Here is a 56136-nt window from a genome sequence, read left to right as displayed (position 1 = left end):
AGAAGGGGAACATGACGCGCGTCAGGCCGATATGGATGCCTTCGGCGTCCAGCGACCAGCCGCCGATCAGGTCGCCGCGCTTGCCGAAAACCGCCAGGTAGACCACGGCCGCGCCGGCTATGGCGACGAGCACGCCCAGGGCCTTGGTCGGCAGTTTGCGCACGCCCACCGCATAGAGGATATTGGCGAGGTACTCATAAAACAGCGACCACGCCGGGCCGTTGACGGGATAGGTCTCGTTCCAGCCGCGAATGTCGGCGGATGGCGGCAGGGGCACCATGGTGAAGCCGATCACCGTCACGACGACCAGCAGCCACAGCGGCGTGCCGGCGACCTTGGGGAAGATCGTGTAGTCCTGGAGGAAGAACAGTGCCGCGCCGATCAGGCTGCCCATGATGATCATCGGCTGCAGCCGGACCAGGCGGCGCTTGTAGAAGCCCCACTGCGTCAGTCCGGCCGGCCAGCGGTCGTCATAGGCATAGGCGACGACAAACCCCGACAGCAGGAAGAAGAAGTCGACCGCCAGATAGCCGTGATTGATGATCTGGGCCTGGGGGCTGCCGCCCGCATAGGCTTCGAACAGGTGGAAGACGACGACCATGAGCGACGCAACGCCGCGCAGTCCGTCGAGGATGATGTAGTGGCTTTTGGCGGGTGAGGCAGTGGTGGTCGATGCGGACATGAGGGTCTCGGCGGAGATGATATCGATGACAATAGTACCGGATTCGCGGGTGTGTCCTGGCAAGAATTCACATCGCGCCCGTGGCTGCGTCCAAAGGAGCCCCGCCCACCGTTGGCTCTGCCAACGGTCCCCCCTCCCCATAAATGGGGAGGGCGAAAAGCATCGTAACGCCCTGATGAGCTGCTACTCTGCTATTTGAAAGCGTGATGACAAGTCATTCTTCGCCCTCCCCATTTATGGCAGGGCTATCGCATATGACTTTGACGTGCTGGTTCTATTTCTCCTCTCCCCATGTAAAGGGGAGAGGAAAGGCGCGCAGCGCCAAGGTGAGGGGTAAGCGGCAGAAGATACGCGCGCTGAAACGACAGTATAACCCCTCATCCGGCCCTAACGGGCCACCTTCTCCCCTCAAGCGGGGAGAAGAGAAGTGAATTCAATATGTTGCAAGCTATATGCGATAACCCTGCCATTTATGGGGAGGGGGGACCGCTGAAGGCGGTGGGTGGGGCTAAACTATAGTCTGTCCCGCGCTTCGTAAGCCTTGCCCTCCTCCCTTTCTTACCCGATAGTCCGCACAAGGGAGGGGCGAACATGCAAAGCAAGGACACCGTAACCGGCTGGACAGTGGGGCTGCTGGGCTTGCAGATCATCTGTCAGGGTTTCAGCGTGTTCATCGCCGTCATCGCTTCCGACGACGTCTATTCCGACAGCATCCAGACGCTCGACGGGCTGGTCCTGACGCCGCTCAGCAACCTCGTCATGCTGCTGCTTGTCGGGTTCGGCATCTTCCGGACCGTGCGCCTGTCCCTCATCCTGACGCTCATCGCGCTGCTGCCGTGGATCGATGCTTCTGTCGCGCACGGTCTGAAGATGGACTGGGATCCGGACATCCAGGACGACATCACATCCGTCGATCAGGCCTTGCTCTGTCTCAACATCACCAGATATGCCTGCTATGCGCTCATCGCCACCCTGAGCGCCCTGGCCGTCAGGCGGGCTTTGCAGAAGACGCGGCGTCACGCCGCGGCAGCGTAAACCAGAAGGTCGAGCCGCTGCCCGGCGCTGAGGTGAAGTTGATCTCGCCGCCATAGAGCTTCAGGAACTTGCGGCAGGTCGACAGGCCGATCCCCGTGCCGGGATAATCATCATTGCGGTTCAGCCGACGGAACAGCGTGAATATCTGGTCGTGATAGGCCGGATCGATGCCGATGCCGTTGTCGCGGACTTCGAAGTGCCAGTAGCCGGCATCGGCCCAGGCCGACAACGTGATTTCGGGCGTCTTGGAACCGTCCTGGAACTTCAAGGCATTGCCGATCAGATTTTGCAGGATCAGCGTCAGCAGCGTCGGGCTGGCCATGACGGTCGGCAGTTCGCCCAATTTCACCACCGCGCCTTTTTCGCTGACAACCGGATCGAAACCGCTGAGTACCTGGGCAGCAATACGGTTGGCGTCCACAGGCGCGATCTCGACCGGCTGGCGATCAACGCGCGAAAACGCCAGGATGTCGCGGATCATCTTCTGCATCCGTGCGGCATTGTCGCGGATGAGCGACACGTGGCGGCGGCCGTCTTCGCCCAGGGCGTCGGCCGAGTCTTCCTGGAGGATGCCGGCATAGGTGTTCATCATGCGCACCGGCTCCTGCATGTCGTGCGAGCAGATATAGGCGAAACGTTCCAGTTCATCGCCCCTCTGTTCGGCGATGCGCAGCGCCTGACCTGCGGCGTTGAGCGCATAGTGCAGCAGCCCCCAGATGGTCAGCGCCACGACGCAGCCGGCGATCGCCATCGAGGTATGCAGCGGCACAAGCTCAGGCACAAAGGTTCTGGCGACGAACAGCCATGCGGCCACCGTCGCCGCGGCATTGACGAGCAGGACGCGCAGGGTCAGGCTGGCGGCGGCGGTGACGATCAGGATCATGATGAAGTTGAACAATGCCGCCTGCCGGAACTCGGTCATCTGGTTGGTCAGGAAGGTGACGACCATCAGCAGGCCGAGGCCGGCCGTGACCAACTCAAGCCGTCCCAGGGATTGCGTCCGCCGCGTCACGACGTAGGCAGCGCCTGCAGCCAGGCCCAGGACGATGCGCATGGGCACAAGGACGATGGCGATCTTTGCGCTTTCCATGAAGGGCGTGATGAGGACGCCGATGACCAGGTAGTAGAAGCAAACGACGGCACAGAAGCCGCGCACCAGCGGCCGGTACAGCTCAGCCATCTGTCCGGACGTGAACTGTCCGGGCGCCAAGCCTTTTCGCCACGCCGCCACCCTGTCTCGCAGCATAACCCAGTTCTCCGAATCCCAGCCTGCTTTTACGGATTTGCCGGGAGGGATTCAATCGTTATCAGCGGGGATGGGGTCTCCGCTCAATGACGCATGCGGGCGGGCGCCGGAAAACGGCTAACCGGCGCTGTTCCGCCTTGCGGTGGCATTGGTCATCAGGGTTTCCAGCCAGGCGTCGATCCTGGCGTAGATGTCAGCCGCGGCCCGGTTGCCGGCTTTTTGCTGTGCCTGCATCATGTCGCGGGCGCGGCCGCGCAGCCGGTAGAGCAGGATGATCTTATGGCAGTGTTCAAGCGTCATCCCGCAAACCTACACGACCGGGCTTAACAATTCGCCGCATCCAACCTAAGCGAGCTCGCCAATCACCTCTTCCAACTGGCCGAACTGCTCGTCGAAGCCGCTCGTGGCGCCGGAAATCATCGCTTCATCGAGGGCTTCCTTCGACGGATAGAGGTCGTGCCAGGTGACCAGGGTGTGATCGCCCCGAGGCTCGAACGTCACTGTCGTGACGGCCCCCTCCTCGTCCCCTTCCTCGTTGGTCCAGACGATGCGGGCGTTCGGCACCACATCGAGATACCTGCCGAAGAAGGCCATCGGTTCTTCCATGGCGGGGTGGCTGATTACTAGCTTATAGCCGCCGCCGGTGCGCACGTCCATTTCGCAGGACAGTATGGTCATGCCGAACGACTTTGGCGTCCACCAGCGCCTGAACAGCTCAGGCTCGCTCCACGCCCTGAATACGATGTGGGCGGGTCCGTTGACGGTCCGCGTCACCACGAACTCGCGATCTGAGGTCCGTTCAGCTGTGGTGCTGGTCGTGCTGGTCATTTCGTTCTCTCCGCTTGTTTCAATTCTTCGACAATGCCGTCCAGTTGATCGAACCGCTCGGCCCACATCTTCTGCTGGCGCGCGATCCAGGCGGCTTCTTCCGCCATGGCGCGCCGTCCCAGCCGGCAGGTTCGCACGCGGCCGACCTTCTCGGTTGTGACCAGGCCGGCTTTTTCCAGAACGCCGACGTGCTTCTTCATGCCCGTCAGCGTCATGTGAAACCGGTCCGCCAGGTCGGTTATCGAGGCATCCGAGCGTCCGAGCTGGACCAGCACCTCGCGGCGCGTGGGGTCCGACAGGGCCGCAAAGGAGGCATTGAGCAGAGCTTCATACTGAACCATTTGGTTCAGTATACGCGCACTGGCTATCGGCTGGCAAGAGGGATTAGACACTTTCATCATTGTTAAACGAAGAGGCCCCGCCCACCGCCTTCGGCGGTCCCCCCTCCCCATAAATGGGGAGGGCGAAGAATGGACTACCTCCATGCATTAAGTTGGAGCGTAGAAATATTATTAGGAAATTGAATAACTTGCCTTACGCCCTCCCCATTTATGGGGAGGGGGGGACCGTGAGCAGAGCGAACGGTGGGCGGGGCCCCTTTCTTCCCCCTTTGCTTCACTTTCGGCACCCGCTTGAGCACTTCGCCCGAAGGGGGTATGACTCTTCCATCAATCGCCAGGGGTCTCGTCATGCGTCTTGTGCTTGCCGCGTTTTTCAGCCTCCTCGCCCTGCCCGCTGCCGCGCAGACGATCCGCCAGGAAATCTATGAAGGCACCATCGGCAAGAGCCCGATCGTGCTCGAAATCCTGACCTACAAGGACGGCCGGACCACCCTGCGCTCGGGCGAATACTTCTATACCAAATACCGCTCGGCGATCCCACTCAAGGCCGGCAAGGCGCCCCTCACCTTCACCGAGACCGATCCGTCGTGCTTCGACACAGAATGCCAGGACTCCGCGACCCTGGCGCTGAAAGGCCCGGGCGAGACGCTTGCCGGCACCTGGCAGGCTTCGGGCAAGCCGGCGCGTGTCGCGGTGGCCCTCAAGCGTGTGTCGGCGCGCGACTACACGACCTCGCTGGCCGTCAAGGAGCCATCGGTCCTGCCGTCGGTATTGACGACCGAAGAGGTCCTGGCGGTATCCGGCGGCAATCCTTTCCAGCAGAAGCTCTACGACTTCGACCTGACCAATGGCGCCGAAACCCACAGCGGCAGCGTCGGCTATCGGACGGTGACGCACAAGGGTACCGGCGTCAGCTATATCCGCCTGACGCAATTGCCGGACGCGGCCGTCCTGAAACTGACCAATGTCCATCTCGACCAGCGCCGCTACGACAACCAGATGGGCGCGCTCGACTGCGCCGCCATGCGGGCGGAAAACGACCAGATCGAAGGCTTCGGCGGCTATGAGGACATCGAGGTCAAGGTGGCCTATGTCACGCCGCAGATCCTGTTCATCGAGGAGTCGGGCAGCACCTATTGCGGCGGCGCCCACCCCAACAATTACTGGACGCGGATGGGCTACGACCTGAAGACCGGCGGCGCGCTCGACATGAATCGCCTGCTCAAGCTCTACACCAAGCCGGCCGGGTGGCAGGAAGGCGACGAACTTCCCGACACGGCTGAATTCAAGGCCTTGCAGGCCAAGCTTAAGCCGAAATCGCCGTGGTTTGTCGGCGGCGCAGACATCCCCGAATGCCTGGCCGAAGACCTGGGCTATGGTTACAGCCTGTCGTTCAATGCCAAGGGCCTGGTCTTTTCGCTGACCGACCTGCCGCACGTCATGGGTGCCTGCATGGGCGAGTACTATGTGGTGCCGTACAAGGACCTGAAGTCGCTGTGGCGGCCGGAAGCCAAGGCCTATTTCCCGGGTATTGCCTGACGATCGGTGCCCTGCGAGATTGCCCTTTTCATATGGTCATGTTATAAGACTGGTCACTTAAGGTGACCATAAGGGTAATGCCGTGTTTCACAGCCGAACGATCAGCGCAACAGAGTTCAAGGCCAAATGCCTTGACATCCTCGATCGTCTCGGAACGTCCGAGCTGGACGAGGTGGTCATCACCAAACGCGGCAAGACAGTCGCCGTTCTGACGCCGCCCAAAACAAAGTCCGACGCCGTACAATCCCTGCACGGTTTTATGCGGGGTTCGGTGGTGGTTCCCGACGGCGTGGACCTGACAGCGCCGGTGGTTGACGATGATTTCAGCGCCGATACGGGCCTTCTGCACGGATGAGCGCCTCTGACGCGGTGCTACTGGATACCTGTGCAGTCATATGGCTGGCGAACGGCGATCTCGCACCACAAACAGTCGATATCGTTGTCCGTGCTGCCCTGTCGGACGGCGTTTTTGTCTCGCCGATTTCCGCCTGGGAGGTCGGCCTCTTGAGCCGTCCCCGGCCGAACCGCAGCCCATCTCTTGCCTTCCTGCCTGACCCGAAGACCTGGTTTACCAGGTTCATGACCGGCGCGGGCATCCGGCAAGCGCCTTTCAGCCCCGATATCGCGATCGAGGCTTCATGGCTGCCGGGCGAGATTCATGGCGACCCGGGCGACAGGCTGATCATCGCGACGGCCCGCACCCTGCAAATCCCGATATTGACGCGCGATGCGAAAATACTGGACTACGCCGGCGCAGGGCACGTCAGGGCCATAGCGTGTTAGAGCGATATGCCAAAAAGTGTGCAGCGGTTTTTGGCTAAATATCGCGACAAAACAAAAACCTAGAGCATGATGGCGGTTCGACCTAACCGCATCATGATCTAGAGCCTTTGCCGGCGACGTGGCGGCCGGGTACTTCGCTTGTGTCCCTCTATAAGGCGGTGTACGAAGCGCCATGCTGATACGTGCCGCCAATCCTGCCGACCACGACGCCATCTGGGAGATCATGGAACCCGTCCTGCGCGCGGGCGACACCTATTCCATACCCGACGACTGGAGCCGTGAAGACGCCCTGGCCTACTGGTTTGCCACGCCGCATCAGGTCTTCGTCGCCGAAGACGCCGGCCAGGTTATCGGCCACTATTTCCTGACGCCAAACCGTCTGGGCCGCGGCGGCCATGTCGCCAATTGCGGCTACATGGTCAGGGCCGGTGTCACTGGCAAAGGCGTCGCCACGGCGATGTGCCTGCATTCACAGGACACGGCGCGCGCCCAGGGCTTCCGCGCCATGCAGTTCAACGCCGTGGTCGCGACCAACAGCCGCGCCGTCGCGCTATGGCAACGCCTGGGTTTCGATATCGCGGGCCGGCTGCCGGGCGCCTTCGATCATCCGGCGCACGGCTTCGTCGATCTGCTGATCATGTACCGCACCCTTTAGTTGCCAGGCGCCAAGTAGCGTGCCCGAGGGCTGCGACGCGCGTCGCCTACTTCAGCGGCAAGTACAGCTCGATGACGGGTTCATAGGCCGACATCCCCGCAATGGCCGACAGGTAGCGGCGGCTGTAGATCGGAAAGTCGCGCGCCTCTTCGCCGCTGGCCGGCAGCCAGTCGTGGTAGAGAAACAGCGCGGCGGGTTCGAGATTGTGCGTATTGCCGGGATAGCGCAGGACCGCGCACCGGCCGCCCGGGATCTCGCCCGCCTTCAGATACGGATGATCCGCGTCGATCGGCTGGTCGGTCTCGAAGCACAGGTCGGCGCTGTAATCGGCCGGATTTGCCGGTTCGCGCTCCGAGCGGAAGACCATGAACATCGGGCTTGTCTCCGGTGACAGGCCCTGGGCTTTGCGGGCGTCGATGAAACGCTGGCGGGTGTCTTCAAAGTTGGCGCGATCGCCGCGATGTTCGATGATCGCCACCGGCGTCGGGGGCACGTCCTTGATCGCGACGTCGTCTGCACTAAGGGTAATCTGCATGAGCTTGCTCCTGGCAATGTCGAAAGGCCCGAAGGCCGCAAGCCACGACGCCCAGTTGGGCGAAGCCTGGAACGCGGAAGGCGACTGCCCGACCCGCTGCCGGAAAGCGCGGGCAAAGGCATCGGGCGCGTCGTAACCGGCATCCATCGCCGTGTCCGTGATGCTTTGGGCATCGCCAGACAACTGATGCGACGCGCGTTTCAGCCGGGCAAGCTGGATGTAGCGATGCACCGTCATATCGAACGTCGCCGTAAACTGGCGATGAAAATGGAACCGTGAGAAGGCCGCGACGCGGCTCACAGTCTCCAGGTCAAGATCGTCATCGAGGTGCTGGTCGATATAGTCCAGCACCCGCTGCATCCTAGCGATATAGGTTTCACGCGCCGCCTTCATTGTTCCTCCGTGGCAGCGCCATCTAGCCGTTTGCGTGTCGGCCGCGCTCGACCGATCTTGCGGTTTTGGACGATTGGCTCCGCTGGTGGTCCCTTAGCTTTCGAAAGCTATACCTTCACCGCGCTCACCCCATAAATGGGCAGGGCGAGATGATCACCGAAGTCTTAATTAGACCCATATAGCGTAGTTGCGACTATTCTTCGCCCTCCCCATAAAATGGGGAGGGGGGACCGTCTGCGGAGCAGATGGTGGGCGGGGCCATCTCTGCCTGCAACAAGCCTTGCCCTATCGCGGGTCATCCGACAGGGCAAAGACGCGCAGGCGATGACCATCCGCATCGGCTACCGTGAAGGTATAGCCGAAATCCATGCCGACAGGCGTCTGCAGGACCTCGACGCCCAGGCCTTGCCAGTCGGCAAAGACCGCGTCGACCGCCGCCTTGTCCGGCTGGGCGAAAGCGATTTCAGCGCCGCCGGGCGGCAGGGGCGCTGGCGCGACGCCGTCCTTGCGCCACAGTCCAAGCTTCCAGCCCGTGGGCAGGACGTATAGCGCGAACGTATCGGACAGCTCGACCGGCTCAAGCTGCAAAAGACGGTTATAAAGCGCGGCGCTTTCGCGTGGCGCGGTAACGGATAACAGGATATAGCTGGGTTGCGGCATGTCGGCCTCCTTTGATGGACGGCCTCGACTTACAAAACATACTGCCAAATTTTGTCAGCATGTTTTCGGACTGGTCCATTGAGGCCGTGAAAACCGCACGCTCGTGACTTTCGCTTTTGAAAAAGCCGTGCGATGAATAGCGCGCGCCGCCGCGCCAAAATCAATACATCGAGGAACCCGCCCATGTTGAAACGTCTCTCCCTGATCGCTGGTGTTAGCGCTACCTTGGCTTCGGCCGCGCCGGTCCTGGCCGCCGAAAAGGCCGACGGTTCAGCTTCCGGTTCCGGCGCCTATGCCACTCACACCTACCGCAACCTGTTCTCGGAACGGCTGGGGCGCGATCCGGCCGAAAGCCACGCCAAGGTCGAGGCCGCCTTCCAGAAACTCTTCCACGGCGACGGCCAGGAGGAGCGCATCTATTTCGAGACCGGCGCCAATGCCGACGGACCTTTGGCCTACATCACCGACTGGGCCAATAACGACGCACGCTCGGAAGGCATGAGCTACGGCATGATGATCTGCGTCCAGCTTAACAAGAAGCGCGAATTCGACGCCCTGTGGAACTGGTCCAAGACCTACATGCAGAACACCGACCCCGAAAATCCGTCCCAGGGCTATTTTGCCTGGTCGATGGGCACGGACGGCACGCCACGGTCGGTCAGCGCCGCGCCGGACGGCGAGGAATACTACGTCATGGCGCTCTATTTCGCAGCGAAACGCTGGGGCAATGGCAAGGGCATCTACAACTACCAGGCCGAAGCCGACACCATCCTGCGCGGCATGCGCCACCACGGGACACGCACCGGCACGCCGCCGTTCCGCGTCCACCCGGGCGACAAGCCCCTGATCGAGCCCGCCACGCCATGGCCCAGCCCCAACAACCGGACCGAACAGGCAAAGGCGCTGAAGGAAGGCAAGCCGTGGCCGCCCTATCGCCCCAGCCGCGCGCCGCGTCCCGTGACGGTCGGGCCGATGGTCGACGAAGCCAGCGCCATGGTCCGTTTCGTGCCGGAAACCAATCTGCCGGGCACCGATCCTTCCTACCACCTGCCCGCCTTCTATGAGCTGTGGGCGCGCTGGGGTCCGGTCGAGGAGCGCGCCTTCTGGGCGCGGGCAGCGACGGCCAGCCGCGACCTGTTCATCAAGGCGGCGCATCCGAAAACCGGCCTGTCGCCCGACCGGACGGACTATGACGGCACGCCCTCGCAAGGCTGGGACGGCAAGCCCAGCATCTTCGCCTATGACAGCTGGCGCACGATCAGCAATGTGGCGGTCGACTACAGCTGGTGGGCCAGGGACGGCCGCCAGCGCGATCTGAGCAATCGCGTCCAGGGCTTCCTGAACAGCGAGGGCATCAAGACCTTCCCTGACCGCTATACGCTGGACGGCCAGCCGCAGTCCGACCGGCATTCGCCCGGCATGGTCGCCGCGGCGGCAGTCGGCGGCCTGGCGGCAACACCTGGCCCCGTTGCCGATGCGTTTTTGCAGGAGTTGTGGACCATGCCGGTCCCCGCCGGCGAGCAGCGCTATTTCGACGGCATGCTGTACCTGATGAGCCTGATGCACGTCGGCGGTGAGTTCCGCGTCATCGAGTCGAAAACGCCCTAGGTGCGCTTAAGGGTCAGGCCTTGTCCTCGGCCAGGGTGTGGGCGACGATGGCATTGGCGTGGCCGTGGCCCATGCCGTGTTCGGTCTTGAGCACGGCGACCAGTTCCATGTGCTTGGCCGGATAATGGCTGCGCACGATGCTTTTCCAGTCGGCGATCGGCCGGCCATAGGTCTTTTCTATGGACGGGAAGTAGGACGCCGGGCCCTTGATTTTTTCGTTGCTTATGTTTGGGGTCATAACGCGATTAAGGCGGCCGGGGGCGCATTTGTCAACGCGAAGATCGGGCTGGCGGCGACGGAGTGGAATTCACCGGCCGTCGCTTCCGCTGCTCCCTAGCCTCGCGCCTCGCTTCCGGCCGCCACCGATGTCTGGCGCTTCAGATACCGCTTGTAGAGAATATAGCGCCACCAGGTGATCAGGGCATCAGGCTCGCCCATGCCGCCGCCCTCGTCGTGATATTCCCCATCCCACGCCTCCGGGGTTTTGAGATACTGCCCCGGCCAGACGCCTTGCCGCGAACGCCCGCACATCGGGCACCAGTGACTGTCGGGAAGTTTGCGCCAGATCCGGCGCTGCGTCGCGATATTGTACCGGCAGCGCGGACAGCGCGCCGCCAGCATGACGGACATCAATGCCCACCCCAGCGCCATGATCGGTACGAAGACAAGGCCATGCGGCGCCCCCAGCACCAGGCCCGCGATCAGGCCGGTAAAGACGCAGACACCCATCAGCCGCCACGACTGCAGGACGAAAGCGGCAAAGCAGCCGATGGCGATATAGGCCTGGACGCCAGGCTGCGGATAGGCAAGCACGGAAACAGCCAGGATGAAAAAGCCCGGCAGATAACACAGGACAGGATAGACCATTTTTGCCCCTTTCCTCTTTGAAACAGGTTGCGGCCGCGGCCGCCCCCTCCTGTCCAAAGGCGCATGCAGGACGCCCCGGACAGACCCCGAGGCCCGCCACCCTTGGCCCTTCCGGATCGGATTGGCGAAGCCCCCACGCTTCATCCGAAAGGTCCGAAGCCGCGTCGTTCGCGGCCGCAAAAACACCGTTAGACCCGCGCTTAACCAAATAAAAATCGGAAGTTTCGTTGGCAGCTATAGAGAATATCTATAAGATCCCGCCATGCCCACCGTGCAGCAACTCCGTTACCTCGTCGCCGTCGCCGACACGCTCAACTTCAGCCGCGCGGCCGAGGCGTGCAACGTTACCCAGCCGACGCTCAGCATGCAGCTCAAGGAACTGGAAGGGCGGCTCAATGTGCAACTGGTCGAACGGACGCGGTCGCGCGTCATCCTGACGTCCGCTGGCGAAGAGATCGCCAGGCACGCCCGCACCGTCCTGGCCGAGGTCGAGGACATCCGTGAAATTGCCCGGCGCGACGATCCGGCGCGCGTAATGGGCACGGTGCGCATGGGTGTCGTCCAGACCGTCGGCGCCTATGTGCTGTCACTGGCCATGCCGAAGCTGCGCGAGGATTTCCCGGACCTGCGCATTAATGTGCGCGAAGACAGCCTGGACAATCTGGCGCACAAGCTGTCGGACGGCACGCACGACGTCCTGCTGACGCCCGAAGATGCGGAGCACGACGACTTTACGCGCGTCCGCCTGATGCGCGAGCCCCTGCACCTGGTCCTGCCGTTCGACCACCGGCTGGCCGCCTGCGACGCCATCGACCCGGCCCAGTTGAAGGGCGAAAGCATCCTGTCGATGGATCGCGGTCCGCGCCTGCACGACCAGATCGCCCGGCTGTGCCACGATGCCGGCGCCACCGACGTCCAGGACTATTGCGGCACGACGCTGGATACGCTGCGTCAGATGGTGGCGGCGGGCATGGGGGTATCGCTGCTGCCGGCCTTGTATGTCCGCTCGGACGTCCTGCGCGAAAAGCTGGTGGTGGCGCGGCCCTTGACGGACCGCGCGCCGGTGCGCGAACTGACCATGATGTGGCGGGCGACCTCACCGCGCCGGGCGGTCTTCCAGTCCCTGGCCGAAACCATTAGCGCTTGCATCACACCGTGGGAGCATTGGATGTCCGCCTGAAGGGACATTCGGCTATTTCCAGTTTGGCCGTGTCGGGGCCTCCACTGAATGGACACCGTCGGAAGCCATCATGGAACGCCGTGGGATCGCGCAGCGCCTGGGGTCCAAAGCGGTCCAGATTTCTTAGAAGTCGCATGCCTGGCCCGAAAAACCGGTTCCCACTTTTCGGAGCAATGCTCTGACCGCCGACTTTCCCCTCATATACAAAAAAATTTGAAGATAAAAAAACCAGTCGCTTCAAACCCATACAACTTATAAATGCAAAGTTTACACTCAGGTCCGGGATTGGTCTGATTGTATAGATCTTGGATATGATGTTTCGATCCTAAGAACTGCGTTTTTAGGGGATAGGTAATGACATATCTACGGGGCAAGCGTGTCGGTAATCAAAGCGTACCTATCTCACTCGCGACGGCCACAACGATCGCCCTGTTGACAATATCTACCTCAACGGCGAGCGCCCAAACCGCTCCGCAACCCCCGACCACCCGGGTCGTCGATCGCAACAACGTCGATCTTATCTCACTCGAGTTCGAAGCGGAGGGGACACGGATCAGCACAGCCGGAATCAGCCGTGCCCCCAGCACCGGCAACGGTCTGTATTATGACGATCTCATAGGTGTCACGTTCGACGACGGCACGGTCAGCTATGGGGGAATCGTCAAGGAGAGTGCGACATCTGACGGAAGTGTGGTCACAATCAACGGAAACCTGACCACAATCACAGATACCGACGGCACGATTTCGGTTTACAATTCCTCCATGTCGTCGCCAGGCGTCAACGGCCGGCCAGGCGTATCGGGGATGCTCATCCAGCGGACAAAGCCGGACGGCGAAGTCCTGAAATATTATTATCAGACGGCAACCCACGTTATCAGCACCGCGCTCACGGTTTACGCCTACCGGCTGAACGGCGTTACGAGTTCGCTTGGGTGGACCGTAAAGTACGACCTGACGCACAACGTTGTTGCCAATGGCTGGGACAGCTGGACCACCACCAAGGTCTACATTGTCAACGCGTCGCTTGACTGGTGCGACCCTCAATCGCCGTCAGCCTGCACATCCGCCAATGCTTCGAGCTGGCCCGCCACAGGCGCCATTTCGACGCCGACCGTGAACCAAACGGGCATTACCTATCCTTCTGGTGCGACGAAAACCTTCGGCTCGAACAAGTTCACGGTCGGGTCCAGCGTCTGGAACTATGCGGTCACAACATCCGGGTCGGTTTCCACCACGACGGTGACCAACCCGGACAGCTCGACCCATGTGGTAACCTACTCCAACGGTCAGCTATTGACCGATCAGGACGAACTCGGCCGCAAGATCACCTATATCTATTATGCCACGACTGACGGCGCCGGCGGCTATGCGGGTTCGGTCAAGCAGGTCGTTGCCGCCGACGCGACCTGGAGTGGAACGACGCCGACGGGTGGCTACGTGCAATACAAGTACGATGGCCGTAACAATGTGATCGAAAAGCGTATTGTCGCCAAGGCCGGCTCAGGCTTGGCCGACATCGTGACCAATGCAAGCTTCGCTGGCTCGTGTAACGCTACCAATCAAAAATACTGCAACTCTCCGCTCACTGTCACCGATGCGGCGGGAGCGGTTACAACCTATACCTACGATTCCAATTCCGGACAGGTCGCGACAATGACCTTGCCGACCGTGAACGGCTATGCGCCTCAGACCCGGTATACCTACATCCAGGTTATACCCGGCGCGAAAGACAGCTCGGGCACGCTGGTTGCGCAACCGGGTGTATGGCGTGTCAGTACGGTTTCGAGCTGCATGACCTATTCGGCGCCAGCCTGCGTTGGAACGGCAGACGAGCAGCGCACGACCTACACCTATGGCACCGGCAATGCCCTGCCTGTCACCGAGACGACGCAGGCAGGCAATGCAAACCTGGGCTTGCCGGCGTCCGGTACCAACCTTTATCAGACCACGACCTATACTTATGACATAAACGGAAATGTGGCCGTGGGGGACGGCCCCAAGTCCGGCGTGGTGGACGAAAGCTACTTCTTCTATGACGCCGGCAACCGCATGGTCGGATATGTAGCCCTGGACCCGGACGGCGCCGGTATACAGAAGCGCCGCGCAACGCGCATTACGTACGATAACAACGGAAACGTCAGCAACAGCGAGAGCGGAACGGTTGGCGCAGGAACCAGCGCGACGTATAACGGATCGACGCCGCAGGCCCGGTGGGCGCAAGCCAAGGCAGAATGGCAGTCGATGTCGACTCTTCGCAACGACACAACGACCTATGACGCCACGCTGGTGCTGCCTGCGATAACGCGCCACTATGAACAAGGTGTGCTCAGCTACGTCACGCAGGTCAGCTATGACAGCAACCTGCGGGCAATCTGCCAGGCGCAGCGCGCCAACCCCTCCGCGTTCGGCAGTCTTCCGGCATCCGCCTGTAATCTCGGCACAGCGGGGACGGACGGAAACGACCACATCACGAAGACCAATTATGATCTTTCAGGCGCAGTGACGTCGGTCGTCACGGGCTACAATACCTCGACGCCCATGACCAGCTTCGTCCGGAATTATAACGCGGATGGAACCCTTGGCTGGATGGAAGACGGCAACGGCAATCGCACCGGATTTACCTATGACGGTTTCGGCCGTGCCTACCGCATGTGTTATCCATCGGCTGTAACCCTGCACAGCGCCTCGACGACGGACTGCGCGCAGACCAATTTCGACGCCTATGGGCGTGTCGGATCGATCAACCTTCGGGACGGGGCGTCAACGGTCAGCTTCGGTTATGACGCGCTGGGCCGCCCGACCTCAAAGAGCAATGCGGTCTCTGAAACCCTCACATACGATAACTTCAATCAGGTGCTGACCCACGTCAACAATACGACAGGTGGGGCTTCGGCCACCGAGACCTACAGTTATAACGCCCTCGGATGGATGTTGGCGGATGCGCAGCCGATGGGCACCCTGACCTACGGCTATGACGCCTATGGCCGGCGGACCCAGCTGACCTATCCCGGCAGCGGTCTCTACGTCACATACGCATTTAACGACGGCGACCAACTCACAGGGATTTACGAAAACGGCGCCGCGGCGCTTGCGACCTACACCTACGACGACTCCGATGCAGTGACGGCTTTGACCCGGGGAAGCGGTTATGCGACCAGCCTGACCTATGACGCCAATCACCGCCTTTACACACTGACCAACGCTGCAGCGAATAATACGAACGCGGTGACACTCGGCTATTCCGCGCTCGATCAGATCAAGTCGCGGACGAACAGCAATGCTGTTTTTGAGCCGAGCAGTTCCTTCCCCTCCGGTACGACGAACTATGGTGTCAACGGGCTGAACCGAATCGCCAACATCAACGGCGGGACGGCCTTTGGCTACGACGGACGCGGCAACCTGACATCCGACGGATCCGGAACCACTTACAGCTACAACGTCAATAACCTGCTGACCAGTGTGGCATCGGTTGTGACCAGTACACTGACCTATGACGCGGAGAACCGCCTCCTGAGCGTGACGAAGAACGGCACATCGACAAGATTCCTCTACGACGGCCCTGATCTCATCGCGGAATACGACGGTGGGAATGCTCTGTTGCGTCGCTACGTCCACGGCCAGGGCACGGATAACCCCCTTGTATGGTATGAGGGCGCTACGACCAGCGCCAAGTCGTACCTTTATTCTGATGAACGTGGCTCGATCACGGCCATAACCAACGCTTCCGGGGCAACGACAGCCATCTATGGCTATGACGAGTACGGCATGCCTTCCAACCTGTCAGGCACAGTGAACAGCCGCTTCCGCTACACCGGGCAGACATGGCTGTCCGAGGTCGGCCTCTACTACTACAAGGCCAGAATGTACGCTCCGGGCGTGGGCCGTTTCCTGCAACCTGACCCGACCGGCTACGCCGATGGCATGAACCTCTATGCCTATGTTGGCGGCGATCCAATGAATGGAAGCGATCCGACGGGCCTGGAATGCGCGCCAAATAACGATGCGGCGGTTATCGTTATCTGCGGATCGAGAAACATCGCCAACTTCTTCGGCGGCGGCGGCGGAGGCGGCGCCACAGGGCCGGTCGACCACCCTCCCTCGGTCGATCCCCACTCGACCCAGGCCCAAGGGCTTACTCCGGTCGTGATCGTGAAGGGCAAGAAGAAGAAAAAGCCATGCGGGTGCGCGGACGCGGTTTTAAAGGCGGCCAATGCGATGAATTGGCAAACCAAGTGGAGTTACAAGAACCAGGGAAATAAATATACCTGCAACATCTTTGTCGCGACCGTGATTGAGAAGGCCGGACTGAGAGCGCCCCGTCGGCCAAGCCAAATCAATGGGCCATTTGGAATGCATGTCTCGGTAAGTGTAAATCCGGTCGGAGCGGGAAAGGGTGGATGGTCGGATCCATCTCCGAGCACTGCCGCCTTGATGAATAGCTACGGTTGGGAGCGTGACCTGACGGGTCCGCACGTTGGGGACATTGTTGCTATCGCCGAGCCAGATTCAGGCGGCGGGCACGTTGCCTTCGTAAGCAGCACACCAGGCCCGCGTGGCGGCGGTAATGGAACCACAATTGGTGATAGTGCAGCCTATGGTTCCCGGACAACGACCTGGCCTTTTAGCGGAAACCTGAGCCCGAAAGGCACTCCTATATACTGGAAATGCTCATGCTAAAGCGCGTTCACATCGTTATTATTTCCGTCGCATTATCGATTGCGGGGATAGCACTGACCTTCAATGAACTCATTCGGCCAATCGTCTTGTATAACAGCGAAGGCCGCTATGTTCCCCGGAAATGGTCCCAGCATTTTAGTCGCGTTGAGACCTTGTACGAAATGCGCGCAGCGCTTGGGCGCCCTACAGTTGATGAGTCAGCTAAAGATGTGAACACGTGGACTATTGATTATCCTTGGGGCCAGAAGTCATTTGTCTTGATAGGCGACTACCAACACATGGATAAACCGCCGAGCCTTATAATATACACCGTGAAATTGAAGAAACGTCCATTCTTCGGTCTCGGAAGTGATGAAATATACAATGTGTTTGTCGGTGGAAAGGACGCAAAACAGGGGGAAGAATTCAGGAAATATCCCTTTATTTCAAACCCCTTGGTCGTTTCAAAGTAATGTGTTTTTCATTGAAACAGCATGGAGAATTCCTGTGAACCTTTACAGGTGTCTTGTTGCCGCAGCAGCGGCTATTCTACTGTCATCCGCCCCAGCGGCAAATGCGGGCACGACAGTCTATAAATACGACGTGCACGGGCGGTTGGTCGAGGTCGACTACCCGAATGGAACGGTCGTGATCTACACCTACGACAACGCCGGAAACAGGACGAAGGTTGTCAAAACCCCCTGAGGCCTTTCTTCTCACTGAATCGGTGATTTATGTATCGCGGCCTTTCGTCGTCGAAATTCCATACCGTTTTCCGGACCGCTATTTGCTCCGCGACATCCTGGCTTCCATTGAAAACAATGGACCGGTGGGCGCTTAAGCACAGGCGAAAAATAAGCATAGCGGTTTCATTCGGCCTGCACGGCCTCTTGATCCTGTGTGTTCTGTTCGCAAAGCCTGCCCCGGGCTCCGGAAGTGGCATAGATGGAGCCGGCACCGGGGACGGAATCGGCCAGGGTATGGGCGTTGAACTGGTGTCGATGGCTGAAGCCCTGCCCGAAGCCTTGACAGTAAAAACACCAGATCCAACCGATCTGGCGGATTTGAGCGAGCCCAGCGTGATCGAGGTCGAGCAGGATATCACCATGCGCGATGACACAGCCATCGGCGAAGTTACCGAGATTGCGGTTTCGCAAACGGCTGGCACGGGAAACACGGGCGCCGAAGGGGCGGCTTCAGGTGACAACAGCGCATTGTGGAAGCAGATAGAGCCTTGCTGGTTGCGGGTCGCTGACCATGAGATTTCGGCAACCATGCTTCATGTCAGCTTCTCTGCGCTTGGAAATGTTTCCCGCGTGGCGGAGGCCCTGACCCGGGACTCGGACGTGCAGTCCCTCGCGGTACAGGCCCTGGCAGAATGCGGCCCTTACGTCACGTCCGGTAACAGAGAAAACATAGCGATTACGTTTCCCGCTCACAGGCACCCTTAAGTTCCCGTCACGTCCGCCGATTTCGCGCCAAACGCCTGGTGTCAGTCCAGGCGCTGGATTTCGAGCTTGCGGAATTCGATCTGCTGCCCTTCGGCCTGCAACGCGATATAGCCTTTGGTCAGGGCCACCGCCCCGCCCGCCGCGGTGATGAGCGCTTGTGCGTCCTTGTCCGCAGGGTCCAGTTCCGGCGCCGAATAGCGCAGCACGACCTTGCCGTTGACAGAGTGGGTGATCTGGCCGTCAGGCAGGATTTCGATCTCGCCCTTCGTCCAGGTCCCGACCGGCAGAAGCGGCGACGACGACAGGATGCAGTGGCGCAGATCGCGCTTGCCGTCGATGACGATGGTGGTGCCAGGCGTGCACAGATTGCCCGTCGGCTCCTGGGTCGGGCGCGGAATGCCGAGGATCTGATACTCCAGGCTGACCGGAAACGCCTGGTCGAGACGCTCGGTTTCCGGCGCCTGGGCGTGGACCATCACGCCGGAATTGCTGACTTCCCAGGGCTTGACGTCGGGCAGCGCCGCATCGAAGAGACGATACTCGAAGCGCAGGCGATAGGCCTTCAGCGGTTCTTTCCAGAACAGGTGGCCGTATTCGGCCCCGAACTTATTGTTGTAATTGGCGTAGGAGACGCGGATCGCCCCGTCCTTGACGACGAAGGTATGCCTGGGGTCTTCGCCGGAGGCATGGCCCGTGATCTTGGGCGTCCAGCCGTTCAGCGTCTTGCCGTCGAAAATGGGTTCCCATTTGGCTTCGTGCGCGGCGGCGGGCACGGCGATCAGGACGAGACTCAGGGCAATCAGGGCTTTCATCGGACTCTCCGGGATGGCGATCGTATAGCGTGTTGTAGCGCAGAATGACCACGCACCAATAGCGAAAGTGACAAGGCCGGAATGGCCCCGCCCACCATTGGGTTGGGCGGGGCCTTCTTAGTGGACACAGACGCCGCTTCATGGCGCATTGAACGGATGGACTTCCCCGCAGAGCCGGATTATCCATGCCGCGGGGCAGGAACATAATAATGGACAGACGGACCTTTTGCGCCGGCGCGGCGTCCCTCATTTCCTTCGCACAGGCCAGCGCCGCAACGCGCCCGCCATTCCTGCCCAATGCGCAAACCCTTGAGCGGCTTGGCGCACTCGGCGCCGACGTGCCCCTCTTTGTCATCCACTACCTGACGCATTTCGAAGCTCGCGACGATCTCTGGGGCTATGAGGATGGCTGTGTCTGGTCAGGCGTCCTGGCGCTTTATGAGGCCACGCAGGACAAGGCTTTTCTCGACTATATTCTCAGCGACATGCAGACGCGCGTGCTCAACGACGGCAGTATCCCGACCTTTCAGCCGCACCCGTACAATATCGACATGATCAAGGCCGGCAGCATCCTTGAGCCGCTGTACCGCGCGACCGGCCAGGCGCGCTTCCGCAAGGCGATGGACACCCAGTTCGCCCCGCTCAAAGCCTATCCGCGCACGCAATCCGGTAATTACTGGCACAAGGCGCGCTATCCGCATCAGGTCTGGCTCGACGGCCTCTATATGGGCCAGCCCTTCCAGCTACAGTACGCCCGCGTCACCAACGCCCCTGCCCTGTTCGACGATACGCTTAGGCAAATGCACCATGTTGATGCCGTCATGCGCCAGGCGAACACCGGCCTCTACTACCACGGCTGGGACGAAAGCCGCGCCCAGCGCTGGGCCGACCCCAGGACAGGCTTGTCGCCGCACATCTGGGGCCGCGCCATGGGCTGGTGGCTGTGCGCGCTGGTCGACTGCTACGAAGCCTCCGACGGCTTCGACGCCGGTGGCCGCGCCGAGATCGCCCGGATTTTGCGCACCAGCCTTGAGGCCATGCTGGCTTTCCGCTCGGACGACGGCCTGTGGTACCAGATCGTCGATCAGGGCACACGCGCCGGCAATTACGAAGAAGCATCGGCCTCGCTGATGACGACCTATGCCTTGCTCAAGGCGGCGCGCCTGGGTGTTGTCGGCGCGGACGCCCGCCACGCGGGTCTCCAGAGCCTGAAGGCATGTATCGACCGCTGGGTGACACCGATAGCGCTTAACGGCATCTGCCGCGTCGCCGGGCTTGGCGGCGATCCGTACCGCGACGGCAGCTATGCCTATTACCTGTCGGAAAAGGTCGTGGCCAACGACCCGAAAGGCGTGGGGCCGCTGTTCATGGCCCTGGCCGAGGCAATGCGGGTTTAGCGCCTACCCTTCCTGCGCGCGAAACGTCCGTTGGGCCCGGTCCTTGATCACGCCGCCCGCCGGAAAGACCGTGCCGTTCATGACGATATAGACGCCATAGGGCGCCGTCTGGACCGTCGCGAACGCCATGCCCAGATTGAAGGCCGCGTCGCTGTCGGCATACCGGGCCGGCAGAAATGCGCCGGTCAGCGCGATCGTCTTGTCGAGCCCAAGCGAAGCCAGCCGTTCCGCTGTCACGGCCATGCTATCGGTGCCGTGGGTGATGATGATCCGCTCGGCCCCGGCGGCGCTGACGGCGGCGACGATCTGCGCCCGGTCGTCGTCGGTCAGTTCCAGGCTGTCCTTCGCCATCAGTTCGGTGATTGCGAACGGCAGCGACACAGCCGCATTGCTGATCAGCTCGCCGATCTTGCTCTGGTCGAACTGGTATTTGCTGAGGCCATCGAAATAGCTCTTGTCGATCGTCCCGCCGGTGGTGAAAATCTGGATTTTCGAGGTGTCCATGACCGCCTCCTTTACGCGCGCCGCAGATTAAAAAACTGTAAGGTAAGTGGCCCTTGCCCCGCCTGAGTCTTCCGCATAGTCTCATGCGCAACTGTTTCAAGCCAAGGGAAAAATCATGGCCGATCGTCGTCAGGTTCTTATGGGCGCGTCCGCGCTGCTCGCGTCAACGGCATTCCCCGCCACCGCCGCCGCAACCGGAGAAGCGGCAAAGCTCACCGCCACGCTCGACAAGACCTTCCAGGCCTACCTCAAGCTGTCGCCGACCACGACGACCTATCTGGGCCTCGACAAGGGTGAGCTGGCCGGCCAGAAGGCGAAGCTGGACCACGCCAGCCGCGCCGACCGCGAGGCCTACATCGCCTATCTCAAGAGCGGCATTGCCGGCATCGAAGCCGTCGATCGCACAAAGCTTTCCGGCATGGACCGCGTCAATTACGACACCGTCCTGTGGGACCTGAAGAATTCTCTGCAGGGCCAGACGACCTTCAAGACCATGGGCACGCCCTACGTCGTGACCCAACTCAGCGGCAGCTATCAGTCGACGCCCGACTTCCTCGACACCATGCATTCCATCGCCACCAAGGACGATGCCGACGCCTACCTCTCGCGTCTGTCGGCCTATGCCGAGGTGCTCAATGAAGAGACCGCCAACGTCAAGGCCGATGCCGGCCTGGGGGTCGTGCCGCCGGACTTCGCGTTGCAAAAGGCGATCGCCCAGCTGAAGGGCCAGCGCGACCTGAAGGCCGCCGACTCCGTCCTGGTCGCCTCGCTGGCGCGCCGCACCAAGGAGGCCAATATCGCCGGCGACTGGGAAGTGCAGGCCACCAAGCTTTTTGAAGGACCGGTCCGCGCGGCGCTCGACGCCCAGGTCCAGGCGCTGGAAGCCCTGTTGCCGACCGCCACGCACGAAGCCGGCGTGTGGCGCCTGCCCGACGGCGAGGCCATCTACGCCTACAGCGTCCGCAACGGCACTTCGACCGACATGACCGCCGATGAGATCCACAATATCGGCCTCGAAAAGGTCAAGGAGATCAATGCCGAGCTCGACCGCGTCATGAAGACGATGGGCATGACGCAGGGCACGCCGGGCGAACGCATGAAGGCCATGGCGGTGGACCCCAAATACGTCTATCCGAACACCGACGCCGGCAAGGAAAAGCTGCTGGCCGATCTCAACGCCCAGATCGGCGTCGTGTTCGCGCAACTGCCGGATTATTTTGGCGTCCTGCCAAAATCCAAGGTCGATGTCCGCCGCGTCCCCAAGGCGACCGAACTGGGCGCGCCGGGCGGCTATTACCAGTCGCCGTCGCTGGATATGACGCGCCCGGGCGCCTACTACATCAACCTGCGCGACACAGCCGAGGTCCCGTCGTGGACCCTGCCGACCCTGACCTATCACGAAGCCATCCCTGGCCACCACATGCAGATCTCGATTCAGCAGGAGGCCAAGGGCCTGCCGATGCTGCGTCAGGTGGCAGGCTTCAACGCCTATGTCGAAGGCTGGGCGCTGTACGCCGAAGAGGTCGCGGCCAAGGACATGAAGATGTACGCCAAGGACGCGCCGGGCTATATCGGCTACCTGCACGACGCCCTGTTCCGCGCGTGCCGCCTGGTGGTCGATACCGGCATGCACTCGAAACGCTGGTCACGTGAAAAGGCGCTGACCTTCATGGCGACGCAGATGGGCGACGAAGAATCCTCGACGGCGACCGAGATCGAGCGCTACTGCGTGTGGCCGGGCCAGGCGCTGGGCTACATGGTCGGCAAGCTGAAGTGGCTGGATCTTCGTCACAGGGCGCAGGCGCATATGGGCGCGAAGTTCGACATCAAGGCCTTCCACGATACGGGCCTGACGGCCGGCGCCATGCCCTTGGCGGTGCTGGAGCAGCTGTATCGCGACAAGGGCATGATTTAGAACCTGCGGGTTTGGGGCCAAGGAACGCTTCTTGGGGCCCCAAACCCGTAGATCTAATTCCCCCCTCCCGGCGCGCCTACTTCGGCTGGTATTGGCACGCGGCGATCTTGCCATCCGCGTCCATGGCCAGGGTAAAGACAAGCGTGCCGTTGGCAAAGCGCGCCTCGAAAACGTCCAGACCAACATCGTCGACCTTGACGAAGCTCAGGCCCTCGAGTGTGCCCAACCGCTTCAGATCCTTTTGGTACATGGCGAGTTGCCGCCCAGCCAGCCACCCCATGGCGCCACCAAGGATGTCGCTGGGCGGGTTGCCAGCGGCCATGGCCGGAATGAAGCTTTTCAAGGCAGCCTCGGCGCCCGGCGCGGCCGTGGTGCGCGCGGGCGGCAGCAGGCGTGCCTCAGTCACCACGTCGGGGGTTGCGGCGGCTGGTCCTTTTCCGCCCGTGGCTTTCAGCGCCAGCGCATAGGCCGTGGCGAAGCCGTCATCCGACGCGGTAGCGACATCCGGCTGGACGCCCTTGCCTTCCCAGTTTGTGTGGGTGATCGGATTGTCGCTGCGGCCGGTCGGGACGGCCAGCCACAGGCCCGGACCTACCGGCCGGGGGCCTCCGGGATTGGCTCCGCCTTTTGAGACCTGTCCAACGATGACGGCGCGTTTCAGCGCCTGCATGTCATAGGCGAAGTGTTCGGCGGCGGAAAAACTGTCAGGGCCTATAACGATATAGACCGGCTTGTTCACGTAGCTGTACGGCGTCCGCTCGGTCTTGAAGGTTTCGCGGCGGTATTCGCTCGTGCCAGACTTGCGCCACAGGATGTCGCTGACCGGGACCGGCGCATCACTGCCGAAGAAATAGCTGATAAGATGGACGACGGCGTTAGGATCGCCCCCGTCATTCCTGCGCAGGTCGATGATCAGGGCGTCGGTTGGCGCCATGGCGTCCATGACCGGGGCAGCGGCCAGACGCGACATAGCGTGCCACATGAAGCCGTTGAGTTCGATATAGCCGATATTTCCCTTAAGCCTGTCGGCGCGGGCAAAGCCGAACAGCGACGGCGGCAGCGGCGCCCGGGTCTCACCGGGGAAGGCGCCCTCGGCGAACAGGTTGAGGTGCTTGTCGTGGGCCAAGGCGTGCAGGTCTTGCGTCACCTGGGCGGCAAAAGCGATGGGCGTCGCAGCGGCGTCGTATTTTCCGGCGTCGAGGTTTCGCGTCAGCATCTCCGCCGCCTTCGCGCCAAGCTCAGGGAAGGCATAGTCGTCGATGAGCAGCTTCGCGGCGGCCGTAATGGCCTCGCGTTTGGCCGCCGCGCCAAAGGCCGGAGCCTGGGCGGCGGCGGGTGTTTCTGCCGTGGCGGCGTGTGGCGCCAGCGTGCCGGTCGCTAGCAGGGCGGTCGCGGCGGCGCCCAGCAGGATGGACAGTTTAGAGATACGCATGATTTACCCCTCTTGTTCGGCGGTCCGTGTTTTCGGGTCAACGGGACGGCCAGGTTAAACGCGTGACACTACGGCACTCGCACCTCCAGCCGCTGCGCCGCGGTCCGGCGGCGCTGGCTAAACGACTGGGCCTCAAGCAACGCTATGGCGTCCTCAAGCCTTTGCGACAGTGGAAACCCCAGCTCGGCCTCAAGGTCATCCGCTGCCTGATTGGTAATACGCCAGACGTCCTGGATCGCCGGGATCATGGCGGTTGCCTTAAGCGTCAGGGACACGACCTGTTCCCGCTGGTCCCTGCCCCGCCGCACCTCGACAAGGCCGGCCTTTTTCATCTGGGCGACGGTCTGGCTGGCCGCCGAATGGGTCAGGCACGCCGTCTCCGCCAGGGTCTTGATCGCGACCGGGCCCTTTGACATCAAAGCTTTCAGCACCGGCGTGTAACGGGGCCGGAACTCCAGCCCGGCCTCGACATAGCCCTGCTCAACCGCTCCGTCGAGCAATTCGATCAGGTGGCGCAGCAGCGTGCCAAGTGTGCGGCGGGACGAGGTCATGCGAAAGATATAACAGTGCTGTTATAATGACGCAAGACGGTCTGCATATTGCCCGTAGCGTCAGGTCTCGCGCCTGGGCTATGCCGGCGCCTGAACCCGCAATATCTTCGCCATCGGCCGGCCCTTGGCCACTTCGTCGACCAGCTTGTCCATATAGCGGATTTCGCGCATCAGCGGCTCTTCGATCTCTTCGATGCGCACGCCGCAGATCACGCCCTTGATCAGGTCACGCGCCGGATTGAGCCTCGGTGCAGCGGCAAAGAAGTCCTCGAAGGTCGTCTTCGCCGCGATATGCTGCTCCATCTCCGACTGGCTGAAGCCGGTCAGCCAGCGGATCACCTCGTCGACCTCGTCCCGGGTGCGGCCCTTTCTTTCGACCTTGGCGATATAGAGCAGGTATACGCTGGCGAAACTCATGGCGTAGATGCGGTGTTTGGTCATGACGGCTCCGGATGGGCGTGGCGGCCCCATGGTAAAGGCGGCGCGCCTCGAAAGAAAGCACCCTTCCCTTCAGCCTTCCCTTGCGGCGTGAACTCTGTTAACGTTCGTAATCGATTACAAAGCCGTGGCAGTTCACGATCACGGCACGATCTGGGAGAACATCATGAAGCAAATCCTGTTTGCGGCCGTGGCCGCATGCGCCCTCGTGGCCAGTGGCGCCTATGCCGAAACCGTCGGCATTTTCGAAACACATGTCGACGTCGGCGCCAATGCCATTCCCGGCAAGGCCATCTTTGAAGACGGGAAGTACCGGTTGACGGCCTCTGGCGCCAATATCTGGGGCGCGATCGACGCCTTTCACTTCGCCGCCAATAAGGTCATCGGCGACACCTATATAGCCGCCGATATAACCCTTGAAGGCAAGGGCGTCGAGCCGCACCGCAAGGCCGGGGTCATGCTGCGCCAGACCCTCGACGCCGACAGCCCCTATGTCGACATCATGGTCCATGGCGACGGGATGGTGTCGCTGCAGTACCGCGAAACCAAGGGCGGCCAGACCTATCAGGTCATTGCCAATCAAAAGGGCGCCAGCCGCGTCGCGCTCGAATATCACGATGGCTATGCCTGGATGTCGCTGTCGGACTCGAATGGCCAAGTCCGCCCCGTCGGGGGTGGCGTGCGCATCGCACTTGGCAACACCTACCTGGCCGGTCTGGCCGTGACCGCGCACAACAATACCGTCTCGGAAACCGCCGTCTTCGGCAATGTCGAACTGGAACCCCTGGCCCCCGGCGTCGCGGGCTGGCCGACGCCGCAGACAAAGACCGAGAGCACGCTGGAAATCCTGGCGATCAGCGATAAGAACCGCACCCTCCTCTACCACACCCGGGACCTGATCGAAGCACCGAACTGGTCGCGCGACGGGACGACCCTTTTGTTCAATTCCGGCGGGCAACTCTATACCCTGCCTTCGGTCCAGTCGTTTGGGACCAGCACGCCAGCCCGGCTCGACTCTGGCGCGTTGACGAAGATGAACAACGACCACGGCTATTCGCCGGACGGCAAGTGGATCGCCGTCAGCGACCAGACCAATCCCGACAACCAGTCGCGCATCCATATCCTGCCGGCCGGTGGCGGCGCGCCCCGCCTGATCACGCCTGCGGGACCAAGCTACTGGCACGGCTGGTCTCCGGACGGCAAGACCCTGACCTATATCGCCAATCGCGGCGGAGATTACGACGTCTATACCGTCCCCGTCGAAGGCGGCCCCGAGACAAGGCTGACGACCGCGCCGGGACTGGACGACGGCGCGGAATATTCGCCCGACGGCAAGTGGATCTGGTTCAATTCCGTGCGCAGCGGCAATATGAAGCTGTGGCGGATGCACGCCGACGGCACGGGCGCGGAGCAAATGACGCGCGAGGCCGATACGCGTGACTGGTTCCCGCATCCGTCGCCGGACGGCAAGTGGATCGCCTATATCTCATTCGGCACCGATGTGGCAGTCGGCGACCACCCGGCCAACAAGGATGTGACGCTGAAGCTGATCCCGTCCGATGGCGGTGAACCGGTTGTGCTGACGAAGCTGTTCGGCGGCCAGGGCACGATTAATGTGCCGTCCTGGTCACCCGACAGCAAAAGCATCGCCTTTGTCAGCTACCGGCCCGTGGGGGATTGAAGTCCGGCGGTGGCTTTAGGTCGGAGGGGGTACGTGCCGAACAGCGCGCCCTGCTCCGACGCGAACCACCTTGACCTGCTCCTGCGCATCAGAAGTACGGTGCGCCGACGCTTTCCGCTACGGTCTGTGCCTCTTGGGCGGCCTTGGCGCGCCTCAGCATGATGAAGGCACCGGCGAAGATCTGTCCATCTTCGATGATCCGCCATTCGCCGTGTATCTCATCGCCCTGTTCTGAAAGCTGTCCGTCATAGGTGACGCTGTGCAGCCAGCCGCCCCCGCCATCATACGTCTTGACGAATGACACTGCGAAATCGCGCACCGTGCCCTCTACAAAGGCGGCCTGGCGGGTCAGCATGGCGAGGTCGTCGGCGACCTCTTCGGTGATGGAGCCGAGGAAGTTCGCCCCAGTCTGTACCAGTCGAGCAGTGAAGTAGCAGGGCTCCCAGCCCATCTCATCGGGGTAGCTATAGGTCCCGTTCCATGTCCCCGTAATCGATTCCGGCACGCCGTCTATACCTCACCCGCTCCAGACTATTCCGCGCCGCCCGATCTTATCTCCTTAGCGACGCAGTCCGAGCCTTCGAAGCCGGAGCTCAGCACGCGGTGGTCCTGACTGATGACGAAGCGCGTCTCGCAGTAGGTTTCCCAGTATTTCGGCGGCACCCAGACGGAGTCGTAGGTCGTGACCGTCCGGGTCTTTATATTGCCCTTCTTGTCCTTGTATTTTTCCTGGTAGGAGCCGCTGGGCACCTGGGAGTAGGAATTGCCCGACTGCCGTTCGGTGATCTTGCGGTACGTCCACAGCTCGTTGCCATCGCTCAGGCGCGACACCCGGTCGGGCGGTCCCCAATCGACCTGGAGCTGATCGCTGTGCGCGCCGACCATCAGGTCCATGTGCTGGCGATAGCCTTCGACGGTAGCGCATCCGGTCACGAAAATGACCGCGGCCACAACGGTAATCAGACTCAAACGGCGCATGTTTTCCCCTCTTTTTGCGTGGTTAGGCTAACAGACTTCCGGCCGGACGTACAATCCCTTGTCTCTTTCGATAAAAAATACCGGGTCCGATTGCAATTCCCGGGCGAGTGTGACTACATGCACAAAACATGAACACGATGAGGGGTGGCTATGCGTTTTCCGGTCCTGACGGCCTTGGGTATTGTTACATGCGTGCTTGGCGCCCTGCCCGCCACGGCCGCGCAAACACCACGCGCGGCGTGGGAGGAACGCGTCTCGGTATTGACGCGCATAAGCGCCAATGCCCCGTTGTGTACCGTCATTGGCTACACCATCGATGCCGAGGCCACGGTGGCAGCCTTCATGAAGACAGTTGCCGACGCATCGAAATCCGGCGTGACCGCCGCCGAGGCTGAAACCTTCGCCATGACGCGGATGACCTTGGACCGGGCCGAGGCCGAACCTTATACCGCCAATTTCAGCCATCCCGATGAAGACGTCGCCTTCAAGGCGATCAGCACAGCCTTCTCGTATGGCACGCCGCTCTGCAAACGTCTTGCCGAAGCGTCGCCCTATATCAAGCCTGGCCCGTTCCAGGCTTCAGGGCGGCCCCAGACATTGGAAAGCTATTTTTTCTATAGGGCGGACACCGGCTCGGCGGACGATATAATGAGAGCCCAGGGTTTCTATGAGATGGGTTACTTTCCCGATCCGGATTACTCGAAGCGCATCGCCCTGGCGCGACGGGCCGCGGAAAAGCGCGATCCCAAAGCGGCCATGTTCATGTTGTCCTATTACATATCGGGCCAAGGCGTGGAAAAGTCGTTCGAAACCGCCCTGATGTGGGCGATTATCGGGAGCACGCTGGGCGACGCTGATTCAACGAACGCGATCCCCGCCATCAAGGCCAAGCTGACGTCCGCAGAGGTGGCACGCGCCGAAGCCGACGCCCAGGCCTGGCTCAAGGCGCATTGATTCATACGCCGATGCCCTCGGATCGTGACCGCCTGCGTAAACGGGACGGTACCAAAACGACGTATGATCCTTTTGTCTGGCGGTATGGAGGTAACGCAGTCCGGCGGCACGTATCTGACTGGCTCCGGCCGCTTAGGTTGACAATTCCGCCAACCGGACTATCTTCGTGTCATGGTAATCCGGGCTAAACTCGCGATATCGCAATCGCTCAAGGGACATCCTGTCACAGGATCATAGCCCGAAGTCCGGCCGTCAGCGCCCTCCGGACTTCGGGAGGGCCGCGCATTCCGGCAGATGATACGTCACTGCTCCAATGCCATCCGGCGCACGCAATCCCAATATTTTCCGCCTTCGCTTACGCCAGGGCCTCATTGTGTGCAGATCCATGTCTGAAACCCTTACGCTTCCAAAGATCGTCATCGGCCGCGATGACTTTGAAATTCTCGGCAACCTTGCCGACGTCGCCGCGCCCGACCAGAAGGCCGCCGCCGACCTGCTGCAGCGCGAATTGCAACGGGCGCGCATCGTCGCGCCGGAAAAGCTTGATCCCGGCATCGTCCGCATCGGCGCTTTTGTCCGTTACCGCCTGGGCACCGGCCCGGAGCGGACGGTCCAGGTGGTGCTGCCGTACCAGGCCGATATCGCGCACAACCGCATCTCCGTCCTGACGCCGGTCGGCGCCGCCCTGATCGGCCTCAGCCACGGCCAGGCCATCCGGTTCACAACGACGGACGGCCGTGGCCAGATGCTCCAAGTGATGCAAGTCAGCCAGATTGGGGACATGTCATGACGCCGGTGCTTCAGATCCGCGACTACCGCCTGCTGCGTCAGCTTTTCGACCGGCTGAACGGTTCGAAGGAGCCGTTTGAACGCATCGTCCGACAAAAGCTTGAAACCGCGCGCCTGTTGCTGCCGGGAGAAGCGCCGTGCCCCCTCGTCCGCCTGGGCAGCCGCGTCCGGTTCCGCATCAACGACGCGCTCGCGGAAGAGCGGACATTGGTCCTTGCGGATGACTACAGGCCCGACGGTCATTGCCTGGCGCTCGACAGCCCGATCGGCGTGGCGCTGCTGGGCTATCAGGCAGGTGATGTCATAAGTGCCGAATGGCGCAGCGAATGCCCCGACCCGATTACCATACTCGATGTCCGTAACCCTTCGCCGCCGGCCATGCGCCGCGACGGCGTGATCGTGCCGTTTCCCGGCCGTCCGAACTGATCCCTGGAGGACCCTCATGCCCCCGAATGACAAGGCCAATCCCGCGCCCCGTCCCGACTGCCCGCGCCAGTATCACGATGACTATCCGGGCAGGCCGGCAAGCAGGACGCGCACGCCGATCGTGCTGGCGGCGCTGGCCGGACTGCTGCTTATCTGCGCCGCGCTCTACATCTTCAGCCAGGGCGGAACGGGTTAAAGCGGTCCGCGGCCACGATCCGCAGTCTTGCCGGCTGCGGTGGTTCATGTTTGCTGGCTCAAAGAGGTCAACGAGGCCATGAATGCGATTAACGCAGGAGATATGGCGCTTGCCGAAAAGGCTTTACCCGCCCCACTCCAACTGACGGTCGAATATTCCCTTGATACGTGCACGAATATTCAGCACCATACCGGAGGCTGAATACGGGAGGGTATATGCAAGATTCTAACGACACCAGAAGCGATCTTGAGATCGCGCTCGAACGCATCGCAATCGAGGCCGATAAGCGTACAGGTCGCCTCGACTTACAAATGTTGGACATCGAAACTCTGCCGGACGAACTGCTTCAATTAACGCACCTGACAGAGCTTTTATTGGGCATTACTCATTACGCATTTGGCGAAGTGCAAATTCCACGCGCCGGAGCTTGCGGGCTAAAGTCGTTGAAGGGGGTAGATTCTCTCACAAACCTTCAACACCTTTCTTTTCCAAGCACAAAAATAAGAGATATATCCCCACTAAAGCGTCTAGAAAAATTACAGACACTTGATTTCTTTGAGACGTACGTCGAAAATTTAAAGCCTTTAGAAAATTTAACAAACTTAAAATCATTAAACTTTCACAATACTAATGTCAAAGATCTATCCCCCCTATCAAATATAAAAACAATTATGTCTATAAATTGCTACGGTACAAATATAAAAAATATATATCCAATAGAAAATTTAACAAACTTAACAACACTGAAATGCTTTCTAACTGATGTTTCAGACCTAAGCCCATTATCAAATATCAACTCTTTAGAATATATTGATTGCTCTTACAGCAATATTTCGGATCTATCCCCCCTATCAAATCATGGAAACCTACGCACGATTGACTGCTCTAGAACAAATATAAATGACCTAAGGCCATTGAGCGATCTTAGACACCTGCAATCATTAAAATTTTACAAAACATCAATCAATGATATCGGACCACTTTCAAGACTTTCTGAATTGAAAGATATAGATTGTTCGGAAACTGACATAAGTGACATGAGCCCACTACTTCACCTTCGCCGCTTGCAATCTCTTGATTGCTCAAAGACGCAGGTTTATGAAATTTCCGCTCTCGTAAAGCTCATAAATTTAAAAAGCTTTACTTGCAATGGATGCACCCTTCTAAAGTCCGCGACATCGGTCTTGCGAGATTTCACGGGAAAATTGTTCCTTTACGACACCCAGATTCCAGGCGTCCCTTCTGAGGTTCTGTCGCAGACATCCGAGGACGATTGTCGGGACCGGCTGATTGCACACCTGGCCGACATGGTGGATGACTCCGCGTCCCACAAGCAATGTAAGCTGGTCGTTCTAGGTAATGGCCGGGTTGGCAAGACGCAAATCTGCCGCCAGTTGCGCGGTGAAGATTACGACGACAAGGTTCCGTCAACGCACGGCATTACCGTCACCACCGCCCCGCTGACGGACAGCGACGTAACACTCAGCCTGTGGGATTTTGGCGGCCAGGACATTTATCATGGCACGCATGGTCTGTTCATGCGTACGCGGTCGATCTTCCTGGTCGCATGGACCCCTGCCATGGAAACCAGCACGCCTCAGGTTGAGGGCGACTTTGTTTTCCGGTCTTACCCGCTGGCCTACTGGCTGGATTACGTCAAGGAACTGAGCGGTACAGCATCTCCGATCATCGTCGTCCAGGCCAGGTGCGATAGCGCTCTCGATGAAACGCGCCTGCCGACACTTGTCAATGACCGGCTGGCGCCGTTTTCACAGACCCAGGTCATTCAGTACAGCGCCCGCACCGGACGCCGGCGCGGCACGCTTGACGAAAGTCTGAACGATGCCTTTGCCTTCCTCCAGGATCAACTCGGCACCGACCAGATCGGCGGCGGCCGTCTGAAAGTCCTCCATCGCCTGGAAGAGATGCGCCAGGCCGATGAAGAACGGAAGAAGGAAGACCGTCTCAACCGCACCCTGTCGCTCGACCAGTTCCGTCAGATGTGCGAAGACGCCGGCAGCATCAGCTCGCCGGAACTGTTTCTCAATTACCTGCATCTGATCGGCGCCGTTTTTTACCAGGACGACCTGATCGACAGGATCGTACTGGACCAGAGCTGGGCGCTTAACGCCATCTATACGGTGTTCGACCGCGAAAGTTGCCTTAAGGAGCTGCGGCATCTGCGCGGCCGTTTCCGGCGCAACCTGTTGGGGCTGCTGGCGTGGAGCAAATACGATGAATCCGAGCAGGAGCTGTTCCTGCGCATGATGCTGGCCTGCGGCATCTGCTTCGTCCACCGGCCCCGCGACGGCGACGGCGAAACGGAATATATCGCGCCGGATCTCCTGCCCGAAAAGGACACGCTGCGCCTCGAATTCGAAGTGATGTGGGACAATACTGCCCGCTGCGAGAGCGTGACCCTTAGCTATCCCCTTCTGCACGACGGGTTGATCCGCAGCATCATGTCGCGCCTGGGGCAGGAGGCCGGCATGAACGGGCTCTACTGGAAGGGAGGGCTGTGCCTTTACGAACACAATAGCCGCAGTCGCGCTGTCATCGAACAACATATGACTGGCGATTGGCAGGGTGACATCCGCATCCGCACCCAGGGCGGCCAGGCGGCACAACTGCTGGCGAGCCTGCTGTCCGTCGTGGAGGCCCAGGAAGCCAGGACCGGGCTAAGCCACACGCCAATTGACACGCCAGACAAAAAATCAGGAGGCAAGACCGCGGGCAAGGTGGACATCCCTGCCCCGCCCCCAATCCTCGACTTCGTCCCGCCGCCGCGCGGCCAGCCGAACTGGTACGTCTCCTATGCCTGGGGCGACACGACACCGGAAGGCCAGGAGGGCGAGAGCGCGGTCGAAGAGGTGTGCCGCAAAGGCCGCGACGCCGGCATAGAAATCAAGCGCGACAAGGATGAGATTCGTCACGGCGACTGCATCTCGAAATTCATGAAGAACCTGGCGCACGGCGACCGGATCTGCGTCCTCCTGAGCGACAAGTACCTGAAATCGCCCTATTGCATGTTCGAACTGCACGAAATCTGGCGCGTCCGCAGCCAGGACCCGGAACTGTTCCGACAGGCGGTACGCGTCTTCCTGCTGCCTGGTGTGTCGATTTCCAACTTGGCCGAACGGGCTCAGTACGCGGCCCATTGGCACAGGGAACATGACGTCATCGAAAAACTGATCGCGGAGACGACCTTCAAAATCCTGGGGCCCGAGGGCCTGCAGGAGTTCGAATATATCGACCAGTTCAGGCGGCACGTGAACCCTATCCTGACCCTTATAAACGATACGCTGCGCCCCGGCACCATAGCCGAATTCTGCGAACACGCCTTCGCGCCGGACCCGCCTGCGTAAACCGTGCTATAGGCCTTCCTATGAACAGACGCGCACTCCTCGGCAGCATCGGTGCACTGGTCCTCGCCGGCAGCGCGAAGGCTAGCCAACGCGCGCCCGGCATCAGCATCACCGTTGATGATTTCAACCTGTCGGACGATCCGCTGATGACCGGACCTCATCGCGACGCAGCCATTCGCAAGGCCCTGGCCGCGCATAATATCAAGGCGGCGGGCTTCATCGCCGGCCGGTACCTCACGCCCGATGCGCCTTTCGACGTGCGCAGAGCCTGGTCCGGCGACGGCCACATTCTGGGCAACCACACCTTCTCGCACCGCTACTATTACGGCAGCGATCCGGAAGACTATATGGCCGACATCCTCAAATGCGAGGCCCTGCTCAGCCCCTATCCCGGCTTCCGCAAGATCTTCCGCTATCCCTTTCTCGGCGAAGGCAAGACCGCCGAAGGCCGCGACGCCCTGCGCGTACGCTTGAAAGACGCCGGTTACAGCATCGGTCACGTCACCATTGACACCTCGGACTGGTTTTACGCCAGTCGCCTGACCGAGCGCCTCAAGGCCGCCCCCACGACCGATCTCGCCCCTTACCGCCAAGCCTGGCTCGACCATCTGTGGGACCGCGCGGTCTATTATGACGCCCTGGCGCGCGAGGTCTTCGGGCGCGCTATCGACCACACCCTGCTGCTGCACCACAATATCGCTGCAGGCCTGTTCCTCGGCGACGCGCTGGCCATGTTCAAAGCCAGGGGCTGGCGGCTGACGGACGCGGGCACAGCCTTCGCACAACCTGAATTCAGCCGCGCCTACGCCACCCTGCCCTCGGGCCAGAGCCTGGTCTGGGCCGCCGCCAAGGCAGACGGCCGCTATGAAGCGAGGCTGCGCTATCCCGCCGAGGACGGCCCTTACGAGGCGCCGAAGCTCGACACCCTGGGGCTGTGAAATTCAGTGGAACCGGTTGCCGCAGGCGTCATAGGTGTCACTTATTCCACGCTGCAAATCGGGTCCGTAGTGCAGGAAAACGATGGCCCAGCGCTTCAGGCCAAGGCGCAGCGCATGGTCCCTCAGCGCCCAACTGCGGTCGGATTCTTCGACGTGACCGACCTCCCGGCGCGCCTCGTCGCGCGTGACCCATAATACGACTGAGCGACTTAGCGCCAGCGGACGGCCGTCGTCATCCGTCTGCTCGCCATGCCGGGCAACGGCGCGTCGGATGAGCTCCTCGTCGTGTAACGGCTCTTGACCGGCAACGAGGCATTCCGATGTCGCCGTCGGCCAGTTGGCGCGCAGATCCGCCGTATGGTCAAGGTCCATGATCCACGACCACAGGAAAAGACAGGCAATAAGCCCGGCGACCAGTGCCAGCACCGCCAATATCGCCCGCGCGATAAGTAGACCCCACCAGGTCGCGCGCCGCCTGCGTGTGCTGTCGTGATCCATGCCCATATCCCCTTCGTTGCGAGGAAACCGGCATAGCCGCCGGCGGGATGATCGGCATGAGAACGGCATGAGCCTTTGCTGAAAAACCTGGCCTACCCCGCCATCACCTTCGTGAGCGCGATTTCGAGATCGGCGACGGTAAACGGCTTGATGAGGAAGCTGTCCATGCCGGCGCGTTGGCACAGCATCCGGACGCCCTGGGAGGTATGTCCCGTCATGCCGATTATCGGATTGGGCTCGAAGCCGGCCGTACGTTCGATCTTTCGGATGAGAGCCGTCGCCTCTATGCCGTCCATGACCGGCATTTCGACGTCCATCAGGATCGCCACATAGCGGGAAGCCTGGGCCTTTACTACGGCTTCGCGGCCATTGGCGGCGACATCGGCCGCGAAGTCCAGTTCCGCCACCATTTCTTCCGCCATGAAGGCGGCGGGCGCGAAGTCCTCGACGATCAGAATGCGGCCCTTGCTCACGGCAATGCCTCCACGGCCAAACACATAGTCTGTCAGAATGGCCGTAAGCATTCAGTAGGCGTCAGCGATTGCACTGATAATTGTCCATGTATGACGCAAGGACATAAGCGCCCTACCTCTCGTGCTGGAACACGTCCTCGACCTTCAGCCCAAAGGCGTGCGCGATGTCGAAGGCCAGCGGCAGGGAGGGATCGAACTTGCCGGTCTCCACGGCATTGATCGAGTTGCGCGACACGCCGACGATCTCGGCCAGTTCAGCCTGACTCCAGCCCTTTTCTGCCCGCAGTACGCGGATACGGTTTTTCACGCAAAAATCCTATCGCGTCCTGAGCCACCAGACGGTGTTGACGACCGCCATGCACAGGGTCTGCAGCAAGACCAGCGCGCCGAAGCCAAGCATCATGGCCATAAGCACGACCTTGGGGTCCGCCGCAATGCCCGCCCCGGCGCTGATGGCGGTAACCGCCAGGTTTTGCACCGGCGGCAGCAGGGCCAGCACGACGAACAGGGCCTGGCCGGCGGGCACGCCCCACTGCATGGCGAAGCCGGCGCTGAACTTTTCAACCTCGTCCATCCCGCGCTGGTGGCGGATGGCCAGGTAGTTGGCATAGGCCATCATGACGATCGCGGCGACCGCGACGATAACAGACATCACTGTGTCGCCCGTCACCTCCCTGAGCCAGGGCGCGCCCCAGATAAAGGCGGCGACAGCGAGCGGGATGGGCAGGAGCGACCAGAAGCCTATCCGGGTATTCTGGCGTGAAGGGGAAGCAGACATGACAACTTTCCTTTTCGAAATGCAAAGTATACTTGTCATACATCGGAGCGTACGTCAAGCTCGGCGGCTTCCATGCGCGCGGCAGGACTTGCCCGGTTCACACGATATCAAACCTTCCATGCCACATTGCCCTGCGACGGAGGCCTGTATGGACTGGACAAGACTGTTTCTTTCGCCGATCGGGCGCGTCGGCCGCAGGCTCTACGGCATGGCCATGGCGGCCGTGATTGTCGCACAGGTCGTCAGCGCCACGCTGCCCGGCGTCGGTCTTTTCGCCATCCCCGTCCTCAACTACCCGGCCCTGTGCCTCGCCATCAAGCGCCTGCACGACTGGAATCGCTCAGGCGCGTGGATGATCGTGCCGTATATGATCATCTTCGGTTATGGCGTGACGGTGTGCTGGTACGCCCTGATCACTTTTGGAGGCTTCGGCACCTTCAGCGGCGGCCGCTCCGAAGACGCCGCGATCGGCAGGTATCTGGCCCGCCAGGCCGGATGGGTGCTATTCGCCATGCCTCTGGCTGTGCTGGTCCTGATCGGACTGATACCAGGCAACCGCCGCAGCAACCGCTTTGGCGCATCGTTTTCCTCCAGCGCCGCCAGCGTCTGAAGACTGCTGTCTTGTGGTCCGGGGCCAACTGCGCACACTGTATTACATATCTCGCAGATCACCGGATAACATACGGCATGAGAACATGGCTGTTCCCGCTTCTGCCGCTCCCCGCACTCGGCAAACCCTGACGAACCGGCGGCCGCCGTGCGGACTTGACAAGCCTCATACCGTCGTTACGCTTTCGCCTGGAACGACAAAGGGGATGGCATGAGCACAGATTCGCCGCACCACGAAAGCAGCGCCCGCGGCAGTGACGCCCGCATGGTCGATCGCATGCTGTTCTTTTCGGACGCCGTGTTCGCCATCGTTCTGACCATCATGGTGCTGGAGCTTCATCCGCCCGCCGTCGCCGAACATCTTAGCCCTCGGCAAGCGACCGCCGCCATCTGGTCCGGCATCCTCGACATGGGCCGGGTATGGATCGCCTATTTCGTCAGCTTCGCTTTGGTCGGCCTGTGGTGGACCGTCCATATGCGCGTGACGCGCCAGCTCAGGCAGTTCGACTGGCCGACCGCCGTGCTGAACTTCGTCTTTCTGCTGACGGTCAGCCTTACCCCGTTCGCCTCCGCCATCATGGGCGAAAGCATCGACGCCCCTGCGGCCTGGCAGATCTACTGGGGCGTCAATGCCGGGGCATCAATCTCGCTGACGGCCATGTTCCTGGTGGTTTCGCGCGGCCAGGGACGGCTTGTGGGCGGTATGAGCCCGCGCGAAAAGCTGGCCCGCATCATCCAGTCGATTGGTCCGGGGGTCGGCTTCTCGATCGGCGTCTGGCTGGCCACGATCGGCGAAGTCGGATTGTCACGCTTTTGCTGGGTATTCATCATTCCGACAACCCTTCTGGCGCGAACGATCTACCGGCCGGGAAAAGCGATAACAGGGCCCGAGGCTCAGGCCGGCACGTAGGTCAGCCGCATGGTATCGTCAATGCGCTCAGAGCCCATGAGCCGCAGCGGCGGACGGGCGTCGTGGAAGAACGGCTTGCCGCCGCCCAGGACGACCGGACGCAGGTAAAGGCGGTATTCGTCGATCAGGCCCATCTGTGTCAGATGCCCCGCCAGTTCCGGTCCGGCGGCGTCGATCTCGCCGTCGTGTTCCGCCTTCAGCTTCCGGACAAAGGTTTCAAGATCGCCATCGACCAGGGTCGCATTCGGCCCGACCGACTTGAGCGTGTTGGATACGACCCATTTGGGCTTGGACCGCCACGCCGCGCCGAAGTCGCGCCCGACCTCATCCTGTCCCGGCTCATCGGTCTCCCAGTAGCGCATCACCTCGTACATGCGCCGGCCGTAGAGGCTGCCGGTCAGGCTGTGCGCATAGGCGTTGAAATGGCGGTGGAGCGTCTCGCCCGGCATGGGCATATCGCTGTCGCCGTGGCGGCCGGCAACATAACCGTCGAGCGACATCATCATGGCGAATATGAGCCTGGCCATAGGTCTTCTCCTGATTTCGTCTTGCCCCCGACCGTGCTATCAGTCCCGTCCGGTCAAAACCACTTCTAATTTGCAACCGGTTTGACGGAGAATTGCGATGCAAAGGCGGCGTTCGGGATGCCCGATCAACCTCACCCTCGAAGCCTTCGGTGACCGCTGGAGCCTGATCATCCTGCGTGACCTGATGTTCGGCCGTTCCCGCACCTTCCGCGCGCTCAAGGCCGGCAGCCTGGAAGGAATCGCGACCAATATCCTGGCCGACCGCCTCAAGCGCCTGACCGCCAATGGCCTGCTGTCGCGCAGCGACGATCCCGGCCACAAGCAGAAGGCCATCTACAGCCTGACCGAAAAGGCGATCGCGCTGGTGCCGCTGATGGTGGCCATGGGCAGCTGGGGTATGCGTCACGCCCTGCCGTCGGCCGAACTGGCCGTCCGCGCGCAAATCCTTGAAGACGGTGGCCCTGCGCTTTGGGCGGATTTCATGGATGAGTTGCGGCATCTCCACCTGGGCGCCCCGCCACCGGAAGCGTCGGTTTTCATTGCCCTGCAGCGGGCCTACGAAGCCGCGATACCCTGATATTTAAAAAGGGATTACGCAGCCCGCAACCGGCTGACGAACGCGGCCACTTCATCCTGCAACTGGCTGGCCTGGCTCGAAAGGCTTCCCGACAGCGCCATCAACTGGGTCGAAGCGGCACCCGTCATTTCGGCGGCGCGGCCAACGCCGAAAATGTTCTGCGTGACTTCCTGCGTGCCCTGGGCTGCGCGGGCCGTATTGCCGGCAATTTCGTGCGTGGCTGCGCCCTGCTGCTCGACAGCGGACGCGATCACGGAAGAAATCGACTGGATATCGCCAATGGTCGTGACGATCTTGCCGATCGACTGGACGCTGCGGGTTGTCGCCTGCTGGATTTGGTCGATCCTGGCCGAAATGTCCTTGGTTGCCCGTGAAGTCTGGGTCGCCAGGTCCTTGACCTCCGACGCCACGACGGCAAAGCCCCTGCCCGCCTCGCCGGCGCGCGCGGCCTCGATCGTCGCGTTGAGCGCCAGAAGATTGGTCTGGGCGGCAATGTCGCTGATCAGCTTGACGACCTCTCCAATTCCCTGCGCGGCCTCTGTCAGGGTCTGGATTTCTGTTTCGGTGACCGCGACGTCGTCAACCGCCGACTTGGCGACGCCGGCCGACTGGCAAACCTGGCTGTTGATTTCCTGCACCGACGCGGACATCTCCTCGGTGGCTGCGGCAACGGTCTGGACGTTGGTTGCCGCTTCCTCGGCGGCGCCTGAAACGACCTGGGCCTGACGCGTCGTTTCTTCGGCGGTGGCGGCAAGGCTTTGGGCGGCGTCGGATACTTCCGATGAAGAGTGCACGAACGCCGAGGCGATCGTCCCCATGCTGGTTTCAAACGCGTCGGCGATGACAAGGCGCTCCTCGCGGATACGCAGGGCGGTTTGCCGTTCCTGGTCGGTCGCAAGCAGCCGCAGCCGTTCGCCCTCTTCCAGGGCAATGCGGAACGCCTCGACGGTCCGCGCCATCGCACCCAGTTCGTCTTTTCTGTCGAGCCCCGGAACGGCGGCCGTCAGTTCCCCCTTGGCGATCGACGACATTGTCATGTCGAGCCGGCGGATGGGCAGGCTCAGCCCGGAACGGGTCAGCCAGAAAGCTGCGGCGAAAACGACAGCCAGGCCGGCCAGGACCGAAAAAGTCGTCGTGCGCTGCGCGGAAGCCGTCTGAGCCTCCAGACGTGCTGCCAGTTTGTCGGTTGCTGCGACGTTAGCATCGACCTCACTCGTCATATCACGCATCAGCGCCATAAGCTGAGGGCTGCACGTGCTGTTCATCTCGCTTATGGCCGCATCGCGCTGGCCGGCCTTGCCAAGCTCAATGACCTGGCCACACCCTGTGGACAGTGCCGTGGCGTAGGCGTCGCGATAGCCTTCGAGCCTGGCTTTTTGCTCCGGCATCCGTGCGATCGCGGTGGCGATCTCCGCTTCAAATGCGTGCCGCCCCTTGGCAATGTCGTCGCTGGCCTTGGTGATGTCTTCGGGCGTTTCGGAAATGACCAGCTTGAGGATAGAGCGCGCTGTCCACGCCGTATGCCGGTTGGCCCGCGCCAGGGCCGTCGTCCCCCGGGCAGAGCCTGTCAGGCCGTGATGGTATGAACTCCCGATGCTCGATATCTGGCCATTGGCAAAAATGACGGCAAAGATCGACATCGCGCCAAGCGCCGAAAGAAGGAGCAGGACCTTCGCGACGACGGGCAGGTTTCTGAAAATACGGTTCATGACACGATCCCGAACATAACGGATAACGCCGTTAGGTTCGCGCGATGAGGTTAACAACCGTTAAAAGACGGGCTTTCTGGCAAAAAACTGTCCGTTACCACGTATGGGAAGGCGGCATATTTTCGTGTCGCTTTTGACGGCCATCGTGGCAAACGCCCGTCTTTCTCAGCTTCAGGCCTTGAGCACCAGACTGTCATAGACGTGCGTGACCGCGTCGAACGTCACGCGCGATGGCTGGCCGCCCAGCTCCGCGCGCGCAAACCAGGTGTCAGTCAGGCCCGCTGCCACCGGATCGGCGATCTTGTCGGTATTCCAGCCCAGCAGGAGCGGCGCGCCCGGCGCCATGATCCGCGCCAGCGCCGCAAGCGTCGTCTGTTGCAAAGGCACGGCATCGACGCCATAGCCCAGCACGCCATTGCAGATGATCGCGTCGAAGCAGACATCGGCAAAAATCGTATCAACCTGCGAGACGTCGCCCGTCCGGTGCCGCCCTGCCCGGCCATAACGCGCGACCTTGGGGTCGATATCGATCGTCCAGACCTTGCCGCCCCGGCTTTCCAGCACGCGGTAATAGTCGCGCGTATAGCCCCGGCACCCGACGAACAGGATGTTGCCGCCAACCGCCGCGACCGCCGGCAGGTAGGCTTTCGTCATCAGTTGCCGGTCGGGCAGCGCGTTGATCTTGCGATGGCGCGAGCCGAACAGCGATCTTATCTGGTCAAAAAAAGCAGGCATGTAGCTTCTATCAGTGACGGGTTACGGACAGCCAGAAGGTTTGCGGACGCAGCGGCGTCAACTGCTCGCCGTCGCCGATCCGGAACGGATTGCCATAGGCAAAGCTGTTCGAATGCGAGTTAAGCAGATTCGTCACCTTGACGCTTGTCGTATAGCGGCCGTGGTGGACGGCGCCGGAGACGTCGGCATTGCCATAGCCCTTCATCCAAATACGCGGCCCGGCAATACCATAGTTGAGCGGCGCGCCGCCGGTCTGGTTCAGCACCACCGTATATTCGGTCTGCAGGCCGCGGAACACCGGGCTCCACAAGGCGGTCAGGCTGGCATTGTAGCGCGAGATATAGGGCACGTCGTGGCGCGATGTGCGCGGAAAGGCCGGGTTGACGCGGTAAAGATTGGGATCGTTGGTCTGGAGCCGGACCTGCAGCGACAGGTCGGCCGTGGCCTGCCAGCCGCCTTCGACCTCCAGGCCGGTATTGCGCAGATTGCCGACATTGATCGTCAGCGGCAGGCCGGTCGAGCGCAACTGGTCGCTCTGGATGTCGCGCCAGTCGGTCTGGAACACGGCCGCCGTCACGCGCCACCGGTCGTCGGCGCTGCGGAACTTGCCGCCCAGTTCCAGGCTTTGCAGGTGGTCGTCGCCGTAGATGGTCGGCCCGGCATTGCGCATGCTGGTGGTGGTATTGAACCCGCCGGTACGCGAACCGTCGGCACTGAGGGCGTAGACCAGCCAGCCGCGCGCCGGCTTGAAGCTCAGCATGACGTCGTGGCTGAGCGTCACATTCTCGATGCTGTCGCGGACCGAGCGTGATTTGGCGTAGTCGATCAGCTGGACGTGGTCGATCTGGCTGTCGACGTCATGGCGGGTATTGTGCAGCCGCAGGCCGGCCGACGCCGTCCAGCCCGGGGCGAAGTCCCATGCCAGCCGGCCAAAGATGGCCAGGTCCTGCAAGGTGTCGCGGCGGACCTCGCGGTAGAAAATGGCGTCGTTATAGATGTCCGACAGCAGCGGCGTGAAACGTTCGTTACTCTGGGCGGCAAACAGGCCTGTCAGCCAGCGGACGTCAGAACCGAACTCCGACGTATAGGTCAGGTCCAGGCTCGACATCTGGATGAGCTGCGTTTCGTCGAAATAGAGCGCACCCGAGGTCGGCGCATTGGTAAAGCGGCGAACCGGATAGGCGTCGTAGCCGGTGCGGATGTAGTGGCTGAGGCGATTGAGCGCCAGCTTCCACTCGCCCTTGCCCGTCGTCTGCGTTACCGTCACGGCCAGGTTGCGGAAGTTGTTTTCGTGCGGCTCCAGCAGATTGACCGTCTCGCCAAAGGCCGCGACCTTGCTCTTGACGTACTGGCTGTTGAGCGAATGCAGGTCCTGGATCGTCAGGGCGGTATCGACCGTCAGACTGGTGCGCGGCTGCCAGCGGATGCTCAATCTTCCGCCCATGCGGTCGGTGTCATTGCTGGCGTCGCCCAGCGGCGTGTTGTCCTTGATGAAGCCGCCCGATTTTTCGGCGTAAAGCACCAGGCGCGCGGCAGCATCGGCGCTGGCGACCGGCAGGTTCATCATGCCGGTCAGGCGCCACGACGGCTTGCCTTCGGGCGAATAGCCGACGACCGTGCCGAACTCGCTGTCGGACTGCCCCAGCTCCGGCCGGCGCGTCACCAGGCGGACGACGCCCGACAGCGTGCCCTGACCGTAGAGATTGCCTTGCGGGCCTTTCAGCACCTCGACGCGCGCCATGTCGGTCAGCAGCAGGGATGGGTCGGGCGCATTGAAGGTGATCGGCGTATCGTCGAGGTAGAGGCCGACGGTCGATTGCGTCCGGCCGGTCAGCACGCTGTCGGACACGCCGCGCAGGAAGATCTTGTCGCGGCCCGGCCCGAGATTGGTGACGACCATGCCTGAAACGTGCGGCGCGATCATCGACAGGTCGCTGTAATTGCCGTTGAGCAAGGGCGGCGCGGCGACACTGACGGCGGCGGGCGTGTCGGAAGGCCGCAAAGGATGGCGGATGACGGCCAGGGTCGATTCGTCTGTGTTTTCGGCGGGCTTTCTTGGTGGCGCCCGGCGGGGCGGCGCGACGGGTGCCAGAATGAAGGCGCGGCGGACGATGCGATAGGTCAGGGCATCGACGCGTTCGACGCGGCACTGGCTGCCGCTGAGTAGCCGCTCGATGGCCGTAAGCACGCTCATCCGGCCGTCGACGGCGCGCGGTACGGCGCGGCACGTGGCCAGGTCCTGACCGCCGACCGACGCCCCCGTCTGGGACGACAGGTCGATCATGGCCTGCTTAAGCGGGCCTGCAGGAATGGAGATACGCTGTTCCGAAGGAATGCGGGCAGCATCGTGCGCACCGGCTTCAGAGACGACCAGCAGTCCGGCCACGAGGGCTGATATGAATAGCTTTGTCGGTCGTATGGACATCGATCGGCAGAAAGTCGGCAAGGCGCCTCGTGACCGCTGCCTGCGAATCCAATGCCAAGATGGCCGAGAGACGCAAGTCCCCTGCCCCGTCGTCGACGACGATCGGTTTGTCATAGTAGCGATTGAGATCCCGGACGACTTCGCTCAGAGGTGTCCCCTGATAGATAGCACGGGATGATTGCCACGCAAAGGCCGGCTCAGGGTCGATCCGCCGGACGCTGTTCAGGTGCCGCGCCTCCGAAAACCGGCCTTCCTGACCGGCGACGACGCGCTGCGCGGCGCCGTGGTCCGGCGTCATGTCGACAATGCCTTCGCGTACGGTGACGCGCACCACGCCGTCCAGGCGCGAGACATTGAACTGGGTGCCGATGTCCCGGATCGAGACGTCGCCGACAACCACGGTCAGCGGTACCTGCGACTTGTCGCCGACATTGAGGGCGATCTCGCCCTGCTCGAGCACCAGTGTGCGTTGCCTGCCGCTGAATGTCACCGACACCCTTGTATTGGTGTTCAGGCTGAGATCCGAACCGTCGGAAAGCGTCAGGGTCTGGCGGCCGCCAACCCTGGTCTCATAATGCTGCGCCTGGGTCATGACGCCCGGCAGGAACAGGAAGCCCGCCACAAGCACCGCCGCCATGCCCATCAGGCCGGCGCCGAAGGCGACACGCTGGATTTTGCGGACAGGCAGGCGGGTCACGCTGGCGCTCACCGGAACAGCCTGTTCCGGCGCACGCAGTTCGGACCACAGGACCAGGGCGCTGGCAAAAGCTTCGGCGTGGGCTTCTGAGGTTTCCAGCCATTCGGTCAGGCCATGCATCTCCGCATCGGTGCTGTCGGGCGACTGCATCCGTGCGACCCAACCGGCCGCTTCAGCATTGATGGTCTTTTGGGTCTCGGACATATTTCCTGCCTGCTACAAACCTTTGACACCGTGCCCGGCGCCTGCCCTCAGTATGTTTCGCTTAAAATAACGTTTTTAAAAATTACTGCGGCCTTCGCCATCGGACGTGGTCGCGGATATGCTTCATGGCGGTACTGACGTGTTTTTCGACGGCGCTGACCGATATCCCCAGCGCCCGCCCGACCTCACTATGGCTCAGCCCCTGAAGCTTGTGCAGCCGGAACACCTCGCGCGGACGAGACGGCAGTTCGTCAAGCGCGTCAAGCGCCGCCTTGAGCTGCTGACGCGCCGCGACCACGCTTTCGGCATCGGGGGCGGCGTCTCCGTCGCCGTCGCCCTGCGGATTGAGCGCCTGCCAGTCGCCGTCGCGCCGGTTGCGATTGCCATTGGCCCGGATCCGGTTGAGCCACAGATGGCTGCCCATGCGGAAGAGATAGGCCAGCGGCTGGCTGATATCACCATGCACGTCCTTTTCCGACAGCCGGATGTACATGTCCTGAAGGATGTCGTCCGCGATGGTGTCGTCACGGCACAGCCCGACGAGATAACGCTTAAGCGCATCACGTTGGGCGAAATAGACGGTGCGCAGACGATCGTTCGCGGACATGGGGTCCCTGGCCTTTGTATCGGCCATTATAGCGATGTCGGAAAAAGTGCGAAGCGATTTTCGGTTAAAAATCGCGTTAAAGCAAAGCGATATCCCAAAAAATGACGCCGCCGTAAATTTTTATCGATTTTTTATTTTCGACCCTGAGGGACACCCAAAAGCACGGTGTCAATGTGGCGGTAGTCCCCACGCGTTCGACAGAATGGGGACAGGCACAGGGGCGGATATGCGTATTCTCAATGTAATGCTGACCAAGGAAAAGGGCGGCGATGGCCTGATGGCCCGCAACTATCACGAGGCGCTGGTTTCGGAAGGGTTCGAGGTCTTAAGTGTCGGTGCGCCGCAGGGCATGCTGGACGGGGTCAGTTCCGGCCATGGCTTCCGGCCACTGCAGCACCGTTTCCAGCACGATCCTCTGGCCGCGCTGAACCTGGGCGGCATGACCGCCAGCTTCAAACCCGACGTCATCATCGCCCATGGCAACCGCGCCGGCCGGCTGTGCATGATGCCGCTGACCGGCACGCGCCGCCGCCTGGTTCAAGTCCTGCACACCCCGTCGTTCAAGCGCCACCTGAAGGAAGTGCCCGCAGCCGTCGCCGTCAGCCGCCGCATCCACCAGGGCGCGGCGGAAAAGTTCCCGCAACTGCCCCTGTTCGACGTCGAAAACTTCTCGAACCTCAAGCCGATGGCCGTCAAGGACGCGCCGTCAAAGCCGCCGGTCATCGGGGGCCTGGGCCGCCTGCACGCCATCAAGGGCTTCGACATCCTGCTGCACGCGGTTGCGCGTCTGCGCGACGCCGGTCTTGATTTCCGCCTCAAGCTGGGCGGTGAAGGCCCGGCGCAGGCCGAGCTTCAGGCGCTGACCGTCGCGCTCGGCCTTCAGGACCGCGTCGAATTTTCGGGCTGGATTTCGGACCCGATGGAATTCCTGGCCGGCATCGACCTGTTCGTAGTACCTTCGCGCGAAGAATCGTTTGGCCTGGTGGTCATCGAAGCCATGGCGGCCGGCGTCCCGGTCATCGCCTCGGATACGGAAGGCCCCTGTGAAGTGTTGAAGGACGGCACGCTCGGCACCCTGTTTGCCCGCGAAGACACAGAAGCGCTCGCGGACAGCATCCGCAACGCCTTCGACGACTGGTCCGACCACGCCGGGCGCGCCCGCGATGCCCAGGATCACGTCATGGCCGAATTCAGCTTTGATGCCGGACGCCGCCGCCTGCGTCATCTGGTCGAGTCGTTTACGCCGGCGACCGGCCGTGCTTGATCTGTGGCGCTGCGGCTTTATCGCACGCCCGATCGAGACCGTAGCGGCCACTGCCCTTGCGGCAAATGACGTCACCTGGCTGCCCGACCCGGGCAGTTTCCGCTTTATCGCGGACCCCTTTGTCCATAGCCATAAGGACGGCACCACCGTCTTTGTCGAGTACTGGGACTATCGCTTCCGCAAGGGCGAAATCCACTACTACGACTATGATCTGAGCGGACAGTTGCGCGCCAATGGTCCCGCGCTTATCGAGCCCTTCCACCTGTCCTATCCGTTCCTGATCGAGGACGACGGCGCGCTCTACATGCTGCCCGAAGCCAATCGCAGCGGGCATCTGACGCTTTATCGCTGCGAGCGCTTTCCCGATATCTGGCACCCGGTGCAGACCCTGCTCACCCGCCCGGCGGTCGACGCGACGATTGTCCGCCACGACGGCCTGTGGTGGATGTTTTACGCCCTGCCCGGCCCCGATCACCGCGCGATGCGAGAGCTCTACGTCGCCTGGGCCGACAGCTTGCACGGGCCGTGGCACGACCACGCGATGAGCCCCGTCCTGACAGGCGCCGACCGCACGCGCCCCGGCGGCAATGCCTTTGTGCGCGATGACGTGCTGTATCTGCCGGTGCAGGACTGCACGGAAACCTACGGCGGTGCGGTCAACCTGCTGCGCATCGATGAACTGACGCCGGACACGTTCTCGGCGACGCTCGATGGGCGGCACACGGCGGGCGCCCTGCTCGAAGGCTTCGGCGACGGCCTGCATACGCTGTCCGGCAACGCCAGCGTCACCTGCATCGACGTCAAGCGCCACCACCGCTCGGCGATGGAGCCTTTGATCAAGCTCCAGCTCAAGCTGAACCGGATGCGGAAGAAGGTTCGCTGAGGGCGCAAGACCCGGATTTTGCCGAGCCATTGTTCAACCTGCGTCAATTGGATCAGGCGTCCATTAGTCAGACAATTGCCATCAACCTGGTATCATGGTAGCGCTATCGACTTCGTAATCAGCGCAATCCAGTTCCAGGGTTTCAACAGCCGCAAGCCAGCCAAATTGCTCCCCCCGGAACAAGTCAATCTTACCCAATGAATGGAGTTGAACGCGTGAGGCTTAAAAACACATTCGTCCCGTGCGTCGTCATGGCTTTACTCATGAGCGGCAGCGCACATGCGCATAATCCTGTGATCCAGACGCGATTTACGGCTGACCCGGCCCCTCTGGTGCATGACGGCGTCGTTTATCTCTATACCGGTCACGACGAAGATGACGCCGCAGGCTTCAAAATGCTGGACTGGCGCTTGTACAGTTCGACGGACATGGTGAACTGGACAGATCAAGGCGTCGTGGCCTCCCTCAAGACATTCCCGTGGGCGGTCCAGAGCAATGATGCGTGGGCGCCGCAGGTCATCGAGCGAGGCGGAAAATTCTACCTCTATGCGCCGGTCAGCATTGCCGGATCGCCCAAGAATGTGATTGCCGTCGCCGTTGCGGACACGCCTGCTGGTCCGTTCAGGGACGCTCTCGGAAAGCCGCTGATCGACGCCGCCGAGGGATATATCGACCCGACGGTCTTTACCGATGCAGACGGCCAGGCCTACCTTTACTGGGGCAATCCGAACCTCTGGTACGTCAAGCTTAACAAGGACATGGTGTCGTATACCGGCCCGATCGTTAAGGTCGCCTCCCGGCCAGACGATTATCAGGAAGGGCCTTGGTTCTATAAGCGCGCAAATCACTATTACATGGCCTATGCTTCCACCTGCTGTCCGGAAGGAATTGGCTACGCGATGAGCAAGGGGCCAACCGGCCCCTGGGTTCACAAAGGCAAGATAATGGATCCCAATCAGGGATCGACAGGCAATCATCCGGGTATCATCGACTACAAGGGCGCCTCCTACCTCTTCGGCTTTAACTATGAGCTGAATTTTGCGATGACGCCGATACATCACGAACGCCGGTCGATCACCGTAACGCGGTTCCAGTACAACGCGGACGGCACAATCCCCAACCAGCCATGGTGGGACAAGACCGGCGTTTCGCAGATCGAGCCTCTCAATCCCTACAAACGCGTCGAAGCCGAGACGATCGCCTGGACATCCCGGATCAAACGCGACCGGGACCGTCCATACGCATGGGCCCCTGGCGTGACGACGGAACAGGACAGTGGCAAGGGCGTCTACGTCACGCGCGCCACCGATCGCAGCTACATAAAGGTTTCCGGCGTCGATTTCGGAAAGACGCCGCCCAAGGCATTTGTTGCCAGCGTGGCCGGCCGCGTGCCGGGATCGCAGCTCGAATTGCGGCTCGACGGACTTGATGGACCGGTAATCGGCGTGATGAAGGTGGAACCCGGCGCGGTCATCGGCGCGTGGGGAGAAGTGACTGTTCCCGTGTCCGGCGCCACCGGCGTTCGTGACCTGTACCTGATTGTCAAGGGCCGCGGGGACGAGTCGCTGTTCGACTTCGACTACTGGCGCTTTGAGCATTAGCCGCAAAAAACGAGGCCATGCAAATGCACGATTGGCCGTCGATACTGCCCCTCTACGCCGACACCTCTTCACGCGGAAACAGCGCGTGGACCTCGTCCTCCAGCGCATCTGGGTTCAGGCGGCCTTCCCTCAAATGGTCGGCGTCGAAGGTCCTGATGCCCTCGCCCTTATGGATCAGCAGACCCGCGTCGCAGCGCGCCACGAATGTGCCGACATCGTGCAGCGCTGTCACCACACACCGTCCCTGGTCCGCAAGCGCGCGGATTTCGCGTCTGAGGTCGTAGGCCGCGACCGGATCGAGCCAGTTGAACGGCTCATCGAGCAGGATCAGCTCGGGTTCCCCCAGGAACGCGCAGAAGAGGCTGACGCGCTGCTTCATGCCCGACGACATGGCGCCAATCTCCTTGTCGCGCAGGGCGTCGAGCCCCAGGGCGCGGTGGATGGTGTGCGGACTTCCGGCCGCGCAGCCACGCAGGTCGGCCACCAACCCGATCAGTTCCCCCGTCGTCACGGTCGGCGGCAGGCTGTCGAGCTGCAGCGCAAAACGGAATCCCCCCCTGCCTCTACGGCTTCCGGCCATCCTGCGTTGCTGGCTTGAGCGTCCGGTCGAAAAACCTGAAGGTCTCGCTCCACATCGTGCGCTGCGCCTGACTGACGGCCGCGCCATGTTCCATGTCCCCCTTGGGAAACCAGGGGTCGCCTGTCATGTCATGACCGGCGTCGGGGAAAATCAGCAGGGTGGTTTTCAGGCCTGCCTCGGCGCGGCGCTCGGCAATGGCCTGCGCCATGTGCGCCGAATCCCAGGTTGTATCCCGACCGGCGCCGGCGACAAGCAATTCACCCTTGTAGTCTTCCACCTTGATCCGGGCCAAGGCCGCCAGCTCAGGATGGGCGCGCCGCCCCAGCGCCATGAAATCATAGATCCCCGAACCGGTGTACTGGTAGGGCACAAAGGGAAGAGACTTGCCCCGATAGGCAAAGCCCGCCTTTGTCCCCGGGACCACATCCGGACCCCACCCTTCCCAAACCACGTCCGAAGGCGCGCTGGCCGCGACCGCCTTCACCCACGGAAAGTGTGCCGCCGCAGCCAGCGCGAATTCGGCGCCCTTTGAATATCCCCACAGGCCTATGTGTTCCGCATCCACGTCAGGCTGTTGCGCCAGCCAGTCGCGGGCCTGTTCAAGCCGGTCGATGGGTATGCCGGCAAATGCGGCGGGCAAGGCTTCGATCTCACGGTGCCCGGCCTGGTCGTAGGGCGGCGAATAATAGGGGAGACCGAGGACGGCGTATCCCCTTGAGGCGAACATTTGCGCCATCACCCGGACCGTCCCGCTTCCACCGTCGGAGCCATGCAGGAGGATAAGCGCCGGGCGCTTTTGTGGTCCCGGCAGGCGTGCCAAAACGGCCCCGGGAAACGCCTTGACCTCCGTTACCTGCACAGACGGCAACCAGCCATTGATCGTGACGGTTTGCGAAGCAGCCGGTTTTCCCTTCACATAGGCCGTCAGCCGTATTTCCGCATAGCGGTCAATCGTGGTCGCCTCCGACACGGGCTTCATCGACCAGAAGAGACCCATCGGATCGATGCCGGTGTACGAACCCGTCGCCGGAGCACTGGCGCCAATATCCACCTTGCCCGTCGCATCGGCGACGAAGCGCGCGGACGACCTGAACATCTGGGGCGTGGCGCCGCCATAGTTCAGCGAACGCTCGGCCCGAACCTCAACCTCGGCCCCGGGCTCAAAATTCGTCAGAACGATATCGACTGGATCAGCGTACAGGGCGGCGGTTGACGGTTTGACGTCCATCTGCTGCGCCAGCGCGGGCTGGGCGGTGGTAAACAGTGTGCAACCGATTATCCCCGCCAGGGTCAAGGTCTTGCGCCACGTCGCGTCCATCTGATGTCCTTATAAGTTCCACATGTCCGGGCACGCCCGGCCGCAACCCGCTCCAAACTCATGAAGCCGAGAGCAGCTGTCAACTTAAACCGCTGTCATGAAGCGTTTGTAATCCTGAGACGTTGCTCCCCTCTCGTCTAGGCTGACACCTCCTCGCGCGGGAAGAGCGCGTGGACCTCGTCCTCCAGCGCGTCGGGGTTCAGGCGGCCTTCCCTGAGGTGGTCGGTATCGAAGGTCCTGACGCCCTCGCCCCTATGGATCAGCAGCCCGGCATCGCAGCGCGCCACGAAGGTGCCGACATCGTGCAGCGCTGTCACCACACACCGTCCCTGGTCCGCAAGCGCGCGGATTTCGCGTCTGAGGTCGTAGGCCGCGACCGGATCGAGCCAGTTGAACGGCTCATCGAGCAGGATCAGCTCGGGTTCCCCTAAGAACGCGCAGAAGAGGCTGACACGCTGCTTCATGCCCGACGACATGGCGCCGATCTCCGTGTCGCGCAAAGCCTCGAGCCCCAGGGCGCGGTGGATGGTGTTCGGACTTCCGGCCGCGCAGCCGCGCAGGTCGGCCACAAGACCGATCAATTCCCCCGCCGTCACCGTCGGCGGCAGGCTGTCGAGCGGCGGCGCAAACCCGAAGCGCCCTGCCCGTTCGGCGTCTTCAGCCGTCAGGTCACGGCCCTGCCAGGTGATGCGGCCACCCGCGATATCCAGCCGCGCGCACAGGGCCTTCAACAGCGTCGTCTTGCCGCTGCCGTTGACGCCCAGCACGCCGAACCAGCCCGGCCGGGCGGTGAGGTTCAGGCGTTTCAGGATATCGCGCCCTTTGATGCGCACGCTTAGGTTCGAGACTGCGAGCGTCATAGCGGCTCCTTCCAGCGGTTACGCCTGACGGCACGGAGATTGCCGACACTCCGGAAGACCAGCCAGCCGGCTGCGATGATGCCGAACTGAAAGCTGAACTTGACGATGACGGCGACGAACAGTTCGCCCAAGGCCATGCCGGGCGCCGCCACGACCGAGCGCGTCATGGCGTACGGGATCAGCAGGACCAGCCACACACAGACCCCGGCGGTGACGACCGTTGCCGAAACCATGGCCATGCCAAACGGCTCACCCGCACCAAAGGCAGCAGCGACCGCCAGCAGCGCCACAAGGCTTATCTGCGGCCCGCACAGGGGGGCTACGATGCGGCGCAGGGGAATTGGCTGAAACGCCAGGAACCGGATCAGCCGCAGGTTCGGCCACGCCAGGGCCAGCCCGCAGACCAGGCCCACGATTGTGATCATGCCGAAGCCGACATGCGTGCCGGGATTGTTATGGCTCGCCAGGGCCGAGGCCGGGCTTGCCAGCGCCCACAGGCCGCCGCTCAGGAGCCAGACGGGCACGAAGCCCACCTTTCGGCGCAGGGTGCCTGTCAGCGAGACGCGCAAGGCCAGCGGCAGGCTGGTCCGCAGGCGTATCGGCGCGAACCGCAAGCGGGGCATCGGGATGCGCACGGTCGCTGCGGCCACCACCGCACCTGCGATCATGCCAAGAAGGCACGGCAGCACCTGTCCGGGCCGGTTGAGCACGAAGATGAGGGCGACGCCAATGCAGGCCGCGAACGTCATGACGCCGGCGCGCAGCCAGGCCCAGCGCAACAGCGCCGGACCGAACGCGATCCACGGATGCAGGACGCCTGCCCGAAGCGCCCGCCAGCGCGGCGATCCGGGCGCGACGAAGGCTGAGCGAAAGACGGCAAACCCCGCAACCGCCGCCGCGACAAGCCCCATCTTCGGCATGACAGCCATCAGGCTGGCGGCCCGGGCAACCCCGGCGACGGCAAATGCGGCGATGACCAGCACGGACAGCCCAAAGCGCGGCGACCTGACGGCCGCCATCAGCCAGCCACGCAGGGCCAGCGCTTCAAGCCGCGTCAGCACGCCTTCGGGCGAGCGCCGCCATGTGTCGAACACCCTGAACATGCGGCGCAGGTGACGGCGGCTTTCCGGCCGTTTTATGGCGTGCAACATCTTGTCAGGGTTAAGTTTTCGTCATGTTGCCAGGGTGTTTGCGAAGCTATGCGCACCACGTCCGCACCGCAACGGTGGCTTACGCCGTCGCTTCAATCGTAACGCCCGGCAAGGGCTTCGGCGGCGCGGCGCTGAGTTCGAAACGGATATGGCGGGCGCGGTAATCCAGCGTCACCGAGGCGAACTGCCGCAGATAATCCATGCCGATCAACAGAGCCGGCCGGATCCGCGCCTTCCACAGGGTAAAGTCCGGCACGTCGGCGATGACAAGGGTGCCGTTGGTGAATGCCAGGTTCTGCAGGCGGATGCGCCCAACCGGGACGACCTGGCCCGTTACCTCACCGCCTGTGACGCCGGTCAGGGTGACATTGGCTTCGGGTCCGAAGATCTTGTTACGGATGCCCAGGGCGTTCATCAACGAAACATTGCCGACCGAGACCTCGGCGCCGGTATCGATAAAGGCGACCGCGGCGACGCTGTCGACCAGGCAGTCCATGACCTTGAGATAGCCGCCGGTCCCCTTGGCCCGCACCAGGGCGACGTCCGGCCGGGCGGCTTCGGCGGCGTCCCTGCCCTCCTCTATCCGAATCGACCGGTTGGCGAAGTCGAACATGACGCGGGTGCCGTCGATGACGTCCAGCCCCAGATAGCCGTCGGCCGCGACCGACTCGCGCGGCAGGACCGGCAGGTTCAGGCCGCGCCGCCGGAAGGGGCCGAACGCCAGCTCGCGCACCGGCACAGTGGAGGCCGGGATGCGTCGGGCCAGGCCCGAGACCATGACGGTCCGTCCCTGCGGCAGGTTGAGCCGGGCAGCGACATCGTCGGCCAGGATCGAGCGCTCGGCGCCGGTGTCGACAACAAAGCGAAACGGCCCCTGGTCATTGATCATGACCTCGACGGTCAGCCGGTCGGCGGGGTCCTCGCGGGCGGCCAGGCGGATGCCCTTTTCGCCGTCGCGCACGATCTGCTTCGCCGCCTGGGCGTTGACGATCTGCGCCATGCTGAGCTGCGGCACGGCCGCCATGGCCAGCCCCGCCGCCAGCAGGCGGCGGCGCGCCCAGCCCGTATGAATAATGTTTGCCATGCCCCAGCCCCAATACCGCTCTTCCGGCGATGACCGACTGTAACACTGTTCCGCCAAAGCGCCAAAGGTACGCTGGCACACCTCAACGGAGAGAAATCATAGGCGCACAACCCCTTTGGGTTGAAAAATAAAATACCCCTGTTATCCAATATAGCCATGTCCAATCTGGCGCATGGAGCAGCGATATGAAAACCCTGGTTGTATGTCTTGATGGCACGAAGCAGACGAAGGAACAGCCCAATCCCACCAATATTGCCCTGTTTTACGATGCCATAAGCCATCAGTCGGCGGCGGTCGGCAACGGTTCGCATGAGGGCACCGCACCCGGCGGCACGCACACCAAATATCTTCCCGGTGTCGGTACGCAGGGCAATATTGTGCTGCGCGTGCTGGGCAACGGCTTCGGCGACGGCATCGCCGAACTGATCGTCCGCGGCTACACCTTCCTGTCGCGCAACTACACGGCCGGTGACCGGATCTTCATCCTGGGCTTCAGCCGTGGCGCGACGGCGGCGCGCGCCCTGGCCGGTTTCGTCTGCGTCCAGGGCCTGCTGGATCCATCCAGATACGACGCAAAAGAAAAGGATGATGCTTACCTTCGGGCGGTCTCGGCGTGGTATCTCTATCGCAAGGGCCGTCCCGACCTGGCCGATCCGGCCCGCGTGCGCTTCATCGGCGGACTGCTGGGCCGCCCGCTTCCGGATCTGAAGGGCGCCGATTTCGTGACTGTGCCGGAAATCCAGGCCATCGGCGTGTTCGATACGGTCAGCTCGCTGGGCGTGCCGCGGCTCGACGCCAGCGGCCGTCCGGTTTTCGACTTCTCGATCGCCGATACCCAGTTGAACCCCAAGGTGCGGGCCGGCCTGCATGCCCTGGCCGCCGACGAAACCCGCGACATCTTCTATCCGACCTATTGGGCCAAACGCGCCGGCATCCAGCAGGTGATCTTCCCGGGCATGCATTCGGACGTCGGCGGCGGCTTCGTCAATCGCGGCCTGTCGGACCACGCCCTGCAATGGATGGCGGGCGAACTGGCCTCGGCCGGGCTGAACGCCGCCGCGCGTTTGACACTGACACCGAACCCTCTGGCGCCGGCGCAGGACGACGCCGTCGAACTGCCCTACAGCCTGCTGCCACGCAGCACGCGGATCGTGCCGGAATCGATCACGCTCAGCGCCTCCCTGACCGCCCGCATGGGTCAGAAGGTCGAAACCATTCCGATCTTCGGCACGTCTCCCTATGCGCCACGCGCGACCTATGCCGACGGCCGCCCATTGCGCAAACCGACCTCACAGGCGCTCAAGGCCGCCGCGCAGTCTTTTGCCTAAGGATGGCATTGGCTTAAGAAGGTTGGCCTTCGCGATTACGAGGCCGCCTTCTTTCGTCGTGATATCTGATGGTCCCCGGCCATTGGTTATTACTTTCGTCCGCCGGTGCTCTTCCGCGAACTCGCCGGCTGCCTGGCGCGTGTATTCTTCTTTACTTGGGCGACCTCGGCACGCTCCGGCGCGGGCGCAAACACGGGATTGGCCTTGTAGACTTTGGCGATGTTTTCGAGCGCCCATTCCGCGATGCCCTTTTCGTTGTTCTGCGTGGCGATCGCTTTTCCACGCTCCATCATGCCAAGCCCGGCCGGAACGTCCAGGGCGTATCCGTTCTTCCCCTCGGTCGTGTAGATCCCGACCTGGATCATAGACCTTGGATCACCCATCGCGATGGCCTGCGCGAAATGACCGTGCGCGGATTTCGGGTCGCCATCTTCGACGTCCATCGTCGCCAACCAGCCCCATCCGTCGCCAATTCCGTTCCTG

Annotated in this window: 58 protein-coding genes (2 of these 58 only partly in view); 26 read left to right on the top strand and 32 right to left on the bottom strand. The window is 61.8% G+C overall.

Features of this window, described 5'->3' with window-relative positions:
- A protein-coding gene (locus AC1DON_RS07635) for an acyltransferase family protein (protein ID WP_476934181.1) crosses the window boundary here: on the bottom strand, positions 1-682 show its 5' portion. Its footprint begins 449 nt before the window's first position; the window shows 682 of its 1131 coding nt (coding positions 1-682); its start codon is at positions 680-682; the stop codon falls past the left edge of the window.
- A 591-nt stretch (positions 683-1273) separates the two neighbouring features.
- Between AC1DON_RS07635 and AC1DON_RS07630 the strand changes: the two genes are divergently transcribed.
- Positions 1274-1717 carry a hypothetical protein gene (locus tag AC1DON_RS07630; protein ID WP_476934180.1) on the top strand — a complete coding sequence of 148 codons (444 nt, stop codon included), beginning with the start codon at positions 1274-1276 and terminating at the stop codon, positions 1715-1717.
- On the opposite strand, the gene AC1DON_RS07625 is transcribed toward AC1DON_RS07630, so the two are convergent.
- The 4 genes from AC1DON_RS07625 to AC1DON_RS07610 form a co-directional block, all read right to left on the bottom strand.
- Positions 1671-2963, bottom strand: coding sequence for a sensor histidine kinase (locus AC1DON_RS07625; protein WP_476934179.1), 1293 nt, complete (start codon positions 2961-2963; stop codon positions 1671-1673). The genes AC1DON_RS07630 and AC1DON_RS07625 overlap by 47 nt on opposite strands.
- A gap of 117 nt (positions 2964-3080) precedes the next feature.
- Positions 3081-3263 carry a hypothetical protein gene (locus tag AC1DON_RS07620; protein ID WP_476934178.1) on the bottom strand — a complete coding sequence of 61 codons (183 nt, stop codon included), beginning with the start codon at positions 3261-3263 and terminating at the stop codon, positions 3081-3083.
- 45 nt (positions 3264-3308) lie between these two features.
- A complete protein-coding gene (locus AC1DON_RS07615; protein ID WP_476934177.1) occupies positions 3309-3737 on the bottom strand; it encodes an SRPBCC domain-containing protein in 429 nt (142 codons plus the stop codon).
- Positions 3738-3787: 50 nt separating this feature from the next.
- Positions 3788-4132: an ArsR/SmtB family transcription factor gene (locus AC1DON_RS07610; protein WP_476934176.1), complete on the bottom strand. Its 345-nt coding sequence runs from the start codon at positions 4130-4132 to the stop codon at positions 3788-3790.
- 348 nt (positions 4133-4480) lie between these two features.
- Between AC1DON_RS07610 and AC1DON_RS07605 the strand changes: the two genes are divergently transcribed.
- The 4 genes from AC1DON_RS07605 to AC1DON_RS07590 all read left to right on the top strand — a co-directional run bounded on the left by AC1DON_RS07605 (position 4481) and on the right by AC1DON_RS07590 (position 7109).
- Entirely contained in the window at positions 4481-5671 is a 1191-nt protein-coding gene (locus AC1DON_RS07605) for a hypothetical protein (protein WP_476934175.1), read from the top strand.
- An 82-nt stretch (positions 5672-5753) separates the two neighbouring features.
- Entirely contained in the window at positions 5754-6026 is a 273-nt protein-coding gene (locus AC1DON_RS07600; RefSeq protein ID WP_476934174.1) for a type II toxin-antitoxin system Phd/YefM family antitoxin, read from the top strand.
- Positions 6023-6454 carry a type II toxin-antitoxin system VapC family toxin gene (locus AC1DON_RS07595; RefSeq protein ID WP_476934173.1) on the top strand — a complete coding sequence of 144 codons (432 nt, stop codon included), beginning with the start codon at positions 6023-6025 and terminating at the stop codon, positions 6452-6454. The genes AC1DON_RS07600 and AC1DON_RS07595 overlap by 4 nt, the downstream gene beginning before the upstream one ends.
- A 172-nt stretch (positions 6455-6626) precedes the next feature.
- A complete protein-coding gene (locus tag AC1DON_RS07590) occupies positions 6627-7109 on the top strand; it encodes an N-acetyltransferase family protein (RefSeq protein ID WP_476934172.1) in 483 nt (160 codons plus the stop codon).
- Positions 7110-7155: 46 nt separating this feature from the next.
- Here the strand turns inward: AC1DON_RS07590 and AC1DON_RS07585 are convergent, their stop codons facing one another.
- Both AC1DON_RS07585 and AC1DON_RS07580 read right to left on the bottom strand, forming a co-directional pair.
- Complete coding sequence (locus tag AC1DON_RS07585) at positions 7156-8037, bottom strand: AraC family transcriptional regulator (protein WP_476934171.1); 882 nt, start codon at positions 8035-8037, stop codon at positions 7156-7158.
- A 285-nt stretch (positions 8038-8322) separates the two neighbouring features.
- Positions 8323-8697, bottom strand: a complete 375-nt coding sequence (locus AC1DON_RS07580) for a VOC family protein (RefSeq protein ID WP_476934170.1) — start codon at positions 8695-8697, stop codon at positions 8323-8325.
- Between the two features lie 183 nt (positions 8698-8880).
- On the opposite strand from AC1DON_RS07580, the gene AC1DON_RS07575 reads away from it, so the two are divergent.
- Positions 8881-10305 carry a family 8 glycosyl hydrolase gene (locus AC1DON_RS07575; RefSeq protein ID WP_476934169.1) on the top strand — a complete coding sequence of 475 codons (1425 nt, stop codon included), beginning with the start codon at positions 8881-8883 and terminating at the stop codon, positions 10303-10305.
- 13 nt (positions 10306-10318) lie between these two features.
- Here AC1DON_RS07575 and AC1DON_RS07570 read toward each other — a convergent pair whose 3' ends face one another.
- Together AC1DON_RS07570 and AC1DON_RS07565 are read right to left on the bottom strand one after the other, a co-directional pair.
- Positions 10319-10543: a DUF4287 domain-containing protein gene (locus AC1DON_RS07570; RefSeq protein ID WP_476934168.1), complete on the bottom strand. Its 225-nt coding sequence runs from the start codon at positions 10541-10543 to the stop codon at positions 10319-10321.
- Between the two features lie 95 nt (positions 10544-10638).
- Positions 10639-11172 carry a hypothetical protein gene (locus AC1DON_RS07565; protein WP_476934167.1) on the bottom strand — a complete coding sequence of 178 codons (534 nt, stop codon included), beginning with the start codon at positions 11170-11172 and terminating at the stop codon, positions 10639-10641.
- A 262-nt stretch (positions 11173-11434) separates the two neighbouring features.
- On the opposite strand from AC1DON_RS07565, the gene AC1DON_RS07560 reads away from it, so the two are divergent.
- The 4 genes from AC1DON_RS07560 (at position 11435) to AC1DON_RS07545 (ending at position 18459) form a co-directional block, all read left to right on the top strand.
- A complete protein-coding gene (locus AC1DON_RS07560; RefSeq protein ID WP_476934166.1) occupies positions 11435-12352 on the top strand; it encodes a LysR substrate-binding domain-containing protein in 918 nt (305 codons plus the stop codon).
- 354 nt (positions 12353-12706) lie between these two features.
- On the top strand, positions 12707-17029 hold the full coding sequence (locus tag AC1DON_RS07555; protein WP_476934165.1) for an RHS repeat-associated core domain-containing protein: 4323 nt from the start codon (positions 12707-12709) through the stop codon (positions 17027-17029).
- A complete protein-coding gene (locus tag AC1DON_RS07550) occupies positions 17023-17481 on the top strand; it encodes a hypothetical protein (RefSeq protein ID WP_476934164.1) in 459 nt (152 codons plus the stop codon). The genes AC1DON_RS07555 and AC1DON_RS07550 overlap by 7 nt, the downstream gene beginning before the upstream one ends.
- Positions 17482-17988: 507 nt before the next feature.
- Entirely contained in the window at positions 17989-18459 is a 471-nt protein-coding gene (locus AC1DON_RS07545) for a hypothetical protein (RefSeq protein ID WP_476934163.1), read from the top strand.
- 41 nt (positions 18460-18500) lie between these two features.
- Here the strand turns inward: AC1DON_RS07545 and AC1DON_RS07540 are convergent, their stop codons facing one another.
- A complete protein-coding gene (locus tag AC1DON_RS07540; RefSeq protein ID WP_476934162.1) occupies positions 18501-19271 on the bottom strand; it encodes a 3-keto-disaccharide hydrolase in 771 nt (256 codons plus the stop codon).
- 209 nt (positions 19272-19480) lie between these two features.
- On the opposite strand from AC1DON_RS07540, the gene AC1DON_RS07535 reads away from it, so the two are divergent.
- Positions 19481-20668 (top strand): glycoside hydrolase family 88/105 protein, encoded by a 1188-nt coding sequence (locus AC1DON_RS07535; RefSeq protein ID WP_476934161.1) that lies wholly within the window; start codon positions 19481-19483, stop codon positions 20666-20668.
- A 3-nt stretch (positions 20669-20671) separates the two neighbouring features.
- On the opposite strand, the gene AC1DON_RS07530 is transcribed toward AC1DON_RS07535, so the two are convergent.
- The gene (locus tag AC1DON_RS07530; protein WP_476934160.1) at positions 20672-21172 is read right to left on the bottom strand and encodes an asparaginase domain-containing protein; all 501 of its coding nucleotides are present in this window, start codon (positions 21170-21172) and stop codon (positions 20672-20674) included.
- 115 nt (positions 21173-21287) lie between these two features.
- Between AC1DON_RS07530 and AC1DON_RS07525 the strand changes: the two genes are divergently transcribed.
- Positions 21288-23087, top strand: coding sequence for a DUF885 domain-containing protein (locus AC1DON_RS07525; protein WP_476934159.1), 1800 nt, complete (start codon positions 21288-21290; stop codon positions 23085-23087).
- 76 nt (positions 23088-23163) lie between these two features.
- Here AC1DON_RS07525 and AC1DON_RS07520 read toward each other — a convergent pair whose 3' ends face one another.
- The 3 genes from AC1DON_RS07520 to AC1DON_RS07510 all read right to left on the bottom strand — a co-directional run bounded on the left by AC1DON_RS07520 (position 23164) and on the right by AC1DON_RS07510 (position 25511).
- Positions 23164-24519 carry a S41 family peptidase gene (locus AC1DON_RS07520; RefSeq protein WP_476934158.1) on the bottom strand — a complete coding sequence of 452 codons (1356 nt, stop codon included), beginning with the start codon at positions 24517-24519 and terminating at the stop codon, positions 23164-23166.
- 68 nt (positions 24520-24587) lie between these two features.
- On the bottom strand, positions 24588-25070 hold the full coding sequence (locus AC1DON_RS07515; RefSeq protein WP_476934157.1) for a MarR family winged helix-turn-helix transcriptional regulator: 483 nt from the start codon (positions 25068-25070) through the stop codon (positions 24588-24590).
- A 78-nt stretch (positions 25071-25148) separates the two neighbouring features.
- Positions 25149-25511: a DUF2200 domain-containing protein gene (locus tag AC1DON_RS07510; RefSeq protein ID WP_476934156.1), complete on the bottom strand. Its 363-nt coding sequence runs from the start codon at positions 25509-25511 to the stop codon at positions 25149-25151.
- Between the two features lie 163 nt (positions 25512-25674).
- On the opposite strand from AC1DON_RS07510, the gene AC1DON_RS07505 reads away from it, so the two are divergent.
- Positions 25675-27189 carry a TolB family protein gene (locus AC1DON_RS07505; protein ID WP_476934155.1) on the top strand — a complete coding sequence of 505 codons (1515 nt, stop codon included), beginning with the start codon at positions 25675-25677 and terminating at the stop codon, positions 27187-27189.
- 88 nt (positions 27190-27277) lie between these two features.
- Here AC1DON_RS07505 and AC1DON_RS07500 read toward each other — a convergent pair whose 3' ends face one another.
- Complete coding sequence (locus AC1DON_RS07500) at positions 27278-27694, bottom strand: hypothetical protein (RefSeq protein WP_476934154.1); 417 nt, start codon at positions 27692-27694, stop codon at positions 27278-27280.
- A gap of 26 nt (positions 27695-27720) precedes the next feature.
- Entirely contained in the window at positions 27721-28167 is a 447-nt protein-coding gene (locus tag AC1DON_RS07495; RefSeq protein ID WP_476934153.1) for a hypothetical protein, read from the bottom strand.
- 150 nt (positions 28168-28317) lie between these two features.
- Between AC1DON_RS07495 and AC1DON_RS07490 the strand changes: the two genes are divergently transcribed.
- The 6 genes from AC1DON_RS07490 (at position 28318) to AC1DON_RS07465 (ending at position 34835) form a co-directional block, all read left to right on the top strand.
- Positions 28318-29121: an SEL1-like repeat protein gene (locus AC1DON_RS07490; protein WP_476934152.1), complete on the top strand. Its 804-nt coding sequence runs from the start codon at positions 28318-28320 to the stop codon at positions 29119-29121.
- Positions 29122-29506: 385 nt separating this feature from the next.
- Positions 29507-29911 (top strand): nucleoside diphosphate kinase regulator, encoded by a 405-nt coding sequence (gene rnk / locus AC1DON_RS07485; protein WP_476934151.1) that lies wholly within the window; start codon positions 29507-29509, stop codon positions 29909-29911.
- Positions 29908-30336 (top strand): GreA/GreB family elongation factor, encoded by a 429-nt coding sequence (locus AC1DON_RS07480; RefSeq protein WP_476934150.1) that lies wholly within the window; start codon positions 29908-29910, stop codon positions 30334-30336. The genes rnk and AC1DON_RS07480 overlap by 4 nt, the downstream gene beginning before the upstream one ends.
- A 16-nt stretch (positions 30337-30352) precedes the next feature.
- Positions 30353-30532 (top strand): hypothetical protein, encoded by a 180-nt coding sequence (locus AC1DON_RS07475; protein WP_476934149.1) that lies wholly within the window; start codon positions 30353-30355, stop codon positions 30530-30532.
- A 1205-nt stretch (positions 30533-31737) separates the two neighbouring features.
- A complete protein-coding gene (locus AC1DON_RS07470; RefSeq protein ID WP_476934148.1) occupies positions 31738-33897 on the top strand; it encodes a COR domain-containing protein in 2160 nt (719 codons plus the stop codon).
- 20 nt (positions 33898-33917) lie between these two features.
- Entirely contained in the window at positions 33918-34835 is a 918-nt protein-coding gene (locus AC1DON_RS07465; RefSeq protein ID WP_476934147.1) for a polysaccharide deacetylase family protein, read from the top strand.
- A 3-nt stretch (positions 34836-34838) separates the two neighbouring features.
- On the opposite strand, the gene AC1DON_RS07460 is transcribed toward AC1DON_RS07465, so the two are convergent.
- The 4 genes from AC1DON_RS07460 to AC1DON_RS07445 all read right to left on the bottom strand — a co-directional run bounded on the left by AC1DON_RS07460 (position 34839) and on the right by AC1DON_RS07445 (position 36584).
- Positions 34839-35333, bottom strand: coding sequence for a hypothetical protein (locus AC1DON_RS07460; RefSeq protein WP_476934146.1), 495 nt, complete (start codon positions 35331-35333; stop codon positions 34839-34841).
- 92 nt (positions 35334-35425) lie between these two features.
- Entirely contained in the window at positions 35426-35857 is a 432-nt protein-coding gene (locus AC1DON_RS07455; RefSeq protein ID WP_476934145.1) for a response regulator, read from the bottom strand.
- 61 nt (positions 35858-35918) lie between these two features.
- Positions 35919-36113, bottom strand: coding sequence for a helix-turn-helix transcriptional regulator (locus AC1DON_RS07450; protein ID WP_476934144.1), 195 nt, complete (start codon positions 36111-36113; stop codon positions 35919-35921).
- 9 nt (positions 36114-36122) lie between these two features.
- A complete protein-coding gene (locus tag AC1DON_RS07445; protein WP_476934143.1) occupies positions 36123-36584 on the bottom strand; it encodes a hypothetical protein in 462 nt (153 codons plus the stop codon).
- 148 nt (positions 36585-36732) lie between these two features.
- On the opposite strand from AC1DON_RS07445, the gene AC1DON_RS07440 reads away from it, so the two are divergent.
- Both AC1DON_RS07440 and AC1DON_RS07435 read left to right on the top strand, forming a co-directional pair.
- On the top strand, positions 36733-37194 hold the full coding sequence (locus AC1DON_RS07440) for a DUF805 domain-containing protein (RefSeq protein ID WP_476934142.1): 462 nt from the start codon (positions 36733-36735) through the stop codon (positions 37192-37194).
- 210 nt (positions 37195-37404) lie between these two features.
- Positions 37405-38103 carry a TMEM175 family protein gene (locus AC1DON_RS07435; protein ID WP_476934141.1) on the top strand — a complete coding sequence of 233 codons (699 nt, stop codon included), beginning with the start codon at positions 37405-37407 and terminating at the stop codon, positions 38101-38103.
- Here AC1DON_RS07435 and AC1DON_RS07430 read toward each other — a convergent pair.
- Positions 38088-38630: a dihydrofolate reductase family protein gene (locus tag AC1DON_RS07430; protein ID WP_476934140.1), complete on the bottom strand. Its 543-nt coding sequence runs from the start codon at positions 38628-38630 to the stop codon at positions 38088-38090. The genes AC1DON_RS07435 and AC1DON_RS07430 overlap by 16 nt on opposite strands.
- A 97-nt stretch (positions 38631-38727) precedes the next feature.
- On the opposite strand from AC1DON_RS07430, the gene AC1DON_RS07425 reads away from it, so the two are divergent.
- Positions 38728-39207: a winged helix-turn-helix transcriptional regulator gene (locus AC1DON_RS07425; protein WP_476934139.1), complete on the top strand. Its 480-nt coding sequence runs from the start codon at positions 38728-38730 to the stop codon at positions 39205-39207.
- A 14-nt stretch (positions 39208-39221) separates the two neighbouring features.
- Here the strand turns inward: AC1DON_RS07425 and AC1DON_RS07420 are convergent, their stop codons facing one another.
- The 5 genes from AC1DON_RS07420 to AC1DON_RS07400 form a co-directional block, all read right to left on the bottom strand.
- Positions 39222-40916, bottom strand: coding sequence for a methyl-accepting chemotaxis protein (locus tag AC1DON_RS07420; protein ID WP_476934138.1), 1695 nt, complete (start codon positions 40914-40916; stop codon positions 39222-39224).
- 171 nt (positions 40917-41087) lie between these two features.
- The gene (locus tag AC1DON_RS07415) at positions 41088-41651 is read right to left on the bottom strand and encodes a class I SAM-dependent methyltransferase (RefSeq protein ID WP_476934137.1); all 564 of its coding nucleotides are present in this window, start codon (positions 41649-41651) and stop codon (positions 41088-41090) included.
- Positions 41652-41661: 10 nt separating this feature from the next.
- The gene (locus tag AC1DON_RS07410; protein ID WP_476934136.1) at positions 41662-44037 is read right to left on the bottom strand and encodes a TonB-dependent receptor; all 2376 of its coding nucleotides are present in this window, start codon (positions 44035-44037) and stop codon (positions 41662-41664) included.
- Positions 44012-44977, bottom strand: coding sequence for a FecR family protein (locus AC1DON_RS07405; protein WP_476934135.1), 966 nt, complete (start codon positions 44975-44977; stop codon positions 44012-44014). Before AC1DON_RS07405 ends, AC1DON_RS07410 begins: the two co-directional genes overlap by 26 nt.
- A gap of 82 nt (positions 44978-45059) precedes the next feature.
- Positions 45060-45611 carry an RNA polymerase sigma factor gene (locus AC1DON_RS07400; RefSeq protein WP_476934134.1) on the bottom strand — a complete coding sequence of 184 codons (552 nt, stop codon included), beginning with the start codon at positions 45609-45611 and terminating at the stop codon, positions 45060-45062.
- A gap of 199 nt (positions 45612-45810) precedes the next feature.
- On the opposite strand from AC1DON_RS07400, the gene AC1DON_RS07395 reads away from it, so the two are divergent.
- The 3 genes from AC1DON_RS07395 (at position 45811) to AC1DON_RS07385 (ending at position 49332) form a co-directional block, all read left to right on the top strand.
- A complete protein-coding gene (locus AC1DON_RS07395) occupies positions 45811-46848 on the top strand; it encodes a glycosyltransferase (protein WP_476934133.1) in 1038 nt (345 codons plus the stop codon).
- Entirely contained in the window at positions 46841-47731 is an 891-nt protein-coding gene (locus tag AC1DON_RS07390; protein WP_476934132.1) for a glucosamine inositolphosphorylceramide transferase family protein, read from the top strand. Before AC1DON_RS07395 ends, AC1DON_RS07390 begins: the two co-directional genes overlap by 8 nt.
- A 263-nt stretch (positions 47732-47994) precedes the next feature.
- Entirely contained in the window at positions 47995-49332 is a 1338-nt protein-coding gene (locus AC1DON_RS07385) for a glycoside hydrolase family 43 protein (protein WP_476934131.1), read from the top strand.
- Between the two features lie 52 nt (positions 49333-49384).
- Here AC1DON_RS07385 and AC1DON_RS07380 read toward each other — a convergent pair whose 3' ends face one another.
- The 5 genes from AC1DON_RS07380 to AC1DON_RS07360 form a co-directional block, all read right to left on the bottom strand.
- Positions 49385-49912 carry an ATP-binding cassette domain-containing protein gene (locus tag AC1DON_RS07380; protein ID WP_476934130.1) on the bottom strand — a complete coding sequence of 176 codons (528 nt, stop codon included), beginning with the start codon at positions 49910-49912 and terminating at the stop codon, positions 49385-49387.
- A complete protein-coding gene (locus AC1DON_RS07375; RefSeq protein ID WP_476934129.1) occupies positions 49896-51230 on the bottom strand; it encodes an acyl-CoA thioesterase/BAAT N-terminal domain-containing protein in 1335 nt (444 codons plus the stop codon). Before AC1DON_RS07375 ends, AC1DON_RS07380 begins: the two co-directional genes overlap by 17 nt.
- 137 nt (positions 51231-51367) lie before the next feature.
- On the bottom strand, positions 51368-52090 hold the full coding sequence (locus tag AC1DON_RS07370; protein ID WP_476934128.1) for an ATP-binding cassette domain-containing protein: 723 nt from the start codon (positions 52088-52090) through the stop codon (positions 51368-51370).
- A complete protein-coding gene (locus tag AC1DON_RS07365; RefSeq protein WP_476934127.1) occupies positions 52087-53241 on the bottom strand; it encodes a hypothetical protein in 1155 nt (384 codons plus the stop codon). Before AC1DON_RS07365 ends, AC1DON_RS07370 begins: the two co-directional genes overlap by 4 nt.
- A 79-nt stretch (positions 53242-53320) precedes the next feature.
- Positions 53321-54325 (bottom strand): aspartyl protease family protein, encoded by a 1005-nt coding sequence (locus tag AC1DON_RS07360; protein ID WP_476934126.1) that lies wholly within the window; start codon positions 54323-54325, stop codon positions 53321-53323.
- A gap of 185 nt (positions 54326-54510) precedes the next feature.
- On the opposite strand from AC1DON_RS07360, the gene AC1DON_RS07355 reads away from it, so the two are divergent.
- Positions 54511-55653: a DUF2235 domain-containing protein gene (locus tag AC1DON_RS07355; protein WP_476934125.1), complete on the top strand. Its 1143-nt coding sequence runs from the start codon at positions 54511-54513 to the stop codon at positions 55651-55653.
- 89 nt (positions 55654-55742) lie between these two features.
- Here the strand turns inward: AC1DON_RS07355 and AC1DON_RS07350 are convergent, their stop codons facing one another.
- On the bottom strand, positions 55743-56136 hold the final stretch of the coding sequence (locus AC1DON_RS07350) for a caspase family protein (RefSeq protein WP_476934124.1). Its footprint extends 1358 nt past the window's final position; only the last 394 of its 1752 coding nucleotides appear in the window; the start codon falls outside the window, past its right edge; its stop codon occupies positions 55743-55745.

Source organism: Asticcacaulis sp. P4_H10, from assembly GCF_056400965.1.
The sequence above is the reverse complement of the archived record's forward strand: the minus strand, read 5'-3'. Positions and strand labels throughout refer to the sequence as shown.

Coding starts and splice junctions, on each gene's coding strand:
- AC1DON_RS07630 (WP_476934180.1), top strand. CDS start 1,274: ATGCAAAGCAAGGACACCGTAACCGGCTGGACAGTGGGGCTGCTGGGC.
- AC1DON_RS07625 (WP_476934179.1), bottom strand. CDS start 2,963: ATGCTGCGAGACAGGGTGGCGGCGTGGCGAAAAGGCTTGGCGCCCGGA.
- AC1DON_RS07620 (WP_476934178.1), bottom strand. CDS start 3,263: ATGACGCTTGAACACTGCCATAAGATCATCCTGCTCTACCGGCTGCGC.
- AC1DON_RS07610 (WP_476934176.1), bottom strand. CDS start 4,132: ATGGTTCAGTATGAAGCTCTGCTCAATGCCTCCTTTGCGGCCCTGTCG.
- AC1DON_RS07605 (WP_476934175.1), top strand. CDS start 4,481: ATGCGTCTTGTGCTTGCCGCGTTTTTCAGCCTCCTCGCCCTGCCCGCT.
- AC1DON_RS07595 (WP_476934173.1), top strand. CDS start 6,023: ATGAGCGCCTCTGACGCGGTGCTACTGGATACCTGTGCAGTCATATGG.
- AC1DON_RS07590 (WP_476934172.1), top strand. CDS start 6,627: ATGCTGATACGTGCCGCCAATCCTGCCGACCACGACGCCATCTGGGAG.
- AC1DON_RS07585 (WP_476934171.1), bottom strand. CDS start 8,037: ATGAAGGCGGCGCGTGAAACCTATATCGCTAGGATGCAGCGGGTGCTG.
- AC1DON_RS07580 (WP_476934170.1), bottom strand. CDS start 8,697: ATGCCGCAACCCAGCTATATCCTGTTATCCGTTACCGCGCCACGCGAA.
- AC1DON_RS07575 (WP_476934169.1), top strand. CDS start 8,881: ATGTTGAAACGTCTCTCCCTGATCGCTGGTGTTAGCGCTACCTTGGCT.
- AC1DON_RS07570 (WP_476934168.1), bottom strand. CDS start 10,543: ATGACCCCAAACATAAGCAACGAAAAAATCAAGGGCCCGGCGTCCTAC.
- AC1DON_RS07565 (WP_476934167.1), bottom strand. CDS start 11,172: ATGGTCTATCCTGTCCTGTGTTATCTGCCGGGCTTTTTCATCCTGGCT.
- AC1DON_RS07560 (WP_476934166.1), top strand. CDS start 11,435: ATGCCCACCGTGCAGCAACTCCGTTACCTCGTCGCCGTCGCCGACACG.
- AC1DON_RS07555 (WP_476934165.1), top strand. CDS start 12,707: ATGACATATCTACGGGGCAAGCGTGTCGGTAATCAAAGCGTACCTATC.
- AC1DON_RS07550 (WP_476934164.1), top strand. CDS start 17,023: ATGCTAAAGCGCGTTCACATCGTTATTATTTCCGTCGCATTATCGATT.
- AC1DON_RS07545 (WP_476934163.1), top strand. CDS start 17,989: ATGGGCGTTGAACTGGTGTCGATGGCTGAAGCCCTGCCCGAAGCCTTG.
- AC1DON_RS07540 (WP_476934162.1), bottom strand. CDS start 19,271: ATGAAAGCCCTGATTGCCCTGAGTCTCGTCCTGATCGCCGTGCCCGCC.
- AC1DON_RS07535 (WP_476934161.1), top strand. CDS start 19,481: ATGGACAGACGGACCTTTTGCGCCGGCGCGGCGTCCCTCATTTCCTTC.
- AC1DON_RS07530 (WP_476934160.1), bottom strand. CDS start 21,172: ATGGACACCTCGAAAATCCAGATTTTCACCACCGGCGGGACGATCGAC.
- AC1DON_RS07525 (WP_476934159.1), top strand. CDS start 21,288: ATGGCCGATCGTCGTCAGGTTCTTATGGGCGCGTCCGCGCTGCTCGCG.
- AC1DON_RS07520 (WP_476934158.1), bottom strand. CDS start 24,519: ATGCGTATCTCTAAACTGTCCATCCTGCTGGGCGCCGCCGCGACCGCC.
- AC1DON_RS07515 (WP_476934157.1), bottom strand. CDS start 25,070: ATGACCTCGTCCCGCCGCACACTTGGCACGCTGCTGCGCCACCTGATC.
- AC1DON_RS07510 (WP_476934156.1), bottom strand. CDS start 25,511: ATGACCAAACACCGCATCTACGCCATGAGTTTCGCCAGCGTATACCTG.
- AC1DON_RS07505 (WP_476934155.1), top strand. CDS start 25,675: ATGAAGCAAATCCTGTTTGCGGCCGTGGCCGCATGCGCCCTCGTGGCC.
- AC1DON_RS07495 (WP_476934153.1), bottom strand. CDS start 28,167: ATGCGCCGTTTGAGTCTGATTACCGTTGTGGCCGCGGTCATTTTCGTG.
- AC1DON_RS07490 (WP_476934152.1), top strand. CDS start 28,318: ATGCGTTTTCCGGTCCTGACGGCCTTGGGTATTGTTACATGCGTGCTT.
- rnk (WP_476934151.1), top strand. CDS start 29,507: ATGTCTGAAACCCTTACGCTTCCAAAGATCGTCATCGGCCGCGATGAC.
- AC1DON_RS07480 (WP_476934150.1), top strand. CDS start 29,908: ATGACGCCGGTGCTTCAGATCCGCGACTACCGCCTGCTGCGTCAGCTT.
- AC1DON_RS07475 (WP_476934149.1), top strand. CDS start 30,353: ATGCCCCCGAATGACAAGGCCAATCCCGCGCCCCGTCCCGACTGCCCG.
- AC1DON_RS07465 (WP_476934147.1), top strand. CDS start 33,918: ATGAACAGACGCGCACTCCTCGGCAGCATCGGTGCACTGGTCCTCGCC.
- AC1DON_RS07460 (WP_476934146.1), bottom strand. CDS start 35,333: ATGGATCACGACAGCACACGCAGGCGGCGCGCGACCTGGTGGGGTCTA.
- AC1DON_RS07455 (WP_476934145.1), bottom strand. CDS start 35,857: ATGCTTACGGCCATTCTGACAGACTATGTGTTTGGCCGTGGAGGCATT.
- AC1DON_RS07445 (WP_476934143.1), bottom strand. CDS start 36,584: ATGTCTGCTTCCCCTTCACGCCAGAATACCCGGATAGGCTTCTGGTCG.
- AC1DON_RS07440 (WP_476934142.1), top strand. CDS start 36,733: ATGGACTGGACAAGACTGTTTCTTTCGCCGATCGGGCGCGTCGGCCGC.
- AC1DON_RS07435 (WP_476934141.1), top strand. CDS start 37,405: ATGAGCACAGATTCGCCGCACCACGAAAGCAGCGCCCGCGGCAGTGAC.
- AC1DON_RS07430 (WP_476934140.1), bottom strand. CDS start 38,630: ATGGCCAGGCTCATATTCGCCATGATGATGTCGCTCGACGGTTATGTT.
- AC1DON_RS07425 (WP_476934139.1), top strand. CDS start 38,728: ATGCAAAGGCGGCGTTCGGGATGCCCGATCAACCTCACCCTCGAAGCC.
- AC1DON_RS07420 (WP_476934138.1), bottom strand. CDS start 40,916: ATGAACCGTATTTTCAGAAACCTGCCCGTCGTCGCGAAGGTCCTGCTC.
- AC1DON_RS07415 (WP_476934137.1), bottom strand. CDS start 41,651: ATGCCTGCTTTTTTTGACCAGATAAGATCGCTGTTCGGCTCGCGCCAT.
- AC1DON_RS07405 (WP_476934135.1), bottom strand. CDS start 44,977: ATGTCCGAGACCCAAAAGACCATCAATGCTGAAGCGGCCGGTTGGGTC.
- AC1DON_RS07400 (WP_476934134.1), bottom strand. CDS start 45,611: ATGGCCGATACAAAGGCCAGGGACCCCATGTCCGCGAACGATCGTCTG.
- AC1DON_RS07395 (WP_476934133.1), top strand. CDS start 45,811: ATGCGTATTCTCAATGTAATGCTGACCAAGGAAAAGGGCGGCGATGGC.
- AC1DON_RS07385 (WP_476934131.1), top strand. CDS start 47,995: ATGAGCGGCAGCGCACATGCGCATAATCCTGTGATCCAGACGCGATTT.
- AC1DON_RS07380 (WP_476934130.1), bottom strand. CDS start 49,912: ATGGCCGGAAGCCGTAGAGGCAGGGGGGGATTCCGTTTTGCGCTGCAG.
- AC1DON_RS07375 (WP_476934129.1), bottom strand. CDS start 51,230: ATGGACGCGACGTGGCGCAAGACCTTGACCCTGGCGGGGATAATCGGT.
- AC1DON_RS07370 (WP_476934128.1), bottom strand. CDS start 52,090: ATGACGCTCGCAGTCTCGAACCTAAGCGTGCGCATCAAAGGGCGCGAT.
- AC1DON_RS07365 (WP_476934127.1), bottom strand. CDS start 53,241: ATGTTGCACGCCATAAAACGGCCGGAAAGCCGCCGTCACCTGCGCCGC.
- AC1DON_RS07360 (WP_476934126.1), bottom strand. CDS start 54,325: ATGGCAAACATTATTCATACGGGCTGGGCGCGCCGCCGCCTGCTGGCG.
- AC1DON_RS07355 (WP_476934125.1), top strand. CDS start 54,511: ATGAAAACCCTGGTTGTATGTCTTGATGGCACGAAGCAGACGAAGGAA.